Source organism: Aeromonas sp. PrichA-15, assembly GCF_017939245.1.
Classification (GTDB): Bacteria; Pseudomonadota; Gammaproteobacteria; order Enterobacterales; family Aeromonadaceae; genus Aeromonas; species Aeromonas caviae.
The window spans coordinates 1-57,671 of record NZ_JAGKRH010000315.1 but is presented as its reverse complement, the minus strand read 5'-3'; the positions used below and the strand labels follow the sequence as shown (position 1 = coordinate 57,671).

Below are 57,671 nucleotides of genomic sequence, written 5' to 3'. Positions count from 1 at the left end.
TACGTTGCGCGCCCATCCAAGGGCTCTTGGGAAGATTACTATCGTGAGCTGGTAGGGCGTATTGAGCAGATCGGCATCCTCGTCATGCGCCAAGCGGATATGGGGCATTTCACCCGACCGCTATCTGTCGAAGAGTTCAGAGGCTTTGCGTTAGTCGATGAATACGCCCCCCTCATTTTCATCAACGATAATGACTCCCCTGGCGCCAAATTATTCACTCTACTCCACGAGCTCTGTCATATTTGGATTGGGCAAACAGGTATCTCTGATGGTGGAATGTCTAGTCATCACCCAGAAGAAACTCTCTGCAATGCAGTGGCAGCAGAGTTCCTCGTTCCGGCAATCGAGTTTCACAAAGAATGGAACCCAGACCGAGAGGACTGGCGTGAAAACCTTCCAGATTTAGAGGCGATTTTTCATGTTAGTACCTGGGTTCTAGCACGTCGCGCGCTTACCCTTGGCTACATAAACCAAGATGAATACAACGCTTACACATACCAGCTTCGCCAGCTTCATAAGAGCAGAGCCAAGCCCGCGAGTGGGCCTGATTATTACGTCGTCAAACGATCTCAAATCAGCAAGCAGTTTGCCAAAGCGGTTACTAATGAAGCGCTTAGCGGTCAGTTGTTGTTAAGGGATGCGAGCAACCTTCTCGGTGGAATAAAACCAAGCAAGGTGGCTCATTTTGCTGAGGGGCTGAAGTGAAGTATTTACTTGATTCGAATAGCTACATACAAGCCAAAAACTTTCACTATCATATGGATTTTTGCCCAGCATTCTGGAGTTGGCTGGAGCAACAGTTCATGCTTGGTGTTGTTGGCAGCGTTGAGATGATCGGCCAAGAGCTTCGGGCAGGGGATGATGAACTGGCGGCATGGGTTAACGATCGCCCTCACCATTTCGTCCCCAACGACGATGAGCAAACGCAAAAATATGCTGGCCAAATATTCGAAAAGGTGATGGCGGGAAATTACAACCATGCGAACCGAGATCTGTTCTTGGGTAAAGCAGACCCATGGTTGATCGCCAAGGCAAAAACTCTCGGCGCTACCGTTGTCACTCATGAAAAATTGGTCATCGACCCGAAGAACAAGAAGGTGAAGATACCCAATATCTGTAAAGAGTTCGGGGTCCCATGTATCGATATCTATGACTTACTGCGTGCGCTGAAAGCTCAATTTGTTTTAGCCTAGCTGAATTTTCAAAGCCTCATCCAAGTTATAGCCCACCATAATGGTGGGTTTATTGTCTTCTTTCAAGACCAAAAAGTACAATTTGTATTGACCACATAAAATACAAAATGTACTTTATCTCGTACACAACAGTGAACGGGATGAATCATGTCGAACCAACACCATCACAAGCGCATCTACATCGCCGGCCCCATGTCCGGCATGCCTGACTGCAACCGCCCCGCCTTCCATGCCGAGGCCAACCACCAGCGTGAGCGCGGCCATATCCCGCTCAACCCTGCCATCCTCCCCGAGGGCCTGAACCAAGCCGAGTACATGGCCTGTTGCCTGCCTATGGTCATGCTCGCCGACGAGCTGGTCATGCTCCCAGGCTGGCGCGATAGCCAGGGCGCCACCGCCGAGTTCCACCTCGCAATGAAGTGCGGCAAGGTTATCCGCCAGGCCGAAGACGGCTTTGCCTGGTACCCAACCAGCCCCGAGGTCGCGGCATGAACCACTACGCCCAAGCGCTGGCCGAACTGCAGGCCCAGCCTGACCACGAGCTCAAGCAGATTGGCGACCAATGGCAGACCCCCAAGGCGCTGGCCTGGGGCCTGTTCCACCAGTTCGCCCCCACCCTGGGGCCGGTGGTGCTCGACATGTTTGCCGACGACTGCAACCACCTGGTACCGCACTACTACGATGCCGAAGACAACGCCCTCACCCAGGAGCTGGCCGCCCACCTGCGCCGCCTGGGGGGCGCTGCCTACGCCAACCCGCCCTACTCGCGCCCATGTACGGATAGCGAGGGAAATCCCATCACCGGGATGGAGGCCATCCTCAACTACTGCCGCGAGCAACGGGCGCTGGGCGCCAAGATCATGTTGCTCATCAAGGCCGCTACCAGCGAAACCTGGTGGCCGGAAGATGCCGACTTTATCCAGTTCATCAGCGGCCGTATCGGCTTTGAGGTGCCGAGTTGGTACGTGCCTCGCGATCCCAAAAAGGACAAGCCCAGCTCCAGCGGCTTTGCCTCAGCCGTGGTGATCTTCGACGCCGGCTGGCAGGGCGAGCGCCGCCCCGAGGCACGCCTGCGCCGTGACGACCTCATCACCACCGGCACCATCATCCTCGACATGATCCACCGCCAGGCGGTAGAGCTCACCCTGGCCGCCGATCACGTTATCCGTAACGCCGCCCCCAGGCTGGCCCCGGCTGTAAAGCAGGTTCCGCCTGTAGCGGCCGAATCAACAACATGGGAGCCGCCAGTGGCCGGTGATGACGCGACCAATGCCGCAGCGGCGACCGAGCTGGAAAATCCACCAGCCACCCCCCCTGAGATAGAACCCCTGCACGACTGGCAGCAGCACCCGGCAATCAAGTCGGTCATCTACCAGATTGATGAGGCTGACCTGCTGACCCCGGCCAACACTCGACTGCTGGCTGGCTACATCCGCGATCTGCAGGATGGAAGGATTGACCAAGAGCCCATGCTCAAGGCTGCGACCCAAATGGCCAAACACCTGCTGGGTCTGGCTCACGATCAACTGCCATTGACCTTGGATGATGGGGAGGCCGCATGAGCAAATCACTTCGCCGCTCCCGCGCCGTCAGGGCCAAGGTGACCGGGGCCCCGCTCAATCTGGAGTTTGCCATCAACGTGGACTTGTTCGCTGGCGGCGGTGGCGCCAGCACGGGGATAGAGCGTGGGCTGGGGCGCCCGGTGCACATCGCCATCAACCACAACCCCAAGGCACTCTCCATGCATCAGGCGAACCACCCGGAGGCCCTGCACCTGCAGGAGGATATCTGGGCCGTGAACCCGGTTGCTGTGCTGGCAGGGCGCTCGGTCGGTTGGCTGCACGCCAGCCCGGATTGCACCCACCACTCACAGGCCGCCGGCGGTCAGCCGCGCAAGCAGGAGATCCGCAGCTTGGCCTGGGTGATCACCAAGTGGCTGGCCCTGAGCAAACCTGCAGTGCTTTCCATGGAGAACGTCAAGCAGATGCGCACCTGGGGGCCCCTCGTCGCCAAGCGGGACAAGACCACTGGCCGGGTCATCAAGCTGGTCGAGGTTCAGCGCGGCAAGAAGACCAAGATCGAACAGCATATCGCCGAGCCAGGAGAACGGGTGCCACGCCAGCAGCAATACCTGGTACCGGATCCCAAGCGGGCAGGCCAGACCTGGCGCCGCTTTCTGGCCAGCATCGAGCGCATGGGGTATGAGCTTGACCATACCGTCAAGAATGCAGCCGATTACGGTGCGGCCACCAGCCGCCAGCGCCTCTACCTCGTTGCCCGCCGGGACGGGGAGCCCGTTTGCTGGCCCGCTCCGACGCATTGCAAGGCCCCGGCACCAGGCAGTGACCTCAAGCCATACCGAGTGACGGCGGATCACATCGACTGGTCTATCCCCTGCCCCAGCATCTTCCTCACTAAGGAAGAAGCCCGGGCACAGGGGCTCAACGTCAAACGCCCGCTGGCCGATGCGACCCTGGAGCGCGTGGCAATCGGGGTGATCCGCGAGGTGCTGACCAATCCCAAGCCCTTCATCATTGAGCTGGCCAACTGGTCAGGGCGCGGTGTCGATTCGGTTGACGCCCCGCTGCGCACCATCACCGGCTGGCCCAAGGGCGGTGCGTTCGCCTTATGCAACCCTAGTCTGGCCCCGCTGGTGGTGCGCCACTTTGGTAAAGGGGGCGAGCACGGGGTCGATGAGCCCGCTGCGGCCATCATGGCCGGCGGCGGTGGCAAGTCTATGCTGGCAGCCCCCTTGATGGTGCAGGCCAACGGCGGGTTTAACACCGTGCCAGCCAGATCCGTGGCTGATCCATGCAGCACTATCACCTCGAGCGGCAGCCAGCAGCAACTGGCCTCCGCTTTCATGGTGCACCTGCGCAAGAACCTGCCGCCGAGCACTCCTGAGAGCCAGCTCCCCACCATCGTTTCAGCGGGTCAGCACCACGCCCTGGTGCAGACCGTGATGGCGACCCCGGGTGAGTGCGGCCTGACACCGGAGCAAGAAGCCGGGGCCCTGCGGGTCAGCGCCTTCCTGATGCGCTACTACTCGAGCGGTGGGCAGTGGGGGGCCGTCACTGAGCCGATGCACACCATCACCACCAAGGACAGGTTGGCACTGGTGACCGTTACCTGGTGCGGCACCACCTGGGTGATCGTGGATATCGGCCTGCGCATGTTGGTACCGAAGGAGCTCTATGGCTGCCAGGGCATGCCTCGCCACTACATCCATGACCGTGGTCACGATGGCACCCCGCTCTCCATCACCGATCAAGTGCTGATGGTAGGCAACAGCGTCAGCCCGCCGCCGATGGCGGCCATCGCCAGAGCCAATAACCCGTACAAGCACCTTCAGATCAGGAGGGCAGCATGAGCATCATTCAGGAGGTTGCCGAGTGGGTTCATGCCCGAACCGGCGGCGCCATCAGCGCAGAGGTGGCAGCGGCCTTCTCCCTCACGGTCAGCAAGGCCAGCATCGTGATGGGCCAGATACACAGGGAGGCCCGCTTCACCACCCGGGTTGAGCACTTTTGCATGGTCGGGGAGAACGGCAGAGGGCGGCACACTCGCCGCCTCTTCGTGGACCAAGTGCGGGATCCGCAATGGCACAAAACGCCAGTGATCGGCATCAACGACGAGCAGCAGATTGTGAGGTTCGACAGCATTGTCGAGGCGGAACGAACAGGCGGGTTTGTGCGGGTCAGCATCACCCGGTGCCTGAACAACTCTCAGGCAACCCATGGTGGCTATCGCTGGACCGTCGCTACAAATGAACAGAATGGATAGGAGGAAGCATGCAAGAAAAGATTGAGAAGATTGACCAGAGTGAGCTGATGGTCATGCTGGGAAAAGGGCGCACAGCGCTGTATCACCTGCGCATGAGGGATACCACCTTTCCCAAACCCATCGACCACCAGCCACTGCGCTGGATCAAATCACACATCATGGCCTGGATTGACAGCCACAACCGGATCAGTGGCAACGCCTAGCTCCCGCTGGATCACTGTCCACCAGCGCTCATAGGCAGCCGCTTGATCCTCAAGCCAGTCATGTTTGTTGTAAACAGCCATCACGCCAAGCAGGGTGTGCCCCAGCATCACTTCGGTGATATGGGGCGACACCCCCATTTCCGATAACCGGGTCGACAGCGTTCGACGAGCATCATGAATCCGCCAATGGGGGATCCCCAGGCTGCTGCGCAAGCGGCTCACCAGCCGATTGCACGAGTGGATCTCCAACGGCCCATTCCCCTTCCCCTGACCTGGGAACAGATAGACCGGGTCCACCGACGCCATCGCGGCTCGTTCGAACAGTTGTTTGCCCACCGATGTAATGGGGCGGCGGATAGGCCTGCCGGTCTTGCTGATCTCCGCCGGCACGGTCCAGACCATAGACTCGAAATCCAGGTCCTGACGCTTGAGCGTTCTGGCCTCGGAAAGCCTGCACCCATAGACCAGGCAGAGCAGATGAATCACCTTGTTGCCGGTGCCAGCCCGGCTGGCCTCGATGGCCCGCCAGATCTTCGCAACCTCTGGCACCGTCAACACCCGGTGACCGGTCTTGGCGGGAGCGCCAACATCCCTGGCTCGCAGACTCATCATGTTGGGCATATAGATCGTGCCGCGGCGAGCATGCCAGTTGAAGCACGCCTTCAATGCCGTGATCACAGCCCGGGTTACCCCTGGTGCCCGCTCACTGATGGCATCGAAATAGCTCAACCACATGTCCATGGTGATCTGGTTGATTGGCCGGTCAGGCAAGCGGTTCTTCACTGACGAGAAGGTATAGCGATAGTATTTCTGGGTGCCTTCTCGGCACTCCCGCATCACGTACTTCTCGAACCACTCATCAAACAAGGCAGCAGGCGTAGGCTCATCGCCCGAGGCACTGATCGGCGCAACACCGCTTTTGAGCTCATCGGCCTTTATTCGGGCCTCTCGCAAGGTCAGAGCCGGGTACCGACCAAGAGAGGTCCGAACCCGCTTCCCGTCGACCACATGCCGAACCTGGAACGCAACCACCCCCTTCGGTGAGACCCGGACACTCAACCCATCACCGTCGCTCACTTCGCTCGGGCCAGCATATGGTTTACCATTCACCCCTCGAAGCCAGCTATCTGATAACGCCATTGCTACCCCATTAAAATTTTGTACCACTCTCATGGGGTGTTTTGTACCAGATAATGTACCAGCAGGCCATTGAACAACGTCAGGTTTGGGTGAACGATGAAAGTGTCTTCGGAATTTGCACCTCACCAGAACAGCACTAAACCCTGAAAAATCAATCAGAAGCGCGAACATACAAGAACACATGAGCACATCAGCGAAGCAGACCACCCAGCCCACTTACTACTTCCACGACTACGAGACCTTCGGCATCAGTCCGGCCAAAGACAGACCGGCGCAGTTTGCGGGCATTCGCACCGACGGGGATTTCAACGTCATCGGCGAGCCGCTGGTGATTTACTGCAAGCCGCCGGCGGATTACCTGCCGGAGCCGGAAGCCTGCCTCATCACCGGCATCACGCCGCAAAAGGCGATGAAGGACGGCCTGTGCGAGGCGGACTTCATCCGCCAGATCCACGCAGAGTTCGCCACCCCGGGCACCTGCGTGCTCGGCTACAACAGCATCCGCTTCGATGACGAGGTGACCCGCTACACCCTCTATCGCAACTTCTATGACCCCTATGCCTACGCCTGGCAGAACGGCAACTCCCGCTGGGACATCCTCGACATGCTGCGGGCCTGCTACGCCCTGCGCCCGCAGGGGATAGAGTGGGCGTTTGACGACGAGGGCAAGCCGAGCTTCAGGCTGGAGAAGCTCACCGTCGCCAACGGCGTGGCCCACGCCAACGCCCACGATGCGCTCTCGGATGTGCTGGCCACCATCGAGATGGCCAGGCTGGTGAAAAAGGCTCAGCCCAAGCTCTTCGAGTACCTCTTTGATCTTCGCAACAAGAACAAGGTGAAGGCCCTCATCGACGTGGTGACCATGAAACCCCTGGTGCACGTCTCCGGCATGTTCTCCCCCTGGCAGGGGTGTGCAAGCTGGGTGTCGCCGCTCGCCTGGCACCCCACCAACCAGAACGCGGTGATCATGGTGGATCTGACCCGTGACCCCACTCCGCTTATCGAGCTCTCCTGCGAGGAGATCCGCGAGCGCCTCTACACCAAAAAAGAGGAGCTGGGGGATCTGGCCGGCATTCCGGTCAAACTGGTGCACATCAACAAGTGCCCGGTGCTGGCCCCGGCCGCCACCCTGACGCCGGAGCGGGCGGACGAGCTGGGCATCAACCGGGCTCAGTGCCGCAAGAGCCTGGATCTGCTGCGGGCCCACCCCGAGGTGCGGGAAAAACTGGTGGAGGTGTTCAACCAGGAGTTTGCCGGCAGCAATGACGGCGACCCCGACACCCAGCTCTACGCCGGTTTCTTCGGCCACGGCGACAAGTCCACCATGGATCTGGTGCGCGCCACCCCGGCGGATCTGCTGGGGGAGCGGGAGTTTGCCTTCACGGATCCCCGTCTGCCCGAGATGCTGTTCCGTTACCGCGCCCGCAACTGGCCCCACACCTTGAGCGAAGCGGAGCAGAAGCGCTGGCGCCTGCACTGCAGCGACTACTTCAGCCGCCGTCTGCCGGATTATGTGCCGCGCCTGGAAGCCCTGGCGGAACAGAACCAGGGGAACGAACGGAACTTTGCGATTCTAAAGAGTCTCTATCACTACCTTGAAAATCTATGAGATGTGAGCCGTTTCACAGTTAAAAACCGATGCGTTTCCCCGGCTCGCGACATAATGGGCAGGGAGCCCAAGCTCCTGATAGTGTGAATATTTAGATGCGCTGACGGCATGGATGCCGTGCTTTCGACTGTTGGGGAACTCTCGTTTTATGCGTTCAGCTCTGCCTGCTTTGACACTCGTCGCCTGTGCCCTGCTGCCCCAGGCCGCCCTCGCTGGCGCCCGGTTCGAGGTGCCAGACTACCTCTTGCGCCTGCCGGAGCAGACCTACCGGCTCATCGAGCACAACTTCAGCACCCTCTACCAGCAGACCGACTTCACCCCGCAAATCACCAACAGCTATTTCAACCACTCGGATCTCTACCGCTTCGCCGGCATTCCCCTGGCCATCACGCCGCAAAACGGCTTCCAGATGGAGGTGTTCGGCCAGCTCTACAACAAGTCGTCCCAGATCTATGCCCAGATGAGCCAGGATCTCTCCCTCTATCGCACCCTGCGGGTGGACATGATGGGGGATCAGAGCGACGAGATCGCCATCGGCATGGGGCTCGGCATCCCCCTGACAACTCGCCTCACCGTCAAGGCGCTCGCCTCCAGCAACGAGATCCCGGGCTATGGTTCCGCCAATTACGCCATCGGGATGGAGTGGCACTTCTAGAGACCATTTCGCCACATAAAAAAGGCTCCCGAGGGAGCCTTTTTGCAGTGCAACGCCATCAGGGGTAGCGGATCACCGCCCCCTGCCCCCCTTGCAGCACCAGGGTGCTCCCCAGGGGCGTCTCGTCCCAGAAGTCCGTGCCCCCCGGCGCCAACGGGAACTCGCAGGGGTGCTCCCCCCAGTTGAACAGGCAGAGCAGCTCGCCGCCCCCGGGCAGCGCCACCCGCCCGCGCTCGAATGCCATCCCCTCGAAGCGGGCCGCCGGGGTGCGCGCGGCGCACAGGGCGAGCAGCTTGCCAAGGCGCGCCCCTTGCGCCGCGTCCAGATCATGCAATCTGTCCCCCGCCAGCACCATGCCACCGCTCGCCACCAGGGCGGCCAGGTGGAAGTCGTACTCGGCGCAGCTCCCGTGCTGGCCCGGAATATCCCGCAGGCAGACGCAGTCGGGGTCCAGCACCCAGAGCCGCTCGTGCTGCCAGGCGCGGCAGAAGGCTTCTCGCGCTATCTGGCGAAAACGGGGGCCCTGGCGCTCTACGTCATCGCTCACCCGCATGCCATGCACCAGGCCGAGGCTCGGCCACAGCGGCGCATTGCAGCCGAGCAGGAAGGCCCCCTCCCCGGCGCCGCGCAGGATGGCGGCCATACCGCGCCGATAGGCCTCCACCCGGGTGGCGGCGGGGTCGTGGAAGCGACCACCGTGGATGGCCCCCCAGAAGTTGGCATCGAGCTTGAAGTAGTGAATGCCCCACTGGGTACGCAGGGTGCGAAATACCTGCTCCAGGTGCGTCTGCACCTCGGGGTGGGTGCCATCCAGCACGTACCAGGGGGTGCAGCGCCAGCCCCCGTAGGTGACTCGCTCCGAGGGGAGCGGCAGGCCATCCTCCCCTTTCACGAACCAGTCAGGGTGCTGCTGGAACACTTGCGAGCCGGGCTCGGCGATAAAGGGGGCGACCCAGAGCGCAGGCTCGCAACCGGCGGCGCGGATCTCCCCTGCCAGGGCCGCCACCCCCTCCTCGAACTTGGCGGAAGGGGTGAGCCAGTCCCCCATCCTGGCCTGATAGCCATCGTCTATCTGCACGTAGCGCAGGGCCGGGAAACGCTCGGCCCGCACCGCCAGGTTCTCGCGAATGTCCGCCGCGCTCACGTTCGCGTAGTAGTGATACCAGGAGCACCAGCCGCTCGGGCGCGTGGGCACCTCCCCCACCAAGGAGCCGTGCTCGGCGGCGATATGCTGCGCCAGCGTCGCGAGCAGGGCCTCCCTGTCCGGCCCCTCCAGGCAGATCAGCGCCTCGCTCTGCCAGTGCGCACCCGGCGCCAGGGTGCGCCCTTCGGTGTTCATCACGATCTCGAGGCGCCCGTCGGGATGGAGGCGAAACTCCCCGCCAAAGCGCTGGCAGCTCGCAAAGGCCAGCAGCAGCCAGCCCCCCTCCTGCGCCACCAGCAGCAGGTTGTGCACCGTGTGGTAGCCATGGTCGGCGGTGATGCGATAGACAGACGCATCGGGGCAGCGGCCCAGGTGCTCGGGGGCATTCCAGCGTCCCCCGGTCTGGGCCAGCATCTGGAACCCCTCTCCGTAGATGGCCGCGTCGGGCGCAAGTCCGAGATCCCCCTCAAACAGCCGCCAGTGGTGGACGGCCTCGGACTGCCTCCCGGTGTTGTCGAGCCTCACCCGGCAAAGCGGCCCCTCCCATTGGCGGGTTTGCAGCAGGGTGTCAGGGAGGGCGGGATCGGCGGGCAGTTGGCGCAACCGGGCCAGGAGAGAGGGGGTCGACATGGGAACTCCTTCTTGTGAATGGGGATGAAGCCGGGGCCATTGTATCCCCTGCGGGCCAGTTGACCCTGTTCCCTCCCCCCCGTGCCTGTTAAACTGCGACCTCGCTCACACTTGCCAAGATGAGGCCCCCGTGCTGCTGCAACGCACCCTGCGCTACCTTCGTGATTTTCTGGTCATCATCGCCTGTCTGCTGGCAGGCAAGGCCGTGGCGGCCATCCTGCCCTTCGCCTTCCCCGGCAGCATCATCGGCATGCTGCTGCTGTTCGTGCTGCTCTCCTTGCAGATCGTCCGCTTCTCCTGGGTCGAGCTGGGGGGCGGCCTGCTGCTGCGCCACATGGGGGTGCTGTTCGTGCCGGTGGCGGTGGGCCTGGTGGCCTGGCTCGAGCCCCTGCGCCAATCCTTCGGTCTCATCATGCTCTGCGTCGTGCTCGGCATCGTGCTCATCCTGGGCGCGGTCGGCCACCTCTATCAAAGGATGAACAAGCCATGATCCTCTGGTTCGCCCTGCCCCTCACCCTGGCCCTCTATTTCATGACCCGGGCCCTCTACCGCCGCCTGCCCTGGCCCGTCATCAATCCGGTGCTGATCCCCACCGCCGTCATCATCGGCCTGCTGCTCTGGCTCGATCTGCCTCTGGATCAGTACCAGCAGGGGGCCTCACCCCTGACCGCCCTGCTGGAACCCGCCGTGGTGGCCCTGGCCCTGCCGCTGTACCAGCAGGCGCGCCAGATCCGCGACAAGCTCACACCCATCCTGGCCTGTACCCTCACCGCGGTGCTCATCTCGGTCTGCACCACCCTGGGGGTCGGCCACCTGATGGGGGCGGATCCGGCGCTGCTCGCCTCCATCGCCACCAAGTCCATCACCACGCCGCTCGCCATGAGCGTCAGCCAGTCCCTCGGCGGCATTCCCGCCATCGCCGCCGCCGTGGTGGTGGTGGTGGGGATCCTGGGGGCCCTGGTGGGCTACCCCCTGCTCAAGCTGATGCGGGTCACCGACCCCGAGGCTCAGGGGCTCGCCATGGGAGCCTGCGCCCACGCCATCGGCACCGCCGCCTCCGCCGAGCAGGGGGTGACCCAGGGCGCCTTCTCGTCGCTGGCCATGGTGGTGTGCGGCGTGCTGACCGCGGCCATCGCCCCCCTGCTGTTCGCCCTCTACCACTGGCTGACCTGATCCCCGTTGCCATGGCCGCCCTTGCGGCCATGGCCTCTGTGCCCTTTCACCGTTTCCATCCGATACCCTCGCCTCCCTGATGCCGGGAGCTGGCGCACAGATTGCGAAAGACAAACGTTTCCTTTACCATCCCCGCCCCTTTACCCATCAAGGCGTGAGCGCGCTCACACAATTCGCCGCGCTTGCTCCCTACAATGGCCCCCCAATTGGCCTTTGAGGACACAGTATGCATCCCCGCTTTGCCAAGCCATTCGAGACCCTTTCCGCCCCGCTCCAGGCCGCCCTGCTGCCCATGCTGGGGGACGATTTCCAGGCCCGTTTCACCCCGGACCAGGTCGCGACCCTGAAAGCCGCCACCGGGCTGGATGACAGGGCCCTGCGTCTGGCCTTGCTGCCGCTGGCGGCCGCCTGCTCGGTGGCCCCCATCTCCAGGTTCTTCGTCGGCGCCATCGCCTGCGGCCTGAGCGGCACCTGGTACTTTGGCGCCAACATGGAGTTCGCGGGCCAGGGGCTGTTCCACTCGGTCCACGCCGAGCAGTCCGCCATCTCCAACGCCTGGCTGGGTGGCGAGACCGGGATCTCCGAGATCACCGTGAACTACACCCCCTGCGGCCACTGCCGCCAGTTCATGAACGAGCTGAGCACCGCCAAGACCCTGAAGGTCTCCCTGCCGGACGATCTCAGCGAGCTGCAATCCTTCCTGCCCCACTCCTTCGGCCCCGCCGATCTCGAGATCACCGATGCCCTGATGAGCCCCCAGGCTCACGACGAGCTGGTGCTCGAGAGCGACGACCCCCTGTGGCAGGCTGCGCTCGCCGCCGCCCGCCAGAGCTATGCCCCCTACAGCCAGGGCTATGCCGCGGTGGCGCTGCAGTTCGAGGACGGGCGCATCTTCTGCGGCCGCTATGCCGAGAACGCCGCCTTCAACCCGAGCCTGCCGCCGATGCAGATGGCCTGCGCCCACGCTGTGCTGGGTGGCGAGGATCTCGCCACCGTGCGCCGCGCCGTGCTGCTGGAGAGCAAGGATGGCCAGATCAGCCAGCGGGACTCCGCCCAGTCCACCCTGAAGGCGCTGGGCTCGGTCGAGCTTGAGTACAAAGCCGTCTGACCCCGGCATCCGCCAACGGGAAGGGGAGCTGCGGCTCCCCTTCTTGCTCTCTGCCCCTCACCCCCTTTCTCTGCGCCTCTGGCGCCGTGCATCAGATGCCCTCTTGCCCCATGTGAGGGCGGCCTCCCTCCGATGACCTTATTGGCAGACCTCCTCTGCGGTGGCGGGAAGCCCAGGTTAAGGGGCCAAGACCCCACCCCGCCCCTTGCGGTCCCCGTGTGTGACCCCACAATGCATTTGCCAAGCCACTGGGATCCCGCCTTTCCATGGATTTTGCAAATGCTGTTCCCTCGATGCGGAGAGGTATGGCGGCGGCGGGAAACGTCGGGGAAGGGGTCAATGCCCCGCCCCCGCCCCTTGCAGCCCCCGTGTGTGACCCCAAGATGCATTTGCCAAACCACTGGGATCCCGCCTCTCCATGGATTTTGCAAATACCTTTCCCTGCCGTTCCCTCGACGCGGGGCGGTATGGCGGCGGCGGGAAACGTCGGGGAAGGGGTCAATGCCCCAGCCCCCTGTCGGCTTGCTTCCCCCTGAAATACAGCGGGGGAGCCACTGGCTCCCCCGCTGTCATTGATGTGGCCGATATGGCGGTACCGACCCCTGTCAGGACTCCCACAGGATGCGCTGGCTGCCGGACCAGCGTTCGCCGATGTCCGCGTATTTTTGTTCCAGCAGGTGGCGGCGGATCTTCATGGTGGGGGTCAGCACCCCGTTCTCGATGTTCCAGGGGCTCTTGACCACCAGGATGCCCCGCAGGCGAGCATGGGATTCCAGCTTGTCGTTGACCCGGTTGAGGGCGGCCTCCAGCTGGGCTTCCACCCCGGCTTTGTCCCCCTTCATGGCGCTCTCGGCGAGCTGCACCAGGGCAACCGGCTGCGGCATGCCGTAGCCGATAACGCAGAGCTGCTCGATGATGGGCTCCTGCCCGAGCATCCCCTCGATGGGCACCGGGGCCACGTACTTGCCCTTGGCAGTCTTGAAGACATCCTTCATGCGGCCGGTGATGGTGAGGTAACCCTCCCTGTCCAGCTTGCCCATGTCACCGGTGTGCAGCCAGCCCTCGGCGTCGATGGCCTCTGCACTGTGCTCGGGATCCTTGTAGTAGCCCACCATCATGCCGTCGCAGCGACAGAGGATCTCCCCCTCGTCGGAGATCTTGATGGTCACCCCGGGCCCGGCCTTGCCGACGGTGCCTATCTTGTCCGCCCGGAACGGGTAGTTGAGGGTGGAGTAGGCGTGGTTCTCGGTCATGCCCCAGGCCTCGGTGATATGGATGCCGATGCTGTGATACCACTCCAGCAGCGCCGGGGCCACCGGCGCAGAGCCGCAGCCCAGCACCCGCGCCTGATCCAGCCCCAGCCCCTTTTGCAGCTTGCTCTTGATGAGGCTGGAGACGAGGGGGATCTTGAGCAGCAGCGCCAGCTTTTTCTGGGGCAGCTTCTCGTGGATCTTGATGCGGAACATGGCCCAGAGCCGCGGCACCGAGATGAAGACGGTGGGACGGCAGCGCTTGACGTCCTCGATGAAGGTGTCGAGGGATTCGGGGAAGGCGATGGTGGCACCGCTGAACAGGCTGCCGCCGTAGATGTAGACCCGCTCGGTGATGTGGGCAAGGGGCAGGTAGGAGAAGCCGCGATCCTCGGCGGTGAGGGAGACCGCCTCCACCAGCTTCTCGCAGGACCAGGCGTAGCGCTCCACGCTCAGCATGGCCCCCTTGGGCTTGCCGGTGCTGCCGGAGGTGTAGACCAGGCTCAACAGGGCATCCGGCGCCTGCACCGGGCTGTCCGGGATGGGGTCGTATTGCGCCAGCAGATCGTCCCACTGGTGGGCGGCCGGCATGGTGTCGTAAGGCAGGGCGATACGCAGCAGATCCCCGGGCACCCCCGCCTCCTGGCTCTTCCAGTCGTCCAGCTTGCCGACGAAGATCGCTCTGGTTTCGCTGTGGCGCAGCACGTATTCGATGGTGTCGACGTTGGCGGTGGGGTAGATGGGCACGCTCACGTATCCCCCCATCTGCATCGCCAGATCGGCAATGAACCACTGGGCGCAGTTCTTGGAGAGCAGGGCCACCTTGTCACCGGGCTCCAGGCCCAGGGCGCGCAGTGCCGTCACCATGCGCCGCGCCTCGTCGGCGACCTCACCCCAGGTGAAGTCAACGTATTCGCGGTGGATGGTCTGACGCAGATAGATTCGGTCGGGACACTGCCGCTCCCAGTGATAGAGCATCTCGAGCGGCAGTCTGGTGGCAATGCGTGAGGTGGAGGCCATGGTTTAATCCCTGAAACAAAAGGCGAGCCTCATTATTAACCTTTTGATAACACTCAGGGAAGCAGATTACTTAAACTTGTGTTTGAACTGCGAATGGGATCAAGCTTCCGCCTGGGCCTGCAGACGCTTCCACATCTCCTGCACCAGCACCTCGTCCTGCTCGGAGAGCTCACCCTGCAAGATGGCCTCGTTCAGGCTGCGCAGCACATAGCTCTTGACGTCCCGCACCAGGGTCTTGCCCTCCAGCTCGGCGCGCGCCACCGCAAGGGAGATGTGCCCTCGCAGATAGCCGCCCGCAAACAGCTCGTCTTCGCTGGCCGTGGCGACCATGGCGTCGATCAGTCCCAACAACTTGTGTTCAAAATCGTGAATCGTCATTTAACGCAGCCTCATTTCCGGGGTTGCCGGCAAAAAATTCGGGGAGTGGAACCGCGATCCGGTTGATCGCGGCTCTCTGGCGCCAGGCCAGCCGCATCCTTGATGTCCTATTCCGGGTTGGCCACCGGGTAGATGACCTGATCCTTGTATCCCGTGGTTATGCGCAGATAACCACTCAACGACCGGTTCAGTGCCGGATCGTCGGTGTCCACCAGCAGCGGACGGCCTTCTAGCGCCGCCAGCTTGGCTTTGGTGGCGAGCACCTGGATATGCTCGCGCCCGACGGCCCGGATCACGTCTGGACTCAATTGCTGATTTCCGCGCCCGAACAGATGTCCCTGACCGCCGATCAGGGTGATGATCAGACGGCAGCGACGGCCGCGGATCCGGGTCAGGATCTCGGCGGCGCTGAGATCCTGCCCGATAAGTTGGCCATTTTCCACCAGATCCACACCGAGCAAGGTATTTTCCAGACCCAGCTCACCCATGCAGGCGGCCACCGTGCTCCCCGACCCCATCAGGTAGAGGGTATCGGGCTCCATCTGCTCCACCACACCGGCGGCAAGATCGGCGAGCACCAGCTCCTCGGACTCCCGCCCCCCCTGCTTGACCGCCTGCACGTAGCGCAGATCCCCGGGCACCAGCAGCTGCCCGTAGTGGCGGGCGCGCACCTTGCCGGCGCGAAACGCCTCCTCGTCGATGTCCATCACCTCCGCATCCACCAGGCTCAGAAGCTCCCCTGCGATCATTCTGGCCGCCACCCGGCCGCTTGCCGCCGGCGTCACCCCGTAGACCCCGGAGTGGATTTTGCACCCCGCCGGGATGCCGAGCACATGGCAGGACTCCCCCACCGCCGCGCAGATGTCACGGGCGGTGCCATCGCCACCGGCGAAGAGCAGCAGATCCACCCCGGCATCGCGCAGGGCCAGGGCGGCGGCCCGGGTATCCTCGGCGCTCGTCTGCGCCCCGGCAGGCCGATGGACGATGCGATGGGGCAGCCCGAGCTCTGCGGCAAGCGTCTCCCCCATCTCACCGGCCACCGTCAGCAGCTCGAATGACGTGGTCAGCTCGCACAGGGGCAACAGGGCCTGGCGGGCCCGCTCCCGGGCCTTGGGGACGGCCCCGCGCGCCAGCGCCTCGGCGACCATACCGTCACTGCCCTTGAGACCGACGGCCCCGCCGATGCCGGCGACGGGGTTGATGATGAGCCCTAATCGAAACATGTTTCCCTCCTGTTGGATCGCCGCCATTTTATCTTTTCCCGCCACTGGGACAAGCCATGACCCCCTGCTAAAATGCGCGGCTTCTACCTCAATCACTGTTCAACCAAGGTTCAATCATGCTGGAATGGATTGCTGACCCCTCCGCCTGGGTCGCGCTCGCCACCCTGACCCTGCTCGAGATCGTGCTCGGCATCGACAACATCATTTTCATCTCCATCCTGGTGGGTCGCCTGCCGGAAGCCCAGCGCCAGAAAGCGCGCATCCTGGGGCTGGGGCTCGCCATGGGCACCCGCATCCTGCTGCTGCTCTCCCTGGCCTGGGTGATGCGCCTCACCGAGCCCCTCTTCACCGTGCTGGGGGAAGCCATCTCGGGACGGGATCTCATCCTGCTGGTGGGGGGTCTGTTCCTCATCGCCAAGAGCACCCACGAGATCCACCAGAGCCTGGAAGGGGCCGCCGAAGAGGCGGGTGTGGTGAGCAAGACCGCGGGCTTCCTGTCCACCCTGGTGCAGATCGCCATCCTCGACATCATCTTCAGCCTGGACTCCGTCATCACCGCCGTGGGCATGGCGGATCATGTCCCTGTCATGGTGCTGGCCATCATCATCGCCGTCGGCGTCATGATGTTTGCCGCCAAGGCCATCGGCGACTTCGTCGATACCCACCCCACCATCAAGATGCTGGCCCTCTCCTTCCTTATCCTGGTCGGGGTGGCGCTGATGGCCGAAGGGCTGGATCTGCACATTCCCAAGGGTTACATCTACTTCGCCATGGCCTTCTCGCTGGTGGTGGAGATGATCAACATCCGCCTGCGCGGCCACCAGGAGCGGGCCAAGTAAACCGCGACCTGCCGAGAGATGGCCAAACAAAAAGCGCGACCCAGGGTCGCGCTTTTTTATTGCCCCGCCAACGGGGCGCCTTGGGCTCAGAGGGCGTTGCGAGCGGCCACGGCGTCCGCCAGGTTGCGCAGCAGCACCTCGGTATCGGCCCAGCCGATGCAGGCGTCGGTGATGCTCTGGCCGAAGGTGAGCTCGCACCCGTCCACCAGATCCTGACGCCCTTCCACCAGGTGACTCTCCACCATGACGCCGAACACCGCCTTGCTGCCGGTACGCAGCTGACCGGCCACGTCCTCGGCCACCAGCATCTGGTTCTTGAACTGCTTGCTGCTGTTGGCGTGGCTGAAGTCGATCATCACTTTCTGGGGCAGACCCGCCTTGTCCAGACCACTCACCACCTCATCCACGTGACGGGCGCTGTAGTTGGGCTCGCGGCCACCGCGCAGGATGATGTGACAGTCCGGGTTGCCAGCGGTCGAGACGATGGCGGAGTGGCCGTACTTGGTCACCGACAGGAAGTGATGCGGGGCGCTGGCGGCGCCGATGGCGTCGATGGCCACCTTGATGGTGCCGTCGGTGCCGTTCTTGAAGCCCACCGGGCAGGAGAGACCGGAGGCCAGCTCGCGGTGTACCTGGGATTCGGTGGTACGGGCACCGATGGCACCCCAGCTCATCAGATCCGCCACGTATTGCGGGGTGATCATGTCGAGGAACTCGGAGGCGGTCGGCAGCCCCATGTCGTTGAGATCCAGCAAGAGCTTGCGACCCAGGCGCAGGCCGTCATTGATCTGGCAGCTGTTGTCGAGGTAGGGATCGTTGATCAGCCCCTTCCAGCCCACTGTGGTACGGGGTTTTTCGAAGTAGACCCGCATCACGATCTCCAGCTGATCTTTCAGCTCGTCGCGCAGCACCTTGAGGCGTTTGCCGTATTCCAGGGCGGCGACCGGATCGTGGATGGAGCAGGGGCCGATCACCACCAGCAGGCGATCATCGTCGCCGGCCAGGATGTTGTGGATGGCCTGACGGGATTCAAACACGGTGGCCGAGGCGGTGTCGGTCGCCGGAAACTTCTCAAGCACCGCAACCGGGGGCAATAACTCTTTGATTTCACTGATACGAACGTCGTCGGTTTGATGCTGCATGACCAAGTTTCCTGCTAGATGACTGCGATAAAGAGATCTCAATCTAGCCCTGTGCCGGGTCGGTGTAAATAGAAAATTACATTCTTCGACAAGGAATTTTATTATCGCACCTTGCAAGTTTGCATAATGCTGCTAGGAGGCATGAAAAAAGCGGGGGCAGAGATGAAAAGGCCCGCACGAAGCGGGCCGAAAGGGCTCAGGCCTGACTGACGCTGGCCAGCTTGTCGAAGTAGTCCGGGAAGGTCTTGGAGGTGCAACCCGGATCATTGATGGTGACCGGCGTATCGGAGAGTGCCACCAGGGAGAAGCACATGGCGATGCGGTGATCGTTGTAGGTGTCGATGGCCGCGTGTTTGAGCTGTGCGGGCGGGATCACGGTGATGAAGTCGTGCCCCTCCTCCACTTCCACGCCCAGCTTGCGCAGCTCGGTCGCCATGGCGTGCAGGCGGTCGGTCTCCTTCACCCGCCAGTTGTAGATGTTGCGGATAGTGGTGGTGCCCTCAGCAAACAGCGCCGTGGTGGCGATGGTCATGGCCGCATCCGGGATGTGGTTCATGTCCATGTCGATGCCGTGCAACGGCCCCTGCTCGGCCTCGATGAAGTCATCGCCCCAGGTGATGCGGGCCCCCATCTTCTCCAGTACGTCGGCGAAGTGGATGTCCCCCTGGATGCTGTTCTTGCCGATGCCGGTAACCCGCACCTTGCCCTTGATGGCGCCCGCCGCGAGGAAGTAGGAGGCGCTGGAGGCATCCCCTTCCACCAGGAAGTCCCCCGGGCTGACATAGGTCTGGTTGCCCTTGATGTAGAACACCTTGTAGTCGTCGTGCTCGATGACCACCCCGAACTGCTTCATGATGTGCAGGGTGATGTCGATGTAGGGCTTGGAGACCAGCTCCCCCTTGATGTGGATGCGGGTGTCGCCGGCCGCCATGGGGGCCGCCATCAAAAACGCCGTCAGGAACTGGCTGGAGACGGAGCCGTCGATGTGGACATCGCCACCCCAGAGCCCCTTGGCATCCACCACCAGAGGCGGATAGCCATCTTTCTTCAGGTACTGGATGTGGGCACCCGCTTCGCGCAGGGCATCCACCAGGTGGCCGATGGGGCGCTCTTCCATGCGCGGCTCGCCGCCCAGGGTGTACTCGCCGGAGCCCAGGCACAGGGCGGCGCACAGGGGGCGCATGGCAGTACCGGCATTGCCGAGGAACAGGTTGACCGGTGCCGAGACCGCGAAGCTGCGACCCAGACCGTGCACGGTGCACTCGGTCTTGTCGGCGGAGAGCTTGTACTTGACGCCGAGCTGGGTCAGCGCCGCCAGCATGTGGCGGATGTCATCGCTGTCGAGCAGGTTGGTCAGCCGGGTGGTGCCCCGGGCCAGGGCCGCCAGCAGCAGGGCCCGGTTAGAGACACTCTTGGAGCCGGGCAGATTGACCACCCCGGCCACACTAGAAATGGGTTCCAAACGCAACGAATTCATAGACTTCCTGTTCGATCTCAATTAAATCACCTGACCGGACGTTAACAGCCCGCGTCCCCCGCGGCAAGTTCGACAGTGGCACGACCGCGGGAGACGGCAGCCTGGGTCAGGATGGGTCTGAAAAACAGACGCCGGGGAGTCCCCGGCGTCTGGCAATGGGGAGACACGCCTCAACCGTGGCGTTTGGCAAAATCATCCATAAAGCTGACTAGGGCCTTGACCCCTTCCAGGGGCATGGCGTTGTAGAGGCTGGCGCGCATGCCACCGACGATGCGATGTCCCTTGAGAGCCAGCAGACCGGCCGCTTCCGACTCCGCCAGGAACAGCTTGTCCAGGGCCTCGTTTTTCAGCTGGAAGGGCACGTTCATGCGGGAGCGGCAGGCCACATCCACCTTGTTGCCATAGAAGCTCGACTGATCGAGGTAGCCGTAGAGGAAGTCGGCCTTCTCCTTGTTGCGTGCTTCCATCGCCGCCAGGCCACCCTGCTCCTTGAGCCACTCGAACACCAGACCGGCCAGGTACCAGGCGTAGGTGGGGGGCGTGTTGAACATGGAGTCATTCTTGGCGGTGAGCTGGTAGTCGAAGATGGACGGCACATCGGCGCGGGCCTGATTTAGCAGGTCATCGCGCACGATGGCGATGGCCAGACCAGAGGGGCCGATGTTCTTCTGGGCACCGGCGTAGAGGATGCCGAAGCGGCTCACGTCGAGGGGACGGGAGAGAATGGTGGAGGAGAGATCCGCCACCAGGGGCACATCGCCGGTGGCCGGGATGTCGAACATCTCGATGCCATCGATGGTTTCATTCGGGCAGTAGTGCACATAGGCGGCATCGGCGCGAAACGCCGGCGTCGGCAGCAGGTGGGAGACTCCCTGCTCGTTCTTGGCCACCCCCTGGAAGGTCTGGATGTCACCGTATTTCTGGGCTTCATCCACGGCGCTCTGGGCCCAGACGCCGGTCACCAGGTAATCCGCCTTCTTGTTGGCGCCACCCAGCAGGTTCATGGGCACGGCGGAGAACTGGCCGCGGCCACCGCCGTGCATGAAGAGCACCTTGTAGTTGTCCGGCACCGCCAGCAGGTCGCGCAGGTCCGCTTCGGCCTTCTCGGCGACCGCCATATAGGGCTTGCCGCGATGGGAAAGCTCCATGACCGAGGCTCCCAGCCCCTGGAAATTACAAAATTCGCGCTGGGCGCGCTCCATGACTTCAACCGGCAACATGGCGGGGCCGGCGCAGAAGTTGTAAATCTGTTTGCTCATGACGCTTTCCGTGAATGGATGTGTGTGATCAGTGACTCGAACGTTTTTACACGACAGCCCCCCGTGGGGGCAAAGGCTTTTTGGGATCCAGCGCAACCTTTTGCCCCGGCGCCACCGGGCCCCCATCAGACAAAAGCCCTGAACGGGCCAGGGCTTGCAGAGAATATGCATGGAAACGGGGGCGAGACAGCACGGACGGCTTTCTTCGCCCCTTTGTGGCAAATTTACAGCTTGGCGGTGAGCTCCGGCAGCAGGGTGAAGAGATCCCCCACCAGACCGTAGTCCGCCACCTGGAAGATGGGGGCCTCGGCGTCCTTGTTGATGGCGACGATCACCTTGGACTCCTTCATCCCCGCCAGATGCTGGATGGCGCCCGAGATGCCCACCGCGATGTAGAGCTCGGGGGCCACCACCTTGCCGGTCTGCCCCACCTGCAGGTCGTTGGAGACATAACCGGCATCCACGGCGGCCCGCGATGCCCCGACGGCAGCCCCCAGCTTGTCCGCCAGAGCGTCGATGAGGGCAAAGTGCTCTTTCGAGCCGAGTGCCCGCCCGCCGGAGACCACCACCCGGGCCGCCCCGAGCTCGGGTCTGGCGGAGCGCACCGCACGCCGCTCGATGAGCCGGGTACGGCAGCGCACCTCGGCCACCGGCAGCGATTCCATCAGGGCACGCTCCTCCCCGGACCCGGCCTTGGCGAACGCTGTGGGCCGCACGGTGAGCACCTTGACGGGGGCGCTGCTCGCCACCCGGGCGATGGCGTTCCCCGCATAGATGGGACGCAGGAAAGTGTCGGGCCCCTCGATGCCGGTCACCTCGGCGATCATCTCCACCCCGAGCCTGGCCGCCACTCGCGGCAGCAGATCCTTGCCCTGGCTGCTGGCAGCCATCAGGCAGTGCTGGTAGTCCCTGGCCACCTCGGCGAGCAGTCTGTCGACCCCGTCGTTGAGCCCCTCCGCCAGCATGGGATGTTCCGCCAGCAGCACCCGGTTTACCCCCGTGAGGGCGGCGGCCTGCTCCCCCGCCTCCGTCAGCCCCTGCCCCAGCAGCAAGAGATGCACCTCGCCCCCCAGGCGCCCCGCCGCCGTGACCAGCTGGGCCAGGTTGTCGGCGATCCGCCCCTGATGATGTTCCGCAATCACAAGTACGCTCATGGCAGCACCTTCATGTCATCCATTGATCCCTTGCTCCCCGGGGCCGTTGCCCCATGCATGGCGCTCACGCCTGCGGGAGGCATCCCTCTCATGCCCCTGCCCATCAGAGCACCCGGGCTTCGTGCTTGAGCTTGTCCAGCAGCTCGTCCACCGAGCCCACCCTGATGCCGGCGCTGCGCACCGGCGGCGGCATTACCCCGAGCTGCCGTGTCTGGTCGGCCGGCACTACCCCGAGGGCGGCGAACGGCTGGCTCTCCAGCGGCTTGCGCTTGGCCTTCATGATGTTGGGGAGGGAGGCGAAGCGAGGCTCGTTGAGGCGCAAGTCCACGGTCACCACGGCGGGCAGCGCCATGCCGAGGGTCTCGAGGCCACCGTCTATCTCGCGGGTCACCTGCAATTCCCCCTCCACCAGCCTGATGGCGGAAGCGAAAGTGGCAAGCGGCCAGTCATTGAGGGCGGCGAACATCTGCCCTACCTGATTGTTGTCGGAATCGATGGACTGTTTGCCGAGCAGCACCAGATCGGGCTGCTCCTGCCCGCACACCGTTTGCAGGGCCCGGGCCACGGTGAGCGGAGTCAGGGTCTCGCCGGTAACATAGTGCAGCGCCCGATCCGCCCCCAGCGCCAGGGCATGACGCAACTGCTCGGCCGCCGCCTCGGGGCCAAAGGTCACCACCACCAGCTCGGATGCCACGCCGGCTTCCCGCAGCCTGACCCCCTCCTCCACCGCGATTTCACAAAACGGGTTGATGCCCATCTTCACATTGGCGAGCTCCACATCGGAGCCATCCCCCTTGACCCGGATCCTGACGTTGTAATCAACGACCCGTTTGACTGCGACCAGCAGCTTCATGGCGGTCATCCCTCATACCTGTTGTGTGGGTCCACCTTGTCGTCACTCACTTTTCTGCTGACAAAGTGGTTTACGTTTACGTAAACTACCAGCACTACCCTAGGCCAAGTCGAGCACAGAGGCAAGATGGAACGCGAAGCAATGGAATTTGATGTCGTCATCGTCGGTGGCGGCCCGGCAGGCCTGAGCGCCGCCATCGCATTGAAGCAGCAGGCCCCGGCCCTCTCGGTCTGCCTGCTGGAGAAGGGGGCCGAGATCGGTGCCCACGTCATCTCCGGCGCCCTGCTCGATCCCGTCGCCCTCAGGGAGCTGCTGCCAGAGAGCTGGCAGGAGGCCCCCCTCGGCGTGCCGGTGACGGATGATCAGGTCCATCTGCTGCAAAGCGACAGCCGCTCCCTGCAGCTTCCCCACTGGGCGGTGCCACCCCGCATGCACAACGACGGCAGCCACATCATCAGCCTCGGCACTCTCTGCCGCTGGCTCGGCAAGCAGGCCGAGGCCCTCGGTGTCGAGATCTACCCGGGCTTTGCGGCGAGCACCCTCATCGTGGAGGAGGGCCGGGTACGCGGGGTGGTGACCGGCGATCTTGGTCTCGACAAGGAGGGCAACCCCAAGCCGGATCACGTGCCCGGCATGGCCCTGTATGGCCGCTATACCCTGTTTGCCGAAGGGGCGCGCGGCCACCTCGGCAAACAGCTGATCGCCCGATTCCATCTGGAAAATAGCGCCCAGCCGCAGCATTACGCCATCGGCTTCAAGGAGGTGTGGCAGGTGCCTGCGGGACAATCCCATCCTGGGCGGGTGCTCCATGGCAGCGGCTGGCCCCTTGGTGAGGGAAAGGGCAACAAGAGTCAGGGGGGCTTTTATCTCTATCATCTGGCCCAGGATCAGGTGGCAGTTGGCCTTATCGTCGATCTCAACTACCAGAATCCCTGGCTCAGCCCCTTTGACGAATTCCAGCGTCTCAAGCACCACCCCCTCATCGCGGCAACGTTGCAGGGGGGCGAGCGCATCAGCTACGGCGCACGGGCCATCACCAAGGGGGGCTGGCACTCATTGCCGCGCATGCACTTTCCCGGCGGCCTGCTCATCGGTTGTGACGCGGGCACCCTCGACTTCTCCCGCATCAAGGGGATCCACACCGCCATGAAGTCCGGCATGGTGGCGGCCGCGACGGTCGCCATGGCACTGCGAGGACGGGATGAAGGGGGACGGGATCTGGCCGAGTTTCAGGACGCGCTGCTGCAAAGCTGGCTGACCCGGGAACTGAAGAGGGCCCGCAACGTTGGGGCCGCCCTGCACCGCTTCGGCCCCTGGCTCGGCGGCGCCTTCAACTGGCTGGAGCAGCGACTCTTTGCCTTGACCTCTCCTTTTACTCTGCTGGACAAGGAACCGGATTACCGCCAGCTGCGCCTGGCCAGCCGTTGCCAGCCCATCGACTACCCCAAACCCGACGGCAAGCTCAGCTTCGACAAGCTCTCGTCTGTCTATCTGGCCAGCACCAGCCACGACGAGGATCAACCCTGTCACCTGACCCTTCAGGACGCGCGCATTCCGGTTGAGGTCAACCTGCCCACCTGGGCCGAACCCGCCCAGCGCTACTGCCCGGCGGGGGTGTTCGAGATCCTCGATGGGGATACCCGGCCAAGGCTGCAGATCAACGCCGCCAACTGCATTCACTGCAAAACCTGCGACATCAAGGATCCCAGCCAGAATATCGTCTGGACGCCGCCCCAGGGCGGCTCGGGCCCCAACTACCCCAATCTGTAACAGGCTTGCCCACGCACACCAGAGCAGATAACAAGGAGACGCAGCCCCGGAACACCGCCCGGAGACCGTTTTCTGCGCTTGGCCGGGCGCTGTCGCAGGGCGACCAGCAACCCGTCATTCCCGCCGGTGAGCCCGGGCCCTCCTCCACTCCAGGGCGAACAAAGGAGGTGACGTCGGGATCGCCCGTTTCGAGGTCGGCGTGGCTGATCCGACCTCGCCGCTTTTTTGAGCGAACAGGCTGAACCCCTGATGAATAGGCCCTGACAAGCGGGTCCCGCCCCTGTATAGTTCGCCGCATTCAGGTTGTCCATCGGCCTCGTTATGCTATTTCATGGGATCGCTTTCCGTGCGATCTAAGGCCGCATGAACCTGTGCAACCATCCCTGATTACCCATGACTTCTTAAGGGGGGACAGATGATCACCGCCTACATTCTCAACAACAAGGTGCTGGACATAGTCACGCTCGGGCCGGATGACATCGTTCCCGACAACACCGTCTGGCTGGATGCCTACAAGCCGGACACAGCGGAGCGAGAATGGTTGACGGGCCTGTTCCTGGAGGAGGTGCCGGACAAGGAGGAGCTCGATGACATCGAGGCATCCGCCCGCTTCTACTGGGACACCGACGGTCTGCACATCCACTCCCTGTTTCCCCAGCGCATCGGCCGCGACACCAAGGGTGTGCACGTCTCTTTTACCCTGCGCAACAACCTGCTGATCAGCATTCGCGAGGATGACATCGGCCTGGTGCGTCTGCTGCGCCACTACATGCGCCAGGACAGGCTGGAGGTCGAAGACGCCCTCGACATCCTGCTGGAGGTGCAGAACCTCAAGGTGGAGTACCTCTCAGACCTGATCGAGGATGGCTACAAGACCCTGGAGAACACCGCCGATCAGATCTTCGAGCCGGACCAGATCAACCCCATGCTCAAGGAGCTGATGGCCCAGGAAGAGGCCAACGGCCAGATCCGTCTCTCCCTGCACGATACCCGCCGCGCCCTGCGCTTCCTCAAACGCAGTTTGCGCCAGCGCATGACGGGGGAGCAGAACAAGTGGATCGACGAGATGCTGCACGACGTGGAATCCCTGCTGCCCCATACCCAGTTCCTGTTCGACAAGATCAACTTCCAGTTGGAGGCCTCCATGGGGGTGACCAATCTGGAGCAGAACAAGGTGATCAAGATCTTCTCGGTAGCCGCGGTGATCTTCCTGCCGCCGACCCTTATCGCCAGCATCTACGGCATGAACTTTGGCCGCATGCCGGAGCTCGCCTGGGAATACGGCTACCCCCTCTCCCTGGTGCTGATGGTGATGTCATCGCTGGGCACCGGTCTCTTCTTCAAGCGAAAAGGCTGGCTGTGACGCCGGAACCCGGCAACTAAAGACTGTGGATTGGGGGGGCTGGCCCCCCGATTAATTCCCGGCCGTTGCCGGCCTTGCAATGGCCTGCCCTGTGCCCCATATCCCCTTCATCACTCGCACTGCATGAATGGATACCGGGCCACCATGACCCTCTACCCCGAACACCGTTACGACGATCACGGCCAGTTGCGCCCCCCGCTCTGGTTCTGGCCCATCGCCCTCTTGCTGACCCGCTCGGTCTGGCTGTTTCTGATGGCGGGGGTCACCCGGGAGAGTGGCAGCGCCATCCTGACCCTCTTCTACCCGGACAAGCTCACCCTCTATGTCAGCCTGCTGACGGACGTGCCCGCCATGCTGGTGCTGCTCGCCTGCGGCGGCACCCATCGCCAGACCCACAGTGCCAGAGCCTGGCTCAGACGCCACAGCCGCGCTCTGCTGCTTTGCTCCACCGCGAGCGGCCTGGTGATGCAACTGCACAGCCTCAATCTGCAGCAGTGGTCGTTCAACTGGCCCACCGCCCTGGTGCTCATCGCCAGCCTCTGGGCGCTCTGGTATCTGCTGAGAAGCCGCCAGTTGCGGGATTACGCTCTGGATCAGCCCCACTGACAGGCTGGTTCACTGGCGCGTGACCCGGATCTGCAAAGTCTGGCGTTCGCTGCCGCTGGCCCCGCCCATGCCTGATGGATTGGCGATCGCGGCCTCCCGGCTGCCTTGGGTTGTGGAAAGCTCCCCCACCGTCAGCCACTGGCCCGGGGCGCCGCTCACCTCGGTGGCACTCTGGCCGGTGTGTATGTTGCCCCGCTCCACTCTTGCCTGTTCACTGCTGAGGGCCACCTGCACCCTGTCCCCTATCAGGGTCGCGGTGGCGTAGAGACCGTTCATCAGCGGCATCATGCCCACCACCCTTCCCCCCTGCCACTGGTAAAAGGTGACCGGCTGATAGGACCCCATCTTCAACAACACGGGCCGCCCGGAGAGGCCACGCACCTGCCAGTTGTCACTCTGGCTGCGTTCATAGTGCCGGGCATCCCCCTCCAGCAACCACTGCCGTTTGGCATCCAGGCCCAGCCCCACTCCGGCCTGCTGACTGCTGGAAGCGCCATCCACCCGCCACTCGATGAGCAGGCTTTGGGGCGGCTGGTTCACTTGCGCCAGGGTACGCTCGGCCTCCTGCAACTGGGCGGGGGTTCCGCTCAGTACCAGCTGGTTGCCCATGGCGCTCACCCCGAGATCCGGGTAGATCTCCTTGAGCGTCTGCACCGCGGCATCCGCCTCGAATACCGGTATGACCTTCACTTCGGCCCTCAGGGGCAATGCCAGCAACAGGCAGCACCCCAGCCCCCAATACCCTGATCCAGCGCGCATCTTCTCCTCCCGGCGTTCACAGCCACCCTCTCGCTTCCTGCCATCATGGTCCATGGCGCCCCGATTGCAACGGGCCTGGTATGCAACCCCACACAGAGGCACCAGATAAGGACTCATTAAGACACCCGATTAACACAAATAAAAATGGTTATCATTTGTTGTCACAACAAAAACCCTCGGATACAATTCGGACTCATTTTTTCGAGTCAGCCTCTGATGAAGCCAGAATCCGTCGCATCCACCCCTGCCGCCATCCACCTTGCGCTGCTCATCAACATGCTCTCCATGGGCTGCATGATGATGGTGATGCCCCTTGGCCCGGAACTGGTAACCCGCCTGGGGATGCTGCCGGAGCAGACAGGTTACTTCAGCGGCGGCGCCACCCTGGGCGCCGCTCTGCTGGGCCTCCTGGCCGCCCCCTGGCTCGATCGGGTCAACCGCAAACCCGCTCTGCTGGTACTGCTGGTCCTGCGCTTCCTGCTCTTGATGGCTTGCGCCCTGGCCGAGGATAGCCAGACACTGCTGCTGCTTTTCATCCTGTCCGGCTGCGTGGCCGGCCCCCTGGGGGCCATCCTGATGGCGGCGGTGCTGGATCTGGTACCGCCCGCCGAGCGGGGCCGCCGTCTCGCCTACGTGGGTATGGCGTTTTCCCTGGCCGCCATTCTGATCGTGCCCGCGGCCCTCGTGCTGGCCCAGTGGTCTGGCTGGCAGAGCCCCTTCCTCTTGTTTGGTGCAGGCGGCCTGCTGCTGGCCCTGCTTTGTGCCATCTGGCTGCCGTCCCTGCCGGTCAACCGGGCCCCGGCAGGCCAGGGGATGCGCCAGTTGCTGGGGTCACCACTCTGCCAGGGAGCCCTCTTCATCCTCTGCCTGCAGATGTTCGGCCACTTCCTGCTCATTCCGCACTTTGCCAACTACTTCCAGTTCAACCTGGGTTTCCCGCGCGAGCAGATCGCCAGCCTCTATCTGTGCGGCGGCCTTGCCAGCATGGCCACCATGCGCCTGTGCGGCGGCTGGATCGATCAGGGTCGCGCCCAGGGCGCCATCCTGCTCACCAGCCTGGCCCTGGCCCTGATCACCCTGGTGGGCTTTGCCTTGCCGGCAGGCCTGCCTCTATATCTGCTGTTCACCCTCTTCATGGCCCTGAGCTCCGCCCGTGCCAGCACCACCCTCGCAGTCACGGCGGCCATTCCGGCCCCCCATCAGCGCGCCGCCTTCATGTCTTTCCAGGGCTCGGTCACCAATGTGGCCGCGGGCCTCGGCAGCCTGTTCTCCGCCAGATATCTGGTCTCCGACGAGGGGGGCGCTCTGCAAGGTTTCTCCACCCTGGCCTGGATCAACATTGCGTGCACCCTGGTGGCCTGCGCCGGAGTCTGGTTCCTCATCCGGAGCCTGAAGCGCACAAGAGATAACAATAATCCTGCCTCTGGCACCGCCAGACAAGGAAGTCAGTGAGCACCGGATCAGAAGAATCCGGACCCCATAACCTCAGTTATATCCATGGAGTTTTTGACAATGCAGTTGCAGCACGGCCTCTTTAAACTGAACCCCATTCTGCTCTCCCTTGGTCTGCTGGCCGTACCGGGCCTGGCCCAGGGCGAGTCCGTCAAGGCCAACGAGACGGTGGTGGTCACCGCCACCCAGACCAAGCACACCGAGCTGACCGCCCCGGCCAGCGTCTCCGTGGTCACCCGCGCCGATCTGGACAAGATGAACGTCAACAACATCGGCGATGCCCTCAAGCACGTGCCCGGTGTCAACATCATCGGCACCAACCCCACGGGTCGCAACGAGATCAAGATCCGCGGCATGGGCGGTGACTACACCCTGCTGCTGGTCAACGGCAAGCGGGTCAACGCCCGCGAGACCCTGGGCAGCTCCTTTGGCAACGACTTCGACTTAAGCTCCATCCCCATGGCCGCCATCGAGCGCATCGAGGTGATCCGCGGTCCCGTCTCCTCCCTGTACGGGGCCGATGCCCTCGGCGGCGTGGTCAACGTGATCCTGCGCCAGGCCAAGGAGAACACCGAAGCGGCCGTCGGCTACACCCACACCATGCCCACCAAGGGGGATGGCGGGGATGCCAACCAGGGTAGCGCCTTCGTCTCCGGCGCCCTGATCGACAACAAGCTGCTGGGCAGCGTGGTGGTGGAAGGCTATCAGCGGGATCGCTGGAAGAGCGAGCAGTCCAACAACCCGGATGCCGACGCCCTGGAGAAACGGGAAGTGGTCAACGTGCTCTCCAGCCTGAAGTGGCTGGTGGCCGACAACCAGGACATCGACTTCGATCTGGGTTACAACCAGAACGACATGGACAGCTACTTCAACAACGTGCCCCGTGCCCCGACCGCACCGGCTACCCCCCACAACGTGCAGAAACTCGATCGCCTGAGCCTGGGGCTGACCCACAACGGCCGTTGGGAACACTTCGACAGCCGCGCTCGTTACTACTTCGAGCAGACCGATCTGATGGATGACTCCCAGCTCAACGGTGGCGCCGCCGACATCACCCAGACCAACAACACGGTGGATGGCCAGTTGAGCGGCTACCTCGGGGATCACCTGCTGACCTCGGGTGCAGAGTTCCGCAAGACCGAGCTGGAGCACAGCCGCAGCATCCAGAACGGCAGCGTGGATGCGAGCCAGAGCGCTCTCTACCTGCAAGACGAGTTCGGCTTTGGGGATCTGGCCCTGACGCTCTCCGGCCGTCTGGATCACCACGAGACCTATGGCAACGAGTTCAGCCCCCGTGCCTACGCCCTCTACTCCCTGAGTGACGAGTGGGTGATCAAGGGCGGCGCCGGCAAGGCGTTCAAGGCCCCGACCCTGGCCCAGTCCAGCGAAGGGTTCGCCACCACCGCCTGCCGCGGCGCCTGCAAGGTGATAGGCAACCCGGATCTGAAGCCGGAAACCTCCGTCAGCTACGAGCTTGGCACCGCCTACAACGCCGATCGCTTCGGCGCAGGGGTGACCGGCTTCCACAACGAGATCGAGGATCTGATCCAGAGCGATCAGTGGGGCCCGGGCTACCGTCCGACCGTCATGACCTACCTCAACGTCAAGAAGGCCCGCATCAAGGGGCTGGAGCTGACCGGCTGGTTCGACGTGCTGGACAACGTGCAGCTGACCGGCAACCTGACCCTGCTGGACTCCGAAGACAAGAGCACGGGTGACGATCTGGCCAAGACCCCGGATCACACCGGCAACATCGGCCTGGACTGGAAGGCGAGCGACGTGGTCAGCGCCAACCTGGCCTGGCAGTATGTCGGCAGCCAGGTGATCAAGGTGCCGGCCCGCAACGCCCAGGCATTCACCTCCAAGCACTACCAGACCCTGGACGTGAACACCAAGTGGACCGTCACGCCGGCCCTGGACTTCAAGCTCGGCATCACCAACCTCACCAACACCCAGCGTGACGAGGTGGCGACCGACGCCGACTTCATCCTGGAAGGTCGCACCGTCTACGCAGGGGTCGATTACAAGCTGTAATCCATCCTGTATGCGGGAGCCCCGGTCGCGGGGCTCCCTTTTTGCGTTTCTGCCTCCCCGAATTCAAGGAGTCATTGAGTGCTCAGATACCAAGCTCGGCTGTTCTGGCTCGGCGTGCTGCTCCTCTTCCTGCTGATTTGTCTGTCACTGGCCACCGGGGCCGGTGTCTATGGTGGCCGCGAGGTCGCCGGTTTCCTGATGGGCGATCCCGCCTTCGTGGCCGATGAAAAGCTCGCCATGATAGTCCATACCCTGCGCCTGCCCCGTACCCTGGCAGCCCTGGTGGTGGGGGCGTCACTCTCCCTGGCGGCTTCCATGCTGCAAAGTGCCACCCGCAACCCTCTGGCCGAACCCGGCCTGCTCGGGGTCAATGCCGGCGCCGTCTTTGCTCTGGTGATCGGCCTCACCTGGTTTGGCGTCGAATCCGCCTACGGGTATCTGCTCTGGTCCGGCATGGGGGCCCTGCTCGGCAACCTCATCGTGCTGGGCCTCGGCCTCATGGTGGGGCGCTCCAACCCCCTCAAGCTCATCCTGGTAGGGGTCGCCCTCTCCGCCACCTTCGGCGGTCTTTCCAACTTCCTGCTGCTCTCCAACCGGGTGGTGCTGGAGCAGTTCCGCTTCTGGAACTTAGGGTCCCTTGCCGCCTCCAGTCTGGAAGCGGTACTCACCGTGGTCCCCTTCGCCCTGGCCGCCCTGCTGCTGACCCTGGCGCTCTGTCGCCCTCTCACCCTGATGCAGATGGGGGATCACCAGTCCAGGGCCCTCGGCATCCGCCCCACCCGGGTGCGGATCGGCGTGCTCTTGGCCGCAACGCTCTTCACCGCCTGCGCCATCGCCATCGCCGGTCCCATCGGCTTTGTCGGCTTCCTCGCCGCCTACTGCGCCCGCCTGGTGGAGCCGGTTCGCCTCGCCATCCAGGTGCGCTTCTCTGCCCTGTTCGGGGTGCTCTTTCTGCTCGGTGCCGATGTGCTGGCCCGCTGGCTTATCCAGCCCTACGAGCTGCCCAACGGCGTCATTCTGGCGCTCATCGGGGCGCCCGTGCTCATCCTGGTGGTGCGCAGCGGCGGCTTCCGCTCCCTGCTGGCCGTCAAATAAGGTGCCACGCCCATGAAGAACTCTCTCTCACTCCCGAGCGGCACCCTCTGCCTTCGCCTTGGCAGCCGCACCCTGTTGCTGCACCGCCGCGCCTGGCTCATCACCCTGGGGCTCCTGGTCGCCCTCACCCTGCTCTCCCTGCTGGCCCTCACCCTGGGTTCCGGCAAGATCACCATGATGGGGGTGATCCAGACCCTGCTCGGGGAGGGAAGCCGACTCGATCAGGTGACCGTCTTCAAAATCCGCCTGCCGCGCCTGTTGGCGGTGCTGGTGGCCGGCGCCGCCATGGGACTCTCGGGCTGCCTGGTGCAGACCCTGGTGCGAAACCGCCTCGCCACCCCGGACATGATCGGGGTCAACGAGGGGGCATCCCTGGCCATCATCATCTTCTCCCTCTATCTGACGCTGGGCACCTGGCCCTGGTGGGCCGCCCCCTTCGGCGCCCTGTTTGCCGCCGCCGTGCTCTATGCCCTGTGCAACAAGCCGGGGGAGCAGGGCTACCTGTTCGTGGTGATCGGCATCGGGGTCTCGGAGCTGATGAACGCCCTCGGCCAGTTCGTCATGTCCACCCAGTCCCTGGTGCACCTCACCAGCCTCTATCTGTGGAACATGGGCAACTTCGTCGGTCAGGGCTATGGCACCCTGCTACCGGTGAGCCTGCTGCTCCTGCTCATCTGTCCCTGGACCGTCTGTCTCTCCCGCTCCCTCGGCGTGCTGCGCCTGGGACCGGTGACGGCCAGCACCCTCGGGGTCAACGTGAACCGGGTCCAGCTCGGGGTGCTGGCCCAGGCCATCATCGTCGCAGCCCTTGGCACCGCCATCGGCGGCCCCGTGGTCTTCATTGCCATGGCGGCCCCCATCCTTGCCTCCTGGCTCAGCCGGGATCGCATCGTGCCGCTCTGGATTGCCGCCCTGTGCGGCGCCCTGATGCTGCTCGCCAGTGACACCCTGGTGCGGGTGCTGGCCAGCCCCCACGAAGTGGCTACCGGCATCATGACCCGCATTCTCGGCGGCCTGCTGCTGCTCTTCATCCTGCTCAAAGATCGCCAGAAGGCCGACTGACCATGGCATTCATCCATTTTCAATACAGACCGAGGGCCGCCCGATGACGCTCACCGTGAACCGACTCCAGTTCGGCTACCCGCAAAAGACCATCTTCAAGGAGATATCCTTCTCCCTCCCCCGGGGCAAACTGGTGGGGATCGTCGGCCCCAACGGCGGCGGCAAATCCACGCTGCTCAAGCTCCTTGCGGGACAGGAGCAGCCCCGGTCCGGGGAGATCCTGCTCAAGGAGAAGCCACTCGGTGCCTATGGCGCCAAAGCCCTGGCTCGGGAACTCGCCTATCTGCCCCAACGTCCCCTGGTCCCCCCCGGTATCCTGGTGGAGCAGCTGGTGCAATATGGCCGCCATCCCCATCAGGGCTGGTTCAATCAGTGGAGCGAGGAAGATGCCCGCATGGTGGACTGGGCCCGGGAGCGGATGCAGCTCGATGCCATCTGGCACCAGAGCGCCAGTTCGCTGTCCGGCGGTCAGGCCCAGCGGGTGTGGCTCGCCATGGTGCTGGCACAGGATGCGGACATCATCTTGCTGGACGAGCCCACCAGCGCGCTGGACATCGGCCACCAGACCGAGGTGATGGAGGCCATCCATCGGGTCGCCGCCGAGGGCAAGACGGTGCTTATCGTCATCCACGATCTCGCCACCGCCGCCCGCTACTGCGACGAGCTGATTGCCCTGGGGGATGGCGCCATCCAGGCCATGGGCCCAGCCCGGGAGGTGGTGACCAAGCCCCTCATCGATCGCCTCTACCAGACCGATGTGGACATACTGCACGCCCCCGGCGACGGGGCCCCTGTCATCGTGCCCCGCCGACGCGCTGACGAAGTGCCTCGCCTGCGCGCCGACCATGGCGTGTCGGCCTGACCCTGACCCTGTGCCAGAGAAAGAACCCGCCTGATGGCGGTTTCTTTCTCTGGGCTTTGCGTTGGCGTTATCCGGGCGCTGGCATCGTGCTCACAGCAGCAAGACGGTGAGCACGCCCCCCGGCAGGGCTTGCCAGTGCAGGGTGCAGCGCCAGCCAGCTGGCAGGGTCGGTGTCAGCGGGCATTTGAGCTCCAGGGTGAGAGTCTGCGCCGTCATGGCGAGCCAGCGGGCATCGAGAAAGTCAAAGTAGCGCCCCACCCGGGAATAGAGCCCCTTGAAGAGGCTTTCCTTGGCGGAAAACACCAGGGTCAGTCCCTCTGCCAGGCTCAGCTGGGCGTCGTGAACCCCCGCCTCCAGCCGCCCCCACTCCTCCCCATCCATGATGCCGGGCCAGAGCTGCGCCCCTTGGTCGCCATCGAGCCAGGCCTCCAGATCCAGCCCGATTCCCTCCTGGCCCGGACGCACCGCACACAGGGCCACCCCCTCTCCCGCCAGCCGGCTGTGGCTGATGCTCCCCTCCACCCCTTCAGGCCAGAGTGGCTCCCGGGCAGCGCCGATGGCCACGCTGCATCCTGCAAGACCGAAGGGTCGCAGGGCCTCACGGGCTGCGAGACGCCCTGCCAGAAACTCCCCGAGGCGCCTGGGGGCAGCCCCCTGCAATGAAGCAGGCAGGATGATGCCCTGCGCCCCAAAGCACTCCGGCGAGAAGGCGGCGGGATCAAAACAGACCCGATGAAGAGGCAGCGTCTCAAGACCCGGCAGGCACAAGGTATCGAATTGACGGACAAAGGGTCCATCGAGTGAGGGACAACGAGGCAACATGAAAGGCTCCTGACAGGGGCCTGCGATGGTACCAAAGCAAGCCGAGGTCATGCCACAAACACAAATGACAACGCTTCTCACTTGCTTTGTGGTAGCATGTCCCCGCCCATTCGGGGCTGGCCGGGCGGCTCTCAGGCACTTTTCACAGACTCCGGCCCACCGATTTCACCCATAAGGATGTCACCATGAAGATCTTCTCCCCGCTGGCCACCTTGCTCATGCTGGCCAGCCTGACGGGCTTCCAGGCCCAGGCGGGCAGCCGCCAGGTCATCGATGCCAACGGCCAGTCCCAGAGCGTCCCCGATGCGCCCCGGCGGGTCGTCGTGTTGAGCGAACTCGATCTCGACAGCGCCCTGACTCTGGGGGTGCAGCCGGTAGGCACCGTCAATGGACGCGGCCAGTCCACCCTGCCCCGCTATCTGCTGGACAAGGCGGGCAAGGAGATCGCCGTGGTCGGGGATCTGGACAACCCCAATCTGGAGACCCTCATCGATCTGGAGCCGGACCTCATCCTCACCGGCCAGACCAAGCCCGAGCTCCTGGCCCTGCTCAAGGAGATCGCCCCTACCGTCGTCACCGGCAACTGGGGCGAGCCCTGGAAAACCGTGTTCGGTCGCAGCGCCGACGCGATGAACCGGGGGGCCGAGGCCAAGGCGTTCCTCACCCGGTATGAGGCCCGCCTGGCAGAGGCCCGCAGCAAGCTCGCCAAGCATCAGGGGGAGCAGATGAGCATAGTGCGCTGGAACCCCAAGGGGCCGAGCTACATGCACGGCGGCACCTTTGCCAGCAGCGTGGTCACCGAGATGGGGCTCACCCGACCGTCCCACCAGATTGGCGACAAGAGCCCCCACTCCCCGGCCCTGAGCCTCGAATCCCTCAACCTGCTGGACGGTGACTGGCTGGTGATCGGCACCCTCAGCACCAGCGGGGATGCGGTGGATGCCATGAAGCAGGCCGAGCAGACCCCGGCCTTCCAGCAGCTCGGCGCCATCAAGGGCAAGCGCTTCGGCGCCGTGGACGGGTCTCTCTGGACCTCCACCGGCGGCCCCCAGGCGGCCCTCAAGGTGATCGACGACGTCGAGCGCCTGCTCACCAAACCGGATGCCGCCCCCATCGCTCACTAAGCCCCCTCGGTTTACAGCCAACAAGAAGCCCGCATGATGCGGGCTTCTTTTTATCCATCGCTCTTACCATCCGGCAAGACAGCTTACTCATGCAAAGGCAACGCCTTTCTGTCGAGCTTGCCACTGCCGGTCTTGGGCAGGGCATCCAGCAAGAGGATCCGTGCCAGCACCCTGTTATTGAGGCATCGAGCCTGCAAGCCCTTTGTCACCCCGGTAATGGCAGCGCCTTTCTGTCGAGCTTGCCGCTGCCGGTCTTGGGCAGGGCATCCAGCAGGATGAGCCGCGCCGGCACCATGTAGTGCGGCAGCGTCGCCTGCAGCCCCTTGCGCAGGGCGAGGCGATTGAGAGTCACCCCGCTTTTCGCCTCCACGTAGCCCACCAGCATGGCATCGTCCCCCTCACCCACCAGACGCACCGCCGCCTCCTGCACCCCGGCCTGGCGGCGCAGCCCCGCCTCCACCTCCCCGAGCTCGATGCGAAAGCCCCGCAGCTTGACCTGATCGTCGCGCCGTCCCAGATAGAGGAAGCGGTCCGCCCCAAGGAGGCGCACCCGATCGCCGGTGCGATAGAGGCGGTGGGTGGCAAGGCGCAGGAAGGCCGCGCTGGTCAAGGCAGGCTTGCGCCAGTACCCCTCGCACAGGGCCGGGCTCTCGATGCAGAGCTCGCCGCACTCCCCCTCTGCCACCGGCTGCCCCGCCTCGTCCAGCACCCAGTGACGATAGCCGGGCAGGCTGTGGCTGATGGTGATCTGCCCGCCAACCGGCGGCCAGCGCACCTCGCTCACCAGCGACCAGACGGTGGCCTCGGTCGGCCCGTAGCAGTTCCACAGCCGCCGGGTGCGGGCACAGAGCTGCTCGGCCAACCCTGAGTCCAGCGCCTCGCCACCGCACAGGGCGGTGAGGGTATTGCGCCCCTGCCAGCCCGCCTTGAGCAGCATGCGCCAGCAGGCCGGGGTGGCCTGCAGCCAGTTGATGGAGGGGTCGGCCTCGAGCAGGGCCAGCATCCCCAGGGGATCCTTGTTGTGCTCACCGCCGGCCACCGTCAGCCGGCCACCGCCCCAGAGCGGCCCCAGCATCTCCAGCAGCGAGATGTCGAAGGCCGGGGTGGTGATGAAGAGCCAGTGGCAGCCAGGTGAAAGCCCGAGCCGCTCGCGGATCCCGTCGAGGAAGCAGAGCAGGGCCCGCCGGCTGATGACCACCCCCTTGGGCTCGCCGGTGGAACCCGAGGTAAACATCATGTAGGCAGCCAGGGCGTCATCCACCTGGGGCCAGGAGACGGGCCCTGCCGCTGCCGGGCCATCGAGGGTACGCAGCGGACAGCCGAAGGCGGGAGCCGGCCTGTCGCCGTCGCAGATCACCGCCGACAGGCGCGCCTGGCGTGCGATCCCCTGCAGCCGCTCCACCGGAAAGTCCGGCTCAAGGGGCACGAAGGTGAGACCGAGCCGCAGGCAGGCCAGCAGGCTGGCCACCAGATCGGGGCTGCGGGAGAGATAGAGGCCGACCCGCTCCCCCACCGCCAGCCCCTGCAATCGGGCGGCAATCTCGCCGACCCTGACATTGAGCGCGCCGTAGCTGAGCCACTGCTCATCTGATCCGCCCTCACTGATGCCCTCCCCGCCCATACGGATGGCGGGGGCCAGCGGACTGGCGGCCAGACAGGCGGCCAGCCGCGCACCCAGGTTGGCCGCCCCCTCACGGGGGGCGGGCCGGGTTTGCACGAGTTGAGCCTTATGCTTGATGGTCACCGTCATAGTGCGGCCTCCGTTTGGCGCACCAGCCAGTGCCGATAGAGCCGGCTGGGGGATGGATGGGCCTTGAGGGTCTGCAGGCTGAGCGGCGCCCGCTCCTGGCCAAACGCCTCGTTGAGGGCCGCCAGCAGGGCGAGCTGCTGCACCGAATCCACCCCGAGTTCACACAAGGTCTGCTGCCAGATGCCGGGCACGCCACACTGGCGCTCCCACAGAGCCACCAGCACGCGGGCCTCGGCCGGCGGCTGAGCCAGACCGGGCTCCGTCCTGGTGGCGACCACCTGCGGCATCACCGGGGGCAGTGCCGTCGCCACCACACTGGCCGGTTGGCTCAGATCCGCCTGCGCCAGCCAGCCGAGCTCGACCAGCCAGTCAGCCAGCACCGCCTCTGCCCGTGCCTCGGGGATCTGCTCGCCATCGAACTCGAGGCGCAGCTGGAGCGTCTCACCCCGGCTGCTGACCACCAAGGAGAGCGGCAGCTCCACCTTCTCCACCACGGTGCCAAAGCGTGGCACCAGCTGGTGAGGTTCGGGGGCGACAGGGGCCGCCGGTATGGGGTAGTTCTCGAACACGAACAGACTCTGAAACAGACGCGCCCGGCCTTTGGTCAGTGCCGCCAGCGACTGGGTGCCGTGCTCGTTGAGTGCCATCAGATCGGCCTGCAACCGGGCGATATGCTCGGCCAGGGTCAGCTCGGTGCGCCACGCCAGGGCCAACGGCAGGCTGTTGATATAGAGCCCGACGCTCGCGGTGATCCCCTCGATGGGGTAATCCCGGCCCGGGGTCACGTTGCCCACCAGAGTGACGGCATCGCCAGAGCGGCGTGCCAGCAGACGGTGCCAGGCATATTGGGCCAACAGGCCCGCGGTCACGCCAAGGTCGCGGGCACGATGGGCGAGCAGGGTCGCCACCTCGGCCGGCAACACCCTAGCGCACACCGCCGGTCGCTGCTGGGTATGGCGCCCGCTTGAGCCAGCGTCCAGCGTCACCCCGAACAGGCAGGCGAGATCGTTAGGCTTTGTTAGCAGCTCGCCACGCCCCTGCCAGTAAGCCTCGGCGCTGCGGGCTTGGCTGGCGATATGGCCGCCAAATTCGAGCCAGGCGGTATCCGGCTCGGCTTGTGGCAGCAGGCCGTTCATCAGCGCCTGATAGCCGCGATGCAGGGAGCCCAGCAACACGGGACCGCTCCAGCCATCCAGCACGCCGTGATGGGCGCTGAAGATCACCTTGTGGTGATCGGGGGCCAATTTGAAACAGGCAAGGCGCAGCAGGGGGGCCTGCTCCAGCGGGATCGGGCGGGCCAGATCCTGCTCGCGGTATGCCTGGACCCGTGTCTCTGCATTTCCCACCTCGGACAAGTCCTCATAGTGGAATGGCAACTCGGCGTGCTTGAGAATGCGCTGCAGCGCCACCCCGTCCGCCAGTACCAGTTCGCTGCGAAGGGCCGGCCAGCGGGCAATCTGCCCCTGCCAGGCCTGACGGTAGACCGCCACGTCCAGCGGCTGGTGATAGTCCATCTCGGTCTGCAGGTGATAGGCGTGATCCCGGGGCAGCAGCGCCCTGTGATGGAACATGCTCTGCTGAAGCGAGGTCATGGGCAGCAGGGTCTCCACCTCGCGCCCGGCCAGCACCCGATCGAGCCCAGCTTGCGAGAGGTCAAGCCCCGGGAAGTCGCTCGGGGTATGGCGCGGCGCCTTCAGGTTGCAGCAGTGCTCCACCAGCGCCGTCAGGTTGTCCGCCAGCCGCGCCATCAGAGCGTCGCTCCCTTGCTGGTTGAGGGCGCCCACCTGGCGCAGGGTGAGGCGGCCATCAAACACGCCCCCATGCAGACTGACCAGTTCCCGCGGCAGGTTGTCAGGGGACGTAGGTGCCCCCGGCGCCAGCGGCAGGGGCTGCCAGGGCTGAGCGGCCTCGCCCTGATGGCTGACCCCCAGGTAGTTGAAGACGATCAGGGCTTCGGGCAGTGCCCAACCACGGGGGTGGTGCAGTCGCAGGGCGTTGAAGCCCACCCCCTTGTCCGGCACGGCGCGCAGCTGTTCCTTGGTGGCGCACACCAGCGCATCCCACTCCTTGGCATCCGCCAGCGCCAGCGGGTAGGTGCTGGTGAACCAGCCCAGAGTACGGCTCACGTCCAGTTCAGCATCGATGGCCTCGCGGCCGTGTCCTTCCAGCATCACGCAGTGACGATTGCCGTAACCCAGCTCGCTCAGGGTACGGGTCAGGGCCGCCAGCAGCAGGTCGGGCACCCGGGTAAAGTAGGCCTGGTTGGCGGCGTCGATGAGCCGAGCCGTGGTCTCCTGACTCAGTTGCAGCAGGCTGGCGGCGGCGCGGCCATCGGTGGCGCGCGCAGCGATCAGCAGGTGACCCTGGCTGCCCTCTCCCTGAGCCAGCCAGAAGCCAAGCTGATCCTCTTCCCGTTTGGCGTAGGCCGCGAGCCCCTCACCCCACTGGCGATAGCTGCTGCCCTTGGCGGGCAGCGGCTCACCCCTGCTCACCCGTGCCAGATCTTCGGCCAGAATGCGCCAGGAGACCGCATCGATGACCAGATGATGGAAGGCAAGGAAGAGTCCCTCCACCGTCTCGCACTCGCCCTCCAAAGAGATATTGCGCAGGCGGGCCCAGGCCAAAGTGTGACCGCTGGCAGGGTCGAAATCTCCCTGCAGCTCGGTCAGGCGGGCCTGCAGCTCGACCTCATCGAGATTGGCGGCATCCAGGGTCGGCAACGGCGGCAATGGCAGTTCGGCCAGGTAGCGCTGGCCGGTCGGGGTCACCGCCAGGCGCAGGGCATCGTGGTGCTGGCGCAGGGTATCCAGCCAGCCGCGCAGGGCCTCATCATCCACCCCGGCCGGCAGGCGCAGGATCACCCCCTGGTTCCAGTGACCGGACTTGGCAAAGCCCTGTTCGAAGAACCAGTGCTGAATGGGGTGGAGCGGGAACTCGCCGGTCAGGCTGCCCTGCTCGCTCCTGTGGCTGACCGCCTGCTGCTGGCCGAGCTGGCGGCAGAGGCGGCGCACCGTCTTGGCTTCGAACACGTCCTTCACGCTGCAGTGCAGCCCCGCATCCCGCAACCGGGTGGTGAGCTGGATGCTGAGGATGGAGTCACCGCCCAAGCGGAAGAAGTCATCCTCCACCCCGAGCGGTTGCTTGAGCACCCCTTGCCAGATGGCGAGCACGGTCTGCTCCAGTTCGTTTTGCGGCTCGCCCTTGCTCTGCTGCCAGACGATGGCGGGCAGGCGGCGCAAGTCCAGCTTGCCGTTGGGGGTGAGCGGGATCTCGGGCAGCCAGCAGAGGCGCGCCGGCACCATGTATTCGGGCAGGCACTCGCCGGCCCGCTGCAGCAGGGCATCGCCGTCGGGCTCGCTCGCCCCGGCCTGCAGACAGGCGTAAGCGAGCAGGCGCCCCTCCTGCACCACCACCTTGATCTGGCGCATCGCCGGGCACAATTCGGCGAGCCGGGTCTCTATCTCCCCCGGCTCGATGCGATAGCCGCGCAGCTTGATCTGCTCGTCTATCCGGCCCAGATACTGGATGTTGCCGTCGCGGCGCAGCAGGGCCCGATCGCCGGTGCGATAGAGGCGATGGGTACGTTCCGCCAGCGCCAGCTCGATAAAGGCCTCCTGGGTGCGCTCTGGCAGATTGAGGTAGCCACGGGCCAGCCCCAGCCCCGCCAGGCAGAGCTCGCCGGGGACCCCCACCGGGCAGAGGTTGCCCGCCTCATCCAGGATCAGCGCCTTCAGGTGGTTGACGGGTCGACCTATGGTGATGGGCGCCCCCGGGGTGAGCCGCGCGCAGAGCGCGGTGACGGTGCACTCGGTCGGGCCGTACATGTTGAACAGCGCCACCCGCTCCCCCCAACGCTCCACCAGGCTGCTCGGGCACGCCTCGCCGCCAAAACCGATGGCCTTGAGGGAACCGAGTTCCGCCGGGGGCAATAGATTTGCCAACAGCGCCGTGGGCAGGATCATGTGGCTGGCACCACAAGCGATCGCGGCACTGATCACCCCCTCGCCCGGCTCGCCAAAGTGCAGGGCCGCGCCGCAGTAGAGCGGCAGCAAGCTGGTCATGTTGCCGGCATCAAACGAGAGGGACATGCAGTTGAACATGGCGCCACCCTTCCCAAGGGCGATGCGATCACCGTGATCCGCCATCAGGTTGACCAGGCTGCCCTGCTCCACCATGACCCCCTTGGGCAGGCCGGTGCTGCCGGAGGTGTAGATGATCTGGGCCAGCATGGCGGCGTCCCGGGGCAGTGCGGGCGTGCTGGTTGGCATCTTGTCCAGCGCAAGCCCGTGCAGATCGTGATATTCGGCAGTCGTTCCCGCCAGCGCCTCGCCAAGGTGCGGGTCCGGCACGCCCCCCAGCACCAGGTTGATGCCCGCGTCGGTGAGGATATGGGCCAGTCGCTCGGCGGGATAGGCAGGATCCAGCGGTACATAGGCCGCCCCCGCCTTCCAGCAGGCGAGCAGGGCGATGACGAAGGCGACATCGCGCCTGGCCTGGATGCCGATGGCGGCGCCCGAGGTGACGCCCTGAGCCAGCAGCCAGTGAGCCAACTGGTTGGCACGCACCTCCAGCTCGCCATAGGTCAACGATTGCGCGCCGTCGCTGACCGCCAACGCGTCCGGTAACTGAATAGCGCGCCGCTCGATATGACAGAGCAGGGTGTCGCGGCTCGGGTAATCCGGCGGCAGGTCTGCAAGCTCGGCGGCCAGCGCGGCCTGGTCGGTGCCCGCCTCCAGCGGCAGTTGCCAGATGTCGGTCTCGGGGGCCGCCACCACGGCGCGCATCAGGTGCAGCAGGCGATCGGCATAAGCCTGGATGGTCTCCTGCTCGAACAGGGCGGTGGCGAACAGCCAGTCCACCCGGACGGAGTCCATCAGCTCGGTCACCTTGACCGAAATGTCGGTCTTGGCCGGCAACACAGGCGAGGTCTCCTCCACCAGCTGGCAACCGGGGATGAGATCGTTGAAGTCCACCTTGGCCTGATAGACCAGCATGATCTGGAAGATGGGGTTGATGGCGGTGGTGCGATCCGCGCCGATGGCCTCGGCCAGCGCCTCGAAGCGGTAGAGCTGGTGATCGAAGGCCGCCAGATCCTCCTCCCGGCACTGCTGCAGATAGTCGACAAAGCTGGGCTTGCCGCTGAGTTGAGTGCGCAGCACCAGGGTATTGACGAAAAAGCCCACCAGCGACTCGATCTCGTGGCGCTCGCGATAGGCGAGCGGGGTGCCGATCACCACCTCCTTCTCGCCGCTCTGGCGCACCATCAGCAGGGCAAACAGGGCGTGCAGACCGATGAAGTTGGAGGTGCTGTGGCGCTGACAGAGACGCTTGAAACTCTCCCACAGGTCGCTCTCGATGGTGGAGAAGACCAGCTCGCCGCCGCTGTCCTGATGGGCCGGGCGCGGCTTGTCGAGCGGCAGACCGTGCACCTCGGGGCTGCCACCGAGCCGGTCGACCCAGAACGGCTTGAACTCGGCGTGATAATCGAGAAAACGCGGCGAGTTGAACCAGCGGGCATAGTCGATGTAGGTAAGCGGCAGCTCGCTCACCTGCAGGGGCTCGCGGTTCTGATGGGCAAGAAAGGCACGCTTGAGATCCGCGAACATGTTCTTGACCGACCAGCCGTCGGAGATGATGTGGTGCTGGGTGATCAGCAGTACGTGTTCGCGGCTGCCCAGCCGAATAAGATGCACCCGACTCAGATCCCCTTTGGTCAGGGAGAAGGGGCGCCCGATCTCCTCGCGCACCCGGCGGGCCACATAGGCCTCCCGCTCGGCAATGGGCTCTGTGCTCACGTCCTCAAGCTGCAGCTTGAAGGGCGTGTGGGGCAGGATCTCCTGGGCCCCCCTGCCCGCCTCGTCCTTGATGAAGCGGGTGCGCATGCTGGGGTGGCGGGCAAACAGGTGGTCGAAGGCAAACTCCAGTGCCACCGTGTCCAGCTCTCCCTTGACGCGAAAATAGACCGGCATGTTGTAGAGGTGGGAGGCCTCCTCATACTGCTCGATAAACCAGAGCCCGCTCTGGGACGAGGAGAGCGGCCCCTGCCGGGCGCCCTCGGTGGCGATAGGTTCTTCGAAAGCGGCGCGGGCCGCCAGGCAGCGCACCAGCTCATCCTTGTGGGCCTTGATGGTGGCGCCGATGGCCGGTGTCACCGCCTCCTTGCTCGACTGGGAGATAAGCTGGCCTTTCTCGTTCAGCCCAAGCTTCACTCCCTGCCGTTCCAGCTGTTTCAACAGCAAAATCATATTGTTCATCTGTTTCTCAAGCCTCAGGCACTCAGGGTGGCGCCGCCGTCGACGACCAGATCCTGCAGCGTGATGTGGCTGGCCAGATCCGAGGCCAGGAAGAGGACGGTATGGGCGATCTCCGCCGGGGTGGCGACCTTGCGCAAGGGGATGCCGAGCTTGAACTGCTCCGGCAACCCGGCAATGGTGCGGGCCATGGCCTCCTCGCTTGGCAGCATGCCGCGCAGCATGGGGGTATCCGTCGAGCCCGGCGACACCAGGTTGGCGCGCACGCCGAAGGGGGCCAGCTCCAGCCCCACCGTCTGGGTCAGGCTGGTGACCGCCGCCTTGGAGGCGCAATAGGCCGCCATCTGCATGCGCGGCACATGGGCGGCGTTGGAGCCGATGGTGACGATGGCACCGCGCCGCTGCCCCTTGAAGTGGGGCACCAGGGCCCGCAGCAGATAGAAGACACCGCTGGCGTTGACCGTCATGCAGTCGTGCCAGTCGTCATCGCTCAGAGTCTCGGTGGGGCCGAGGCGCAGCACCCCGGCCCCGTTCACCAGCACATCGAGCCCGCCGTCCGCCAGCAGCGCTGCGCAGCAGGCGTTGACCGCCTTCGAGTCGCCAATATCGAGCAGCCGGGTGGCATAGGGGTAGTCAGCTTCGGGAAACGCCAGATCCAGCCCCACCACGGATGCGCCGGCCGCCACGAACTGCGTCGCCACCTCACGGCCGATGCCGCGCCCGGCTCCGGTCACCCAGACCCGCTTGCCAGTGAAATCAAAGGTCATTGCTTGTTGCTCCTTATCCATCACCACACCATCTCCACGCTCTCTTCGTCCTCGGCAAGCAGGCCGTCGAGGAAACGGCAGAAGTCGTCGAGGCGCGGGTGATCGAACACGTCAGAGACCTTGACCTGCACCCCGAACTCGGCGCCGAGCCGGTTGACGATCTGGATGGTCTGCAGGGACTGGCCCCCCAGTTCGAAGAAGTTGTCCGTGGGCGCCATGGTGGCGAGCCCCAGGATCTGCTGCCAGATGGCGCCGACCCGGTTCTCGGTCTCGCTGCCCAGGGTCAGGGCTTCGCCGCCCGCCTGGTAGGCGGCCAGCAGGGCCTTGCGATCCAGCTTGTTGGAGCCGGTGCGGGGCAGCTGGTCATAGTGGCGATAGTCGGTGGGGATCATGGCTGCGGGCAACACCTTGGCCAGTTGCGCCTTGATGACCCGGCTGTCGCGCTCCGCCCCCGCCACGAAGGCCACCAGCCGGCGCACGCTGCCGATGCTCACCCCCTGCACGCACGCCTCGTCCACCCCCGGCAGGGCCAGCAGTTGGGCCTCCACCTCACCGGGCTGGATGCGATAGCCGCTTATCTTGAACTCGTTGTCGCGCCGACCCAGATAGACCAGCCGGCCATCCACCAGGCGCACCCGATCGCCGGTGCGATAGACGGGCATCTGCTCCGCGCCAACCCGCAGGGTGCCAAAGCTCCCTTGCACGCCCCCCACATAGCCGTTGGCCAGCTGCGGGCCGAGCAGCACCAGCTCGCCTTCCTTGGCGGGTTGCTCCCCCGCCCCCAGGATGAGCGCCTGCATGCCGGGCAGCGGCAGGCCTATGGGCAACTGGGCCTGGCTCGGGTCTTCCTGTTGCAGCTCCTGGGTGGTCACCACCACGGTCGTTTCGGTGGGGCCGTAGGTGTTGAACAGGCGCACATCGGAGCGGCCCTGGCGCTGCCACTGGGCCAGTTGCTCGGGGTAGACCGCCTCGCCGCCGATGATGACGGCGGTAAGCCCGGCAGGAATGTGGGCCTGACCCGCCGTCAGCGCCACCACCCACTCGTTCCAGAACGCGGTGGGCAGGTCGAGGTGGGTGATCCCCATCTGCTCCACCCCGGCCGCAAAGGCGGGCATGGATTCAAGCAGGGCGTCGGTGCGCAGCACCAGGGTGGCACCGGCACTCAGGGTGGCGAACACCTCCTCGATGCTGGCGTCGAAGTTGAAGGGGGCGAATTGCAGCATCCGCGCCTCTTCATCCAGGTGATAACGGCAGTGGGCGGCGGCGGCGAAGTGATCCAGCGCGCCGTGGCTCACCGCCACTCCCTTGGGCAGGCCGGTCGAGCCCGAGGTGAACATCAGGTAGGCGACGGCGCGGCCGGCGGCCGGCTGGTTCAAGCGGTTATCACTCACCAGATCCCCCGCCAGCAGGGTGCGCCCCTCAAACAGGCTGGCCAGCTTGTGGCGGTACTCGGCCTGGGTGATCAGGGTCTTGACCTCCCCCAGTCGCAGGATATGGCCCTGACGCTCCAGCGGCTGCTCGGGGTCGAGGGGCATATAGACGGCGCCCGCCAGCAGTACCGCCAGTTGGGCGAAGATGGCCTGGGGGGTGCGGGCCAGCATGACCCCCACCTTGTCGCCGGGGACGACGCCTGCGGCTTGCAGGGCGGCCGCCATCTGTTCGGCTCTGGCCAGCAGCGCCTCGTAGCTGAAGCGGGCCTCTCCCTGCGCCGTGCTCTGAATCAAGGCAATCTTGTCCGGGGTCTGGGCGGCGAAATGGCAGAGCGCCTCCAGCACAGGCCGAGCCTTGATCACTTCATGGGAGGGGCCGGCGATCAGGGCGCTGGCTCGCTGCTCGGCCAGCCAGTCGGCCTTGAGCGTCCCCAGAGTCCGGGCAGGCTCGGCCAGCCAGCGGCCCAGCAGGGCAAACAGGGTATCGGCGATGGCTGCCAGATCCCCCTGCTGGTAGCAGCCGGGGTTGGCGTCCAGATCCAGTCTGGGCTGGCCATCAACGCCAACCTGCACCTCGATGGTGAGATCCTCCACCGGGCCGGCGCTGATGTTGAGAATATGGGCAGATAGCGGCCCGAAGCGGCGAGCGTGATCAAACGGCATGATGTTGACCAGCGGGCCGAACAGCCGCTTGTCGCCCCCCACCAGGCCAAGGTCGCGGCGCAACAGCTCGTAACGGTAGTGCTGGTGCTTGCGCACCCCGCGCTTGGCCTTGGCCACGGCGCCGGCGGCCTCCGCCAGATCCAGCCCCTCTTCGAGCTCCAGAGCAAGGGGGGTGATGTTCATCTGCATGCAGGGTACGGTCAGCGACGCCGAGCCGATGCGGTTCATCATCATCAGGCCGAGCAGGGTCTTATCCTGGCCGCTCGACAGCGACAGCTGGGCCGAGAGACCGGCCAGCAGCAGATCGGGCCAACCCAGCTTGTGCTCGTCGGCAAAGCCGGTCAGGGATTGCCAGAGCGCCGCCGGCAGCGGACGGCTCTCGCGGATAAATTCGGCGGCGATCGGTGCGCGGGTCTCGCCAAAGGACTTCACCTCGGGCCAGCCTTGCAGCTGCTCCTGCCAGAAGGCGCGGGCGGCGTCGTTCTTGCCGCTCTGCTCGCGGCTCGCCTCTTCTGCCAGCACTTCAGCCAACGAGCCGAAGGGGGATGGGGAGTTCATCTCACCGGCCAGCCCCTCTGCATACAGTTCGGCGATGCGCTGGAACAGCAAGGTGGTGCCAAAGCCGTCGAGGGCGATGTGGTGCACGCAGCTGTAGAGATAATCGCGGCCGGGGCCGCGCAGCAGGGCGAAACGGCAGGGTGCCTCTTGGGTCAGCTCGAACGGGCGGCGCAGATCGGCCCAGGCCCAGGCGCGGGCCAGCGTCTCGTCATCGTGCTCGAGGGAGATTTCTTCATAGGCTAGGGGCAGCTCATGCGAGACGAAGCAGACCGCCTCCTTATCGTCTTCGAAGTGGCCCTTGAGCGCCTCGCACTCCCCTACCGCCTTGGCAAGGGCCGCGGCCAGCACGGCCGCCTCGACCTTGCCGTCGAAGGCGATGCACTCGGCGGTGTTGAACATCGCCTTGTCGTCGTTGAGCAGATGTCCGGACCAGAGCCCCTGCTGGGGGATGGTCAAGGGGAAGCGATTCATGGGGTCACCTCCAGCGCCTGGGCTGCCAGCCTGGCTTCGATCAGGCGCCACCAGCCGTTGAGGGTCGGCAGCTTGGCGAGATCCACGAAGCCGAGCTCCACCCCGGCGGCGCGCCACTCGGTGAGCAGGGCCATGATCCGCACCGAATCCAGACCGTAGTCGATGAGGTTCTCGTCAGGGTCAAACTCCCCTTCATCCTCGTCGATATGACTCAGCAGCCGCGCCTTGAGCCCCTCATACGTCAGCAACGGATTGGTGGGCAGCTGACTGGTCTGGGCGGCAGAAGCGGAGGCAGGGGCGAGGGCCAGCACCTCCTCGCAGGGGATCACCTTGCCGCAACGGGTCGCCACGTAGTCGAGCGCCATCTGGTGGTCGGCCAGGGAGAAGTCCGCCACCCCGTCCGCCAGGAAGAAGGGCTGGATGTCGCGCATGAAGGCGTCGCAGGCGGTCATCATGCAGCCGATATGGCCGTAGATGCCGCCGATGATCAGCTGATCCCGCCCCAGCGCTTTGAGCATCTGCTCCAGCTCGGAGCGCTGGAAGGCGCTGTAGCGCCACTTGACCAGCACGGTGTCGTCCCGCTCTGGGCGCAGCGCTGCCACCACCTGCTGCTGCTCGGGCCGCTTGTTGAGACCCGGGCCCCACATGTCGCTCAGCAGGGCGCGATCTTCAGGGGATTGATCCTTGGGCTGGGCGGTGTAGAAGACCGGAATGCCGAGGGCCTTGCACTGCTTGCGCACGGCGGCCAGCTGCTCGGTGAGCGCCGCAATCAGCGGGCTGTTTTCGCCATAGAAGGCGGTGAAGTACTCCTGCATGTCGTGGATCAGCAGGGCGGCGCGCTTGGGATCCAGAGACCAGTTGACCTTGTTGGCCTTCCACTGGCTGGGCATGGCGTAATTGTTCAGGGTTGGGATAGCCATAACGTCATGATTCCTTTTTAGTTTTATGCTGTTGTCAGGGGTTTGCTGGCGGCGATGGCGTGCGCAATGCGCGCCCGCAGCCCCTGCTTGTCAATCTTGCCCACCGCCGTCATGGGCAGGGCATCCAGGGTTTCGAAACGGTCGGGCAGCTTGAAGTCCGCCACCCCGCGCTCGCGCAGAAACTTGCGCAAGGCCAGCGGCTTCAAGGCGGGATCCGTGCTGACGATAAAGGCGCAGCTCTTCTCCCCCATGGCGCTGTCGGGCATGGAGACCAGGGCCGCATGGGTGATGGCAGGGTGGTGCAGCAGCTGGTTTTCCACCTCTTCCGCCGCGATCTTCTCGCCGCCCCGGTTGATCTGATCCTTCTGCCGCCCCACCACGGTGAGGTAGCCATCGGCATCCTGTACTACCAGGTCGCCGGAGCAGTAGAAACCCTCGCTATCGAACACCCGGGCGTTGTGGGCCGGGCTCTGGTAGTAGCCGCGGAAGGTATAGGGGCCACGGGTGTGCAGGGCGCCAGACTCGCCGGGGGCAACCGGATTGCCCGCCTCATCGAGGATGCGCACCTCGTCGTCCGGGCTCATGGGGCAGCCCTGGGTATGGATCACCTTCTCGTCGTGGTCGTCCAGCCGGGTGTAATTGACCAGCCCTTCCGCCATGCCGAACACCTGCTGCAGCCGGCAACCGAGCAGCGGCCCAATCTTGCTGGCCACCGCCTCCCCCAGCTTGGCGCCGCCCACTTGCAGCAAGTCGAGGCTCGCCAGTTGGGTGCGCGCTGTGGGATCCGCTTCCGCGGCCTGCAGCCAGAGCGAGACCGCCGGCGGCACCAGCGAGGTGAGATTGACCCGGTGGCGGGCAATCAGCGGGAAACAGCTGATGGGGCTGGGGTCGGAGGCGAGCACCACAGTGCCGCCCGCCTCGAACACCCCCAGGGCGCCAGGGGAGCTCAGGGGGAAGTTGTGGGGCGCCGGCAGGGCGCACAGATAGCGGGTATGGGGCCCCAATTCACAGATTTCATTGCTGCGGCGCACGCTGTACAGGTAGTCATCGTGGGTGCGGGGGATGAGCTTGGGGGTGCCGGTGCTGCCACCGGAGAGCTGGAAGAAGGCCACCTCGTTCGCCGGGGTCGGGGCAAAAGAAACGGATGGGGAGCTCCCCTCATCCCCCTCGCAAAGCCAGCGGGTCAGCCCCAACTCTCCTGCGTCGCCATCCAGCAGCACCAGTTCGGCGCCGATGCTTGCCAGCAGCTCGCTCTCGCGACCCTTGCTCGCAAACTGCGGGTGGGTCAGCGAGCCGATAAAGAGGCGGGGCCGGATCTGCTCGGCGTAAGAGGCCAGCTCCAGCCGGTTGTGGCTAAAGAGCGCGTTGACCGGCGCGATGCCGGCCTTGAGCATGGCGAAGAACACCAGATAGAACTCGGCCACGTTGGGGAGCTGCACCAGCGCGGTATCCCCCACCCCCAGGCCGTGGCAGGCCAGATTCGCGGCCAGCCGGCTCGAGGCGGCGTCCAGCTCGCCATAGCTGAAGCGACGCTCACCGCAGAGGATGGCCTCGACGTCAGGTGCCAGCTCGCACTGACGCGCCAGCATGGCGGTCAGCGGCTCGCCGCGCCAATAACCCTTGGCGCGGTAACGCTGGGCCAATTCGTCGGGCCAGCGGGTATAGGGCAGGAAGCGGTTGAATTGGCTCATTGCGCCACCTCCAAGCCCAGGCCCAGTGCCTTGAGCATGGTGCCCAGCTTGGTGCCGGTCTCGGCCCACTCCATGGCGGGATCCGAGCCCGCGACGATACCGGCGCCGGCAAACAGCTCGACCTGATGGCCATCGAGCACGCCGCAGCGGATCACCACGGCCCACTCGCCGTTGCCCTGGTTGTCGCACCAGCCAACGATGCCGCTGAACAGGGCGCGCCGGAAGGGCTCCTGCTCGCGGATGAACTGGCGGGCCAGATCAGTGGGATAGCCGCACAGGGCCGGGGTGGGATGCAGCTGGCAGGCCAAGGAGAGCACCGATGCCTCGCCGCCATTGAGCCGGCCAGCGATGGGGGTGCCCAGATGCCAGAGGGTATCTGTGCTCATCAACGAGGGATGAGCGGGGATCGCCAGCTCGCGGCAGTGGGGGGTCAGCACCCGGCGGATTTCGTCGATCACCAACTTGTGTTCATGCTGATCCTTGCGAGAAGCCAGCAGATCCCGGGCCACCATTTCGTCTTGCGCCGGTTCGCTCGCCCGACGGGCGGAACCCGCCAACGGGTGGGTGAACACCTCTCCCCCGCTGACCCGCAGCAGCAGCTCCGGACTGGCACCGAGCAGTCGGCGACCCTGGCCGAGCGGCAGGGAGAAGTGGAAGGCGTGGGGATTCTGGGCCATCAAACGGGCCATCACCTGCTTAGGGTCAGCGGGCTGGTGCAGGGTAAGGGTGAGTTTGCGCGACAGCACCACCTTGGCGAGCCGACCTTGTGCAAACGCATCCAGCGCCGCACTGACCGAGGCCTGGAATTCGCTGGCCGGCGGGGTGCTCTGCACCGAGATGACCCCGTTGGCCTCGGGGGCCTGCTCAACCGCTGTCACCGATGACGGCTCTGTCGGGGCCAGTTTCTCGCCCCGCTTATAGTTGCCGGGCACATAGAGGCAGGAGGCCTCCGCCGGGTCGAACGCAAAAGCACCGATCAGCAGAGGGTTGGTCTAGCCGGCAGCCCTGGCGGCATCGAGGGCCAGGGTTATCTGCTGTGCCAGCAGGGGCCACTCGCAGGCGGGGGTGGTGATGGGTTGCCCCAGGTCAGTGGCACTGATCGTGCCCTGACACGAGGTAAACAAGAAATCAGGCGACATCTTCGCCTCGGCAGGTGTGCCATTGTCCATTACTCGAGTCTTCACGTCATACCCTCAAAGAAGATTCAAAATGATAATGATTATCAATTTGACTTTGTGCGGCGGTAAAATACTCGCTTTGAAATCGCGGGGTCAATGGGATTTTGCATCGTTAAAACAGGAGCTTGTCTGTGGGTATGTCGGGGATGACGCCAGGGCGGGCCTGCTGGCGGTGAAGGGAAATAGCTACTCGAATGAAAACGGATTGCCATCCCCATATGGGGGATGCGACAGAAACCGGTCAGGGCGGCCCCACTGGCGGCCAACCCACTTTGCCTCTAAGATGGCGCCACCTCTTGTGACAGCCCCGAAAATGGAACCCTCCCATGTTGAAACACCTGCTTCTGCTCCCCTTCGTCCTGCTGCTGGCGGCCTGCTCGCTGACCCAATACAGCGTCAGTGAAGGAGAGATCAACCAGTACCTCAAGGAGCGAGTCGCCTTCGAGAAACAGCTGGGGATCCCCGGCATCATGTCGAGCAAGATCCGACTCGATGACATGCAAAGCCGCATCGGCCGCAGCCAGGCCGACAAGGTCGAGCTGGATGCCGCCGGCGAGCTGCAGGTGGCGAGCCCGCTGGGCAGCCAGCAGATGAAGATCCGCCTCTCCCTGAGTGCCCGCCCCGACTACGTGGCCGAACAGGGCGCCATCTATCTGCGCGATCTCGAGCTCATCTCTGTCAAGACCGAGCCGGCGGACGTGGGCACCGCCCTCTCCCCGCTCTTGCCCACCTTCAACCAGTCCCTCTCCCTGTTCCTCTCCCAGACCCCCGTCTACCGGCTCGATGGCAGCCGCCAGAACGAGGCGCGGATCAAGGACAAGGTCGAAGCCCTCAAGGTGGAGCCGGGCCGACTGGTCATCCCTTTCAAACTGATGTGACGCCTGCCGCCGCGCCTCTCCTCTTCACCCCACCGGGGCGCGGTTTTTTTCTTCTCAAGCCCCGCCCTTTGCCCCATAATGCACACCATTCTCATTTAGATTCATGAGAAGCGTCATAATAAAATCAACAATATGGTGAGAAGGACATGAGAAAAACCGTACTGGTGCAGGCGATCGCCTGCGCACTCCTCAGCAGCGCCGCACAGGCTGCCGTCAAGGTGGAGGACAAGACGTTCAACACCGCCGCCAACATGCTGGCCTACACCGAATTCGAGCTCTCCGGCGAGCCGCTGGCCGAGGCCCTCGGTCTGGATCTGGATGTGCTGGACGCCAACCGCGCCGACGAGCCGACCCCGTTCGACTTCGCCGCCGGCATCGAATCCTATGAATACTCCGAAGAGGCAATGTACGCCCTCAACTACCAGTCCGGCATGGGCCCCCATCTGGTAAACGGGCCGCAAAACCAGGCCCGTGGCGGCACCCTGGCCGACCTGGGCAAACGGGTACTGGCCATGGCCGAGGCCGTCGGCTTCCCCGCCGATGAAATTCCCCAGGGCATGTATCCCCTCTCCCTGCCCTACGCCTCCGCCAACCCGGAGTTCGCCCAGGCCGTGAACGCCACCCCGGTCAACGGTGACCAGATCACCATCAAGACCGCCAAGGGCAACGAGAAGAGCGTCAAGACCCAGGTCCCCGCCTACTTCCGCGACTACGCCACCCTGCGCTGGAGCGGCAGTGACAACCTGCTGGTCCCGGCCGCCGTGGGCGGCATCCTGCTCAAGGAAGTGATGTGGTCCCAGGACTTCCTGGGGGGCATGCACGTGGCCGAGACCGATGAAGAGGTGGAAGCCGCGTCCGCCACCATGGATCAGGACGGCAAGCACAAGCTGGGAGTTTCTGCCGCCGACGGCTTCAACGGCATGATGCTGACCGAGCAGTCCATCGACAAGCTCGCCATCCTGCAAGATCAGCTCGGCTTTGACGGCAAGACCCTGGGCGCCAAAATCACCCCGCAGTACGATCCGGCCAAGGGGGTTGTCTACTTCCCTCATCAGGTGAAAGTGACCGAGACCAGCAAGAACGACGCCGGTGCCATCGGCAAGCTGGAGGTCGTGGACGGCTCCGCCCAGTTGCGCGACGCCTGGATGCTGCTGTGGCCCCTCTCCGAGTTCTACGCCTTCAGCGATCAGCGCACGGCCAACACCAATCAGAACCCGGCCTTCCACGCCGTGTTTGACGGTGCCCCGTTCGCCGCCGCTCCGGCTGCCAACCAGACCAACGATCTGGGCAAGGCGGTGGCGGGCAGCGATGCCTTCTCCCTGGCCCTGAACCTCTCCAACCTCACCTTCAAGAACCTGCTGGCCCTGCACTTCGAGCCCAAGGCTGGCACCCTGGTCGACAGCTGGCAGGCTGGCAAACAGGCCGGGCACGTCACCACCTTCGACGCCGCCTACGCCCTAGTCGCCCTACAGATCTTCCAGCGCGCCCAGGATGCGCTACCGGTGGGTTACGCCGCCGGTGACAATGGCGAGCTGAACCTCAAGACCCCACAGGGTGAGCAGGCGATCGCACTGGTCCGCAAGCAGGCCGATTTCATCCTCGCCAACCTAAAGGGCAAGAACGGCCTGGTCCATGACGGTCTGACCCTGGGCGGCAAGCTTGACGCCGGTCAGTCCATCGACGCGCAGTTCGCCGCCATCCGCGGCCTGACCGCCGCCTTCCTGGCCACCTCGGATGCCAAGTACCGCACCGCGGCTCGCGAGCTCTTCATCGCCGCCGACAAGGCCTACTTCAATGCCAAGGCCGGTACCTGGCTCGCCGGCAAGCAGGGTGAATACACCCCCTGGACCCAGGCCGCTATCTCCGGCGCCCTGCGCTCTGCCATGCTGAACCTGCGCAACGAAGGGGCCGAGAAGGCACCCGAGCTTGAACTGGCCCAGCTGACCCAGCGCTACGTGAGCTGGTTCCGCGGCACCGTCAACGGCGGCATGCAGATGGCCGAGTGGATCGGCGACTCCGGCGAGAACGTCATCGAGGGGGCCGGCAGCGACACCGACGAAGATGGCGTCCCGCAAGTGACCGCTGCCGGTGGCAAGCATGGCACCGCCATGGTGATGGCCGGCAAGGCCCTGGTCAGCGAGAAATAAATCGACCACCAATAGAAAGGGAGCCCAGGGCTCCCTTTTTTTGTCTGTGTCGACGAAGTTAGCCGAGCTTGGCTAGCATCGGCTTGGTCACCAGCACGATGCCCTGCTCGGAGCGGTAGAAGCGGCGTGCATCCTCGTCCGCGTTCTCCCCCACCACCAGGCCGTCTGGCAGCTTGCACCCCTTGTCCACCACCACCCGGCGCAAGCGGCAACCAGCCCCGATCTCGACCCCGGGGAAGATCACCGCCTGATCCAGGGTACAGAAGGAGTGCAACCGCACGTTGGTGAACAGCACCGAGTTGAGCACGAAGGAGCCGCTCACGATGGAGCCCCCCGCGAACATGGAGTTGATGGTCATGCCGTGCTGGCCGTTTCTGTCCTGTACGAACTTGGCCGGTGGCGACATGTTCTGGCTGGTCCAGATGGGCCAGTTCTCGTCATAGATGTCGAGCTCGGGCACCACGGAGGCAAGGTCCATGTTCGCCTCCCAGAACGAATCCAGGGTCCCCACGTCGCGCCAGTAGGGTTTTTGCCCCTCCTTGGCCCCGACACAGGACATGTTGAACGGGTGGGCAAAGGCCTTGCCCTCTCCCACGATGCGCGGGATCACGTCCATGCCGAAGTCGTGCTTGGACTCCTGGTTGTGGATGTCCTCTTCCAGCAACTGGTAGAGGTACTCCGCCTCGAAGATGTAGATGCCCATGGAGGCCAGCGAGCGATCCTCGCAGCCCGGCATGGCGGGCGGATTGGCCGGTTTCTCCACGAAGGCGCGGATCTTGCGTTGCTCGTCGATGTCCATCACGCCGAAGGCCGATGCCTCGCAGCGTGGTACCTCGATACAGGCCACCGTCACCTTGGCGCCGAGGCGCACGTGATCCAGCAGCATGGCGGCGTAGTCCATCTTGTAGATGTGATCCCCCGCCAGCACCACGATGTACTTGGGACCGTAGTCACGGATGATGTCGACGTTCTGGTAGATGGCGTCTGCGGTGCCGCGATACCAGTGCACCTCGTCCACCCGCTGCTGGGCGGGCAGCAAGTCGATGAACTCGTTCATCTGGTAGCGCAGGAAAGACCAGCCCGATTGCAGGTGACGCAACAGACTGTGGGACTTGTACTGGGTCACCACACCCACCCGGCGGATGCCGGAGTTGATGCAGTTGGAGAGCACGAAGTCGATGATACGGAATTTGCCGCCAAAGTGGACGGCGGGCTTGGCGCGGTTATCGGTCAACTGCTTCAGGCGGCTGCCCCGTCCCCCTGCGAGCACCAAGGCCATACTCTGATTCAATAGTTGCCGTGCTTTGGCGGTGTCTACGGGTTCTAGCAACATATCTACCTCTGCTCTGTTGGGGCTGTTTTCAACCCATCTTCGCTTTTTTTACAGACCATGAAAGTGTTTTCACTCACATTTAGTTGCATTCCGTCGGCGCTTTATCGTGGAGTTGCGTGAGTACTCATGTTTTGCGCCAGCGACTTGGTTAGAATTTCTACATCATGAACATCATCAAGGATGAAACGATGTTGAATAAACATGAGGGAAACCTGCTGCTGGTCAGCGCACTGGTCTGCATTCCCATGCTGCTGTTGCAGGGAGTGCTGCTCGCCCCCCCCGCCTCACCGCTCACCCTGCTGCTGGTCCTGATGACCACCCTGACGGGATTCGCCCTGCTGCTCTTTCTCACCCACAGCGTGCGCCGTGGGGAAAAGACAAGGCAGGAGCAACGCTGGCTGCTGGCGCTGCAGCAGCGGGATCCCGCCATGCTCGACAGCGTACAGGCACAAACGGCTCTGCGCCAGCTCCTTGCGTCCTTCAATGAGGCCGAGATCGATGCCCACCGCCAGATCACCGAATTGCACAATCAGGCGACCCGGGACGAGATGACGGGCCTTGGCAACCGCCACGCCTTCCGGCGCGATCTGACCGAGCTGCTGCAACAGGAAAACACCCAGACCGCCATCCTGGTGCTCATCCGCGCCACCGAGCTCGGGACCCTCAACGCCCAGCGCGGCTTCCAGTCCGGGGATGCCTACATCCGGGACATCGCCGCCCTCATCAGCCACACCGTCAGCCGCTTCCCGGGCCACCGGGTCTATCGCATCTCGGGGGCCGATTTTGCCGTCCTGCTGCCCCCCCTGGCCCAGATCCCGCCCCATCTGCTGGGACGGGATCTGAAGCTCGCCTTCGATCGCTATCAGCACGATCACGAGCTCGAGAGTGCCGCCTACTCGGGCATGACCCGCCTGAGCAGCGAGCAGAAGATAGAGGCCATTCTGGCCCGGGCGGATCTCGCGCTGGCCCGTGCCCAGACAGAGGTGGTCAATGGCTGGGCCATCCAGCAGAACGACGAGGTGGTCGAGGTGCAGGGTCAGCGTCACTGGACCCAGGTGCTGACCGATCTGCTGGAGCAGGAGAGCATCAGCTTCACCTGCCAGCCTATCCAGCCCCTGCATCGCGGCATGCTCGCCTATCACGAGATCTATCCCCGCTTTTGCAGCAGCGACGGCACCGTGCTGCCAAGTGATACCCTGCTCGCCATGGCGCAGCGGCTGGACATGGTACTGCGCCTGACCCAGATGGTGATCCGCCACGTCATCCGCCAATACCGCGCCTTCGGAGGCCACAACAGCCGATGGGGTCTCATACCAATCGGATTAAACATTAGGTCAGTTTTATCCAATCTCGGCTACAAAGTGACATCACCCGCTCCACATCGGCAATAAAGTGCTTCCAGGCCGATGTGCAGGCATCAAGGATGTCGTCGTAATCCTTGAAGCTGCGATT

General features: G+C 64.3%; 43 protein-coding genes and 3 pseudogenes (1 of these 46 running past the window's edge). 25 read left to right on the top strand and 21 right to left on the bottom strand.

Annotated elements, in window-relative coordinates; all coding sequences use genetic code 11:
- The 7 genes from J9889_RS22235 to J9889_RS22205 form a co-directional block, all read left to right on the top strand.
- Positions 1–705 carry the 3' portion of an XRE family transcriptional regulator gene (locus J9889_RS22235; protein ID WP_210558229.1) on the top strand. It extends 435 nt beyond the left edge of the window, so only the last 705 of its 1,140 coding nucleotides appear in the window; its start codon lies off the left edge, out of view; it ends in the stop codon at positions 703–705.
- Positions 702–1,193 (top strand): DUF4411 family protein, encoded by a 492-nt coding sequence (locus J9889_RS22230; RefSeq protein WP_210558227.1) that lies wholly within the window; start codon positions 702–704, stop codon positions 1,191–1,193. Before J9889_RS22235 ends, J9889_RS22230 begins: the two co-directional genes overlap by 4 nt.
- A gap of 147 nt (positions 1,194–1,340) precedes the next feature.
- Positions 1,341–1,685: a DUF4406 domain-containing protein gene (locus tag J9889_RS22225; protein WP_210558225.1), complete on the top strand. Its 345-nt coding sequence runs from the start codon at positions 1,341–1,343 to the stop codon at positions 1,683–1,685.
- Positions 1,682–2,755: a phage N-6-adenine-methyltransferase gene (locus J9889_RS22220; RefSeq protein ID WP_210558222.1), complete on the top strand. Its 1,074-nt coding sequence runs from the start codon at positions 1,682–1,684 to the stop codon at positions 2,753–2,755. The genes J9889_RS22225 and J9889_RS22220 overlap by 4 nt, the downstream gene beginning before the upstream one ends.
- A complete protein-coding gene (locus tag J9889_RS22215) occupies positions 2,752–4,563 on the top strand; it encodes a DNA cytosine methyltransferase (RefSeq protein ID WP_210558220.1) in 1,812 nt (603 codons plus the stop codon). The genes J9889_RS22220 and J9889_RS22215 overlap by 4 nt, the downstream gene beginning before the upstream one ends.
- Positions 4,560–4,976, top strand: a complete 417-nt coding sequence (locus J9889_RS22210) for a hypothetical protein (protein ID WP_210558218.1) — start codon at positions 4,560–4,562, stop codon at positions 4,974–4,976. Before J9889_RS22215 ends, J9889_RS22210 begins: the two co-directional genes overlap by 4 nt.
- An 8-nt stretch (positions 4,977–4,984) precedes the next feature.
- On the top strand, positions 4,985–5,179 hold the full coding sequence (locus tag J9889_RS22205; protein WP_210558216.1) for a hypothetical protein: 195 nt from the start codon (positions 4,985–4,987) through the stop codon (positions 5,177–5,179).
- Here the strand turns inward: J9889_RS22205 and J9889_RS22200 are convergent.
- Positions 5,126–6,319 (bottom strand): site-specific integrase, encoded by a 1,194-nt coding sequence (locus tag J9889_RS22200; RefSeq protein WP_210558214.1) that lies wholly within the window; start codon positions 6,317–6,319, stop codon positions 5,126–5,128. The genes J9889_RS22205 and J9889_RS22200 overlap by 54 nt on opposite strands.
- A 181-nt stretch (positions 6,320–6,500) precedes the next feature.
- Between J9889_RS22200 and sbcB the strand changes: the two genes are divergently transcribed.
- Both sbcB and J9889_RS22190 read left to right on the top strand, forming a co-directional pair.
- Positions 6,501–7,928, top strand: a complete 1,428-nt coding sequence (gene sbcB, locus J9889_RS22195; RefSeq protein WP_041212947.1) for an exodeoxyribonuclease I — start codon at positions 6,501–6,503, stop codon at positions 7,926–7,928.
- Positions 7,929–8,076: 148 nt separating this feature from the next.
- On the top strand, positions 8,077–8,583 hold the full coding sequence (locus tag J9889_RS22190; protein WP_010674463.1) for a hypothetical protein: 507 nt from the start codon (positions 8,077–8,079) through the stop codon (positions 8,581–8,583).
- Between the two features lie 58 nt (positions 8,584–8,641).
- On the opposite strand, the gene J9889_RS22185 is transcribed toward J9889_RS22190, so the two are convergent.
- The gene (locus tag J9889_RS22185) at positions 8,642–10,357 is read right to left on the bottom strand and encodes a glycoside hydrolase family 36 protein (protein WP_010674462.1); all 1,716 of its coding nucleotides are present in this window, start codon (positions 10,355–10,357) and stop codon (positions 8,642–8,644) included.
- 130 nt (positions 10,358–10,487) lie between these two features.
- Here J9889_RS22185 and J9889_RS22180 point away from each other — a divergent pair, with 130 nt between their 5' ends.
- The 3 genes from J9889_RS22180 (at position 10,488) to cdd (ending at position 12,638) form a co-directional block, all read left to right on the top strand.
- Positions 10,488–10,847 carry a CidA/LrgA family protein gene (locus J9889_RS22180; RefSeq protein ID WP_010674461.1) on the top strand — a complete coding sequence of 120 codons (360 nt, stop codon included), beginning with the start codon at positions 10,488–10,490 and terminating at the stop codon, positions 10,845–10,847.
- Complete coding sequence (locus J9889_RS22175) at positions 10,844–11,530, top strand: LrgB family protein (RefSeq protein ID WP_010674460.1); 687 nt, start codon at positions 10,844–10,846, stop codon at positions 11,528–11,530. Before J9889_RS22180 ends, J9889_RS22175 begins: the two co-directional genes overlap by 4 nt.
- Before the next feature lie 226 nt (positions 11,531–11,756).
- Positions 11,757–12,638, top strand: a complete 882-nt coding sequence (cdd, locus tag J9889_RS22170; RefSeq protein ID WP_010674459.1) for a cytidine deaminase — start codon at positions 11,757–11,759, stop codon at positions 12,636–12,638.
- Positions 12,639–13,243: 605 nt separating this feature from the next.
- Here cdd and J9889_RS22165 read toward each other — a convergent pair.
- From J9889_RS22165 to J9889_RS22155, 3 genes are all read right to left on the bottom strand, one after another.
- Positions 13,244–14,908, bottom strand: coding sequence for an AMP-binding protein (locus J9889_RS22165; protein WP_010674458.1), 1,665 nt, complete (start codon positions 14,906–14,908; stop codon positions 13,244–13,246).
- A gap of 99 nt (positions 14,909–15,007) precedes the next feature.
- Entirely contained in the window at positions 15,008–15,286 is a 279-nt protein-coding gene (locus J9889_RS22160; protein WP_010674457.1) for a YfcL family protein, read from the bottom strand.
- Positions 15,287–15,393: 107 nt separating this feature from the next.
- Positions 15,394–16,509, bottom strand: coding sequence for an ATP-NAD kinase family protein (locus J9889_RS22155; protein WP_010674456.1), 1,116 nt, complete (start codon positions 16,507–16,509; stop codon positions 15,394–15,396).
- A gap of 116 nt (positions 16,510–16,625) precedes the next feature.
- Here J9889_RS22155 and J9889_RS22150 point away from each other — a divergent pair, with 116 nt between their 5' ends.
- A complete protein-coding gene (locus tag J9889_RS22150; RefSeq protein WP_010674455.1) occupies positions 16,626–17,348 on the top strand; it encodes a TerC family protein in 723 nt (240 codons plus the stop codon).
- An 86-nt stretch (positions 17,349–17,434) separates the two neighbouring features.
- Here the strand turns inward: J9889_RS22150 and aroG are convergent, their stop codons facing one another.
- From aroG to J9889_RS22125, 5 genes are all read right to left on the bottom strand, one after another.
- Complete coding sequence (gene aroG, locus J9889_RS22145; protein ID WP_010674454.1) at positions 17,435–18,490, bottom strand: 3-deoxy-7-phosphoheptulonate synthase AroG; 1,056 nt, start codon at positions 18,488–18,490, stop codon at positions 17,435–17,437.
- Positions 18,491–18,686: 196 nt separating this feature from the next.
- Positions 18,687–19,967: a 3-phosphoshikimate 1-carboxyvinyltransferase gene (gene aroA / locus J9889_RS22140; RefSeq protein WP_010674453.1), complete on the bottom strand. Its 1,281-nt coding sequence runs from the start codon at positions 19,965–19,967 to the stop codon at positions 18,687–18,689.
- Positions 19,968–20,137: 170 nt separating this feature from the next.
- Positions 20,138–21,226 carry a 3-phosphoserine/phosphohydroxythreonine transaminase gene (gene serC, locus J9889_RS22135; RefSeq protein WP_010674452.1) on the bottom strand — a complete coding sequence of 363 codons (1,089 nt, stop codon included), beginning with the start codon at positions 21,224–21,226 and terminating at the stop codon, positions 20,138–20,140.
- Positions 21,227–21,450: 224 nt separating this feature from the next.
- A complete protein-coding gene (locus tag J9889_RS22130) occupies positions 21,451–22,380 on the bottom strand; it encodes an FAD-binding protein (RefSeq protein WP_010674451.1) in 930 nt (309 codons plus the stop codon).
- A 103-nt stretch (positions 22,381–22,483) separates the two neighbouring features.
- The gene (locus J9889_RS22125; protein ID WP_010674450.1) at positions 22,484–23,233 is read right to left on the bottom strand and encodes an electron transfer flavoprotein subunit beta/FixA family protein; all 750 of its coding nucleotides are present in this window, start codon (positions 23,231–23,233) and stop codon (positions 22,484–22,486) included.
- 126 nt (positions 23,234–23,359) lie between these two features.
- Here J9889_RS22125 and J9889_RS22120 point away from each other — a divergent pair, with 126 nt between their 5' ends.
- The 3 genes from J9889_RS22120 (at position 23,360) to J9889_RS22110 (ending at position 26,972) form a co-directional block, all read left to right on the top strand.
- Complete coding sequence (locus J9889_RS22120; protein ID WP_029314405.1) at positions 23,360–25,003, top strand: electron transfer flavoprotein-ubiquinone oxidoreductase; 1,644 nt, start codon at positions 23,360–23,362, stop codon at positions 25,001–25,003.
- Between the two features lie 415 nt (positions 25,004–25,418).
- Positions 25,419–26,366 carry a magnesium/cobalt transporter CorA gene (gene corA / locus J9889_RS22115; RefSeq protein WP_005301617.1) on the top strand — a complete coding sequence of 316 codons (948 nt, stop codon included), beginning with the start codon at positions 25,419–25,421 and terminating at the stop codon, positions 26,364–26,366.
- 144 nt (positions 26,367–26,510) lie between these two features.
- Entirely contained in the window at positions 26,511–26,972 is a 462-nt protein-coding gene (locus J9889_RS22110; protein WP_010674448.1) for a DUF2919 domain-containing protein, read from the top strand.
- 9 nt (positions 26,973–26,981) lie between these two features.
- Here the strand turns inward: J9889_RS22110 and J9889_RS22105 are convergent, their stop codons facing one another.
- The gene (locus tag J9889_RS22105; protein WP_029314403.1) at positions 26,982–27,731 is read right to left on the bottom strand and encodes a hypothetical protein; all 750 of its coding nucleotides are present in this window, start codon (positions 27,729–27,731) and stop codon (positions 26,982–26,984) included.
- 216 nt (positions 27,732–27,947) lie between these two features.
- Here J9889_RS22105 and J9889_RS22100 point away from each other — a divergent pair, with 216 nt between their 5' ends.
- From J9889_RS22100 to J9889_RS22080, 5 genes are all read left to right on the top strand, one after another.
- Complete coding sequence (locus tag J9889_RS22100) at positions 27,948–29,183, top strand: MFS transporter (RefSeq protein WP_010674446.1); 1,236 nt, start codon at positions 27,948–27,950, stop codon at positions 29,181–29,183.
- Between the two features lie 60 nt (positions 29,184–29,243).
- Positions 29,244–31,217 (top strand): siderophore amonabactin TonB-dependent receptor, encoded by a 1,974-nt coding sequence (locus J9889_RS22095; RefSeq protein WP_210558212.1) that lies wholly within the window; start codon positions 29,244–29,246, stop codon positions 31,215–31,217.
- Positions 31,218–31,295: 78 nt separating this feature from the next.
- Complete coding sequence (locus tag J9889_RS22090) at positions 31,296–32,312, top strand: amonabactin ABC transporter permease subunit 2 (RefSeq protein ID WP_010674444.1); 1,017 nt, start codon at positions 31,296–31,298, stop codon at positions 32,310–32,312.
- Between the two features lie 12 nt (positions 32,313–32,324).
- Positions 32,325–33,374, top strand: coding sequence for an amonabactin ABC transporter permease subunit 1 (locus tag J9889_RS22085; RefSeq protein WP_010674443.1), 1,050 nt, complete (start codon positions 32,325–32,327; stop codon positions 33,372–33,374).
- A 43-nt stretch (positions 33,375–33,417) separates the two neighbouring features.
- The gene (locus tag J9889_RS22080) at positions 33,418–34,236 is read left to right on the top strand and encodes an amonabactin ABC transporter ATP-binding protein (RefSeq protein ID WP_010674442.1); all 819 of its coding nucleotides are present in this window, start codon (positions 33,418–33,420) and stop codon (positions 34,234–34,236) included.
- Positions 34,237–34,326: 90 nt separating this feature from the next.
- Here J9889_RS22080 and J9889_RS22075 read toward each other — a convergent pair whose 3' ends face one another.
- Positions 34,327–35,058 (bottom strand): 4'-phosphopantetheinyl transferase superfamily protein, encoded by a 732-nt coding sequence (locus J9889_RS22075; protein WP_029314400.1) that lies wholly within the window; start codon positions 35,056–35,058, stop codon positions 34,327–34,329.
- A gap of 185 nt (positions 35,059–35,243) precedes the next feature.
- Here J9889_RS22075 and J9889_RS22070 point away from each other — a divergent pair, with 185 nt between their 5' ends.
- A complete protein-coding gene (locus tag J9889_RS22070; protein WP_010674440.1) occupies positions 35,244–36,182 on the top strand; it encodes an iron-siderophore ABC transporter substrate-binding protein in 939 nt (312 codons plus the stop codon).
- 205 nt (positions 36,183–36,387) lie between these two features.
- Here the strand turns inward: J9889_RS22070 and amoH are convergent, their stop codons facing one another.
- The 7 genes and pseudogenes from amoH to J9889_RS22035 all read right to left on the bottom strand — a co-directional run bounded on the left by amoH (position 36,388) and on the right by J9889_RS22035 (position 51,867).
- Positions 36,388–37,932, bottom strand: a complete 1,545-nt coding sequence (amoH, locus tag J9889_RS22065; RefSeq protein WP_010674439.1) for an amonabactin biosynthesis glycine adenylation protein AmoH — start codon at positions 37,930–37,932, stop codon at positions 36,388–36,390.
- Positions 37,929–44,186 (bottom strand): amonabactin biosynthesis non-ribosomal peptide synthetase AmoG, encoded by a 6,258-nt coding sequence (gene amoG / locus J9889_RS22060; protein WP_010674438.1) that lies wholly within the window; start codon positions 44,184–44,186, stop codon positions 37,929–37,931. Before amoG ends, amoH begins: the two co-directional genes overlap by 4 nt.
- Before the next feature lie 14 nt (positions 44,187–44,200).
- Positions 44,201–44,950, bottom strand: a complete 750-nt coding sequence (gene amoA / locus J9889_RS22055; RefSeq protein WP_010674437.1) for an amonabactin biosynthesis protein AmoA — start codon at positions 44,948–44,950, stop codon at positions 44,201–44,203.
- Between the two features lie 20 nt (positions 44,951–44,970).
- Positions 44,971–48,072, bottom strand: coding sequence for an amonabactin biosynthesis non-ribosomal peptide synthetase AmoF (gene amoF / locus J9889_RS22050; RefSeq protein ID WP_210558211.1), 3,102 nt, complete (start codon positions 48,070–48,072; stop codon positions 44,971–44,973).
- On the bottom strand, positions 48,069–48,992 hold the full coding sequence (gene amoB / locus J9889_RS22045; RefSeq protein WP_010674435.1) for an amonabactin biosynthesis bifunctional protein AmoB: 924 nt from the start codon (positions 48,990–48,992) through the stop codon (positions 48,069–48,071). Before amoB ends, amoF begins: the two co-directional genes overlap by 4 nt.
- Positions 48,993–49,015: 23 nt before the next feature.
- Positions 49,016–50,683, bottom strand: coding sequence for a (2,3-dihydroxybenzoyl)adenylate synthase (locus J9889_RS22040; RefSeq protein WP_010674434.1), 1,668 nt, complete (start codon positions 50,681–50,683; stop codon positions 49,016–49,018).
- Positions 50,680–51,867 (bottom strand): annotated as a pseudogene (locus J9889_RS22035) (isochorismate synthase). Before J9889_RS22035 ends, J9889_RS22040 begins: the two are co-directional and overlap by 4 nt.
- 320 nt (positions 51,868–52,187) lie before the next feature.
- On the opposite strand from J9889_RS22035, the gene J9889_RS22030 reads away from it, so the two are divergent.
- Complete coding sequence (locus J9889_RS22030; protein WP_010674432.1) at positions 52,188–52,739, top strand: lipoprotein; 552 nt, start codon at positions 52,188–52,190, stop codon at positions 52,737–52,739.
- A gap of 146 nt (positions 52,740–52,885) precedes the next feature.
- Positions 52,886–54,886 carry a hypothetical protein gene (locus tag J9889_RS22025; RefSeq protein WP_052815266.1) on the top strand — a complete coding sequence of 667 codons (2,001 nt, stop codon included), beginning with the start codon at positions 52,886–52,888 and terminating at the stop codon, positions 54,884–54,886.
- A gap of 58 nt (positions 54,887–54,944) precedes the next feature.
- Here the strand turns inward: J9889_RS22025 and glgC are convergent, their stop codons facing one another.
- Positions 54,945–56,219 carry a glucose-1-phosphate adenylyltransferase gene (gene glgC / locus J9889_RS22020; RefSeq protein WP_210558209.1) on the bottom strand — a complete coding sequence of 425 codons (1,275 nt, stop codon included), beginning with the start codon at positions 56,217–56,219 and terminating at the stop codon, positions 54,945–54,947.
- Between the two features lie 164 nt (positions 56,220–56,383).
- On the opposite strand from glgC, the pseudogene J9889_RS24335 reads away from it, so the two are divergent.
- A pseudogene (locus tag J9889_RS24335) lies at positions 56,384–57,493 on the top strand (diguanylate cyclase); the annotation flags it as partial.
- Between the two features lie 55 nt (positions 57,494–57,548).
- Here J9889_RS24335 and J9889_RS24330 read toward each other — a convergent pair.
- Positions 57,549–57,671: pseudogene (locus J9889_RS24330) on the bottom strand (IS630 family transposase); the annotation flags it as partial.

Excerpts from the sequence above, each read along its gene's own strand:
- J9889_RS22225 (WP_210558225.1), top strand. The coding sequence starts at position 1,341 with ATGTCGAACCAACACCATCACAAGCGCATCTACATCGCCGGCCCCATG.
- J9889_RS22220 (WP_210558222.1), top strand. The coding sequence starts at position 1,682 with ATGAACCACTACGCCCAAGCGCTGGCCGAACTGCAGGCCCAGCCTGAC.
- J9889_RS22215 (WP_210558220.1), top strand. The coding sequence starts at position 2,752 with ATGAGCAAATCACTTCGCCGCTCCCGCGCCGTCAGGGCCAAGGTGACC.
- J9889_RS22210 (WP_210558218.1), top strand. The coding sequence starts at position 4,560 with ATGAGCATCATTCAGGAGGTTGCCGAGTGGGTTCATGCCCGAACCGGC.
- J9889_RS22205 (WP_210558216.1), top strand. The coding sequence starts at position 4,985 with ATGCAAGAAAAGATTGAGAAGATTGACCAGAGTGAGCTGATGGTCATG.
- J9889_RS22200 (WP_210558214.1), bottom strand. The coding sequence starts at position 6,319 with ATGGCGTTATCAGATAGCTGGCTTCGAGGGGTGAATGGTAAACCATAT.
- sbcB (WP_041212947.1), top strand. The coding sequence starts at position 6,501 with ATGAGCACATCAGCGAAGCAGACCACCCAGCCCACTTACTACTTCCAC.
- J9889_RS22190 (WP_010674463.1), top strand. The coding sequence starts at position 8,077 with ATGCGTTCAGCTCTGCCTGCTTTGACACTCGTCGCCTGTGCCCTGCTG.
- J9889_RS22185 (WP_010674462.1), bottom strand. The coding sequence starts at position 10,357 with ATGTCGACCCCCTCTCTCCTGGCCCGGTTGCGCCAACTGCCCGCCGAT.
- J9889_RS22175 (WP_010674460.1), top strand. The coding sequence starts at position 10,844 with ATGATCCTCTGGTTCGCCCTGCCCCTCACCCTGGCCCTCTATTTCATG.
- cdd (WP_010674459.1), top strand. The coding sequence starts at position 11,757 with ATGCATCCCCGCTTTGCCAAGCCATTCGAGACCCTTTCCGCCCCGCTC.
- J9889_RS22165 (WP_010674458.1), bottom strand. The coding sequence starts at position 14,908 with ATGGCCTCCACCTCACGCATTGCCACCAGACTGCCGCTCGAGATGCTC.
- J9889_RS22160 (WP_010674457.1), bottom strand. The coding sequence starts at position 15,286 with ATGACGATTCACGATTTTGAACACAAGTTGTTGGGACTGATCGACGCC.
- J9889_RS22155 (WP_010674456.1), bottom strand. The coding sequence starts at position 16,509 with ATGTTTCGATTAGGGCTCATCATCAACCCCGTCGCCGGCATCGGCGGG.
- J9889_RS22150 (WP_010674455.1), top strand. The coding sequence starts at position 16,626 with ATGCTGGAATGGATTGCTGACCCCTCCGCCTGGGTCGCGCTCGCCACC.
- aroG (WP_010674454.1), bottom strand. The coding sequence starts at position 18,490 with ATGCAGCATCAAACCGACGACGTTCGTATCAGTGAAATCAAAGAGTTA.
- aroA (WP_010674453.1), bottom strand. The coding sequence starts at position 19,967 with ATGAATTCGTTGCGTTTGGAACCCATTTCTAGTGTGGCCGGGGTGGTC.
- serC (WP_010674452.1), bottom strand. The coding sequence starts at position 21,226 with ATGAGCAAACAGATTTACAACTTCTGCGCCGGCCCCGCCATGTTGCCG.
- J9889_RS22130 (WP_010674451.1), bottom strand. The coding sequence starts at position 22,380 with ATGAGCGTACTTGTGATTGCGGAACATCATCAGGGGCGGATCGCCGAC.
- J9889_RS22125 (WP_010674450.1), bottom strand. The coding sequence starts at position 23,233 with ATGAAGCTGCTGGTCGCAGTCAAACGGGTCGTTGATTACAACGTCAGG.
- J9889_RS22120 (WP_029314405.1), top strand. The coding sequence starts at position 23,360 with ATGGAACGCGAAGCAATGGAATTTGATGTCGTCATCGTCGGTGGCGGC.
- corA (WP_005301617.1), top strand. The coding sequence starts at position 25,419 with ATGATCACCGCCTACATTCTCAACAACAAGGTGCTGGACATAGTCACG.
- J9889_RS22110 (WP_010674448.1), top strand. The coding sequence starts at position 26,511 with ATGACCCTCTACCCCGAACACCGTTACGACGATCACGGCCAGTTGCGC.
- J9889_RS22105 (WP_029314403.1), bottom strand. The coding sequence starts at position 27,731 with ATGCGCGCTGGATCAGGGTATTGGGGGCTGGGGTGCTGCCTGTTGCTG.
- J9889_RS22100 (WP_010674446.1), top strand. The coding sequence starts at position 27,948 with ATGAAGCCAGAATCCGTCGCATCCACCCCTGCCGCCATCCACCTTGCG.
- J9889_RS22095 (WP_210558212.1), top strand. The coding sequence starts at position 29,244 with ATGCAGTTGCAGCACGGCCTCTTTAAACTGAACCCCATTCTGCTCTCC.
- J9889_RS22085 (WP_010674443.1), top strand. The coding sequence starts at position 32,325 with ATGAAGAACTCTCTCTCACTCCCGAGCGGCACCCTCTGCCTTCGCCTT.
- J9889_RS22080 (WP_010674442.1), top strand. The coding sequence starts at position 33,418 with ATGACGCTCACCGTGAACCGACTCCAGTTCGGCTACCCGCAAAAGACC.
- J9889_RS22075 (WP_029314400.1), bottom strand. The coding sequence starts at position 35,058 with ATGTTGCCTCGTTGTCCCTCACTCGATGGACCCTTTGTCCGTCAATTC.
- J9889_RS22070 (WP_010674440.1), top strand. The coding sequence starts at position 35,244 with ATGAAGATCTTCTCCCCGCTGGCCACCTTGCTCATGCTGGCCAGCCTG.
- amoH (WP_010674439.1), bottom strand. The coding sequence starts at position 37,932 with ATGACGGTGACCATCAAGCATAAGGCTCAACTCGTGCAAACCCGGCCC.
- amoG (WP_010674438.1), bottom strand. The coding sequence starts at position 44,186 with ATGAACAATATGATTTTGCTGTTGAAACAGCTGGAACGGCAGGGAGTG.
- amoA (WP_010674437.1), bottom strand. The coding sequence starts at position 44,950 with ATGACCTTTGATTTCACTGGCAAGCGGGTCTGGGTGACCGGAGCCGGG.
- amoF (WP_210558211.1), bottom strand. The coding sequence starts at position 48,072 with ATGAATCGCTTCCCCTTGACCATCCCCCAGCAGGGGCTCTGGTCCGGA.
- amoB (WP_010674435.1), bottom strand. The coding sequence starts at position 48,992 with ATGGCTATCCCAACCCTGAACAATTACGCCATGCCCAGCCAGTGGAAG.
- J9889_RS22040 (WP_010674434.1), bottom strand. The coding sequence starts at position 50,683 with ATGAGCCAATTCAACCGCTTCCTGCCCTATACCCGCTGGCCCGACGAA.
- J9889_RS22030 (WP_010674432.1), top strand. The coding sequence starts at position 52,188 with ATGTTGAAACACCTGCTTCTGCTCCCCTTCGTCCTGCTGCTGGCGGCC.
- J9889_RS22025 (WP_052815266.1), top strand. The coding sequence starts at position 52,886 with ATGAGAAAAACCGTACTGGTGCAGGCGATCGCCTGCGCACTCCTCAGC.
- glgC (WP_210558209.1), bottom strand. The coding sequence starts at position 56,219 with ATGTTGCTAGAACCCGTAGACACCGCCAAAGCACGGCAACTATTGAAT.